The sequence below is a fragment of the Microcoleus sp. D2_18a_B4 genome, assembly GCF_036702475.1.
Lineage (GTDB): Bacteria > Cyanobacteriota > Cyanobacteriia > Cyanobacteriales > Microcoleaceae > Microcoleus.
This window is the reverse complement of the sequence record NZ_JAUBTL010000059.1, coordinates 1-50106: the sequence shown is the minus strand read 5'-3', so window position 1 is coordinate 50106 and position 50106 is coordinate 1. Positions and strand designations below refer to the sequence as shown.

At 45.7% G+C, this 50106-nt stretch carries 37 protein-coding genes and 1 pseudogene; 20 read left to right on the top strand and 18 right to left on the bottom strand.

Annotation, left to right across the window (positions count from 1 at the left end; genetic code table 11):
- Positions 1 to 199: 199 nt before the first annotated feature.
- The 4 genes from QUB04_RS26380 to abc-f form a co-directional block, all read right to left on the bottom strand.
- The gene (locus QUB04_RS26380; protein ID WP_333288979.1) at positions 200 to 973 is read right to left on the bottom strand and encodes an ABC transporter permease; all 774 of its coding nucleotides are present in this window, start codon (positions 971 to 973) and stop codon (positions 200 to 202) included.
- Between the two features lie 252 nt (positions 974 to 1225).
- A complete protein-coding gene (locus QUB04_RS26375; protein ID WP_333288977.1) occupies positions 1226 to 2269 on the bottom strand; it encodes a hypothetical protein in 1044 nt (347 codons plus the stop codon).
- Positions 2270 to 3268: 999 nt separating this feature from the next.
- A complete protein-coding gene (locus QUB04_RS26370) occupies positions 3269 to 4195 on the bottom strand; it encodes a hypothetical protein (protein ID WP_333288975.1) in 927 nt (308 codons plus the stop codon).
- 12 nt (positions 4196 to 4207) lie between these two features.
- A complete protein-coding gene (gene abc-f / locus QUB04_RS26365) occupies positions 4208 to 5818 on the bottom strand; it encodes a ribosomal protection-like ABC-F family protein (protein WP_333288973.1) in 1611 nt (536 codons plus the stop codon).
- 1101 nt (positions 5819 to 6919) lie between these two features.
- On the opposite strand from abc-f, the gene QUB04_RS26360 reads away from it, so the two are divergent.
- From QUB04_RS26360 to QUB04_RS26350, 3 genes are all read left to right on the top strand, one after another.
- Positions 6920 to 7270 carry a hypothetical protein gene (locus tag QUB04_RS26360; RefSeq protein ID WP_006635783.1) on the top strand — a complete coding sequence of 117 codons (351 nt, stop codon included), beginning with the start codon at positions 6920 to 6922 and terminating at the stop codon, positions 7268 to 7270.
- Positions 7271 to 7377: 107 nt separating this feature from the next.
- A complete protein-coding gene (gene ycf46, locus QUB04_RS26355; protein ID WP_333057291.1) occupies positions 7378 to 8898 on the top strand; it encodes a stress-responsive protein Ycf46 in 1521 nt (506 codons plus the stop codon).
- Positions 8899 to 9028: 130 nt separating this feature from the next.
- Positions 9029 to 9382, top strand: coding sequence for a DUF1257 domain-containing protein (locus QUB04_RS26350; RefSeq protein WP_006635781.1), 354 nt, complete (start codon positions 9029 to 9031; stop codon positions 9380 to 9382).
- Between the two features lie 170 nt (positions 9383 to 9552).
- On the opposite strand, the gene QUB04_RS26345 is transcribed toward QUB04_RS26350, so the two are convergent.
- From QUB04_RS26345 to QUB04_RS26300, 10 genes and pseudogenes are all read right to left on the bottom strand, one after another.
- Positions 9553 to 10803 carry a glycosyltransferase family 4 protein gene (locus QUB04_RS26345; RefSeq protein WP_333288971.1) on the bottom strand — a complete coding sequence of 417 codons (1251 nt, stop codon included), beginning with the start codon at positions 10801 to 10803 and terminating at the stop codon, positions 9553 to 9555.
- Positions 10804 to 10864: 61 nt separating this feature from the next.
- Positions 10865 to 11950 carry an exopolysaccharide biosynthesis GT4 family glycosyltransferase EpsE gene (epsE, locus tag QUB04_RS26340; RefSeq protein WP_333288983.1) on the bottom strand — a complete coding sequence of 362 codons (1086 nt, stop codon included), beginning with the start codon at positions 11948 to 11950 and terminating at the stop codon, positions 10865 to 10867.
- Positions 11951 to 12288: 338 nt separating this feature from the next.
- Positions 12289 to 12671 (bottom strand): annotated as a pseudogene (locus tag QUB04_RS26335) (glycosyltransferase); the annotation flags it as partial.
- Positions 12672 to 13187: 516 nt separating this feature from the next.
- Positions 13188 to 13421, bottom strand: a complete 234-nt coding sequence (locus tag QUB04_RS26330; RefSeq protein ID WP_333288969.1) for a hypothetical protein — start codon at positions 13419 to 13421, stop codon at positions 13188 to 13190.
- A gap of 46 nt (positions 13422 to 13467) precedes the next feature.
- Complete coding sequence (locus QUB04_RS26325) at positions 13468 to 14481, bottom strand: glycosyltransferase (RefSeq protein ID WP_333288967.1); 1014 nt, start codon at positions 14479 to 14481, stop codon at positions 13468 to 13470.
- A gap of 67 nt (positions 14482 to 14548) precedes the next feature.
- Entirely contained in the window at positions 14549 to 15094 is a 546-nt protein-coding gene (locus QUB04_RS26320; RefSeq protein ID WP_333288965.1) for a serine acetyltransferase, read from the bottom strand.
- Between the two features lie 144 nt (positions 15095 to 15238).
- Entirely contained in the window at positions 15239 to 15820 is a 582-nt protein-coding gene (locus QUB04_RS26315) for a serine acetyltransferase (RefSeq protein ID WP_333288963.1), read from the bottom strand.
- 196 nt (positions 15821 to 16016) lie between these two features.
- Positions 16017 to 17027: a glycosyltransferase family 2 protein gene (locus QUB04_RS26310; protein WP_333141166.1), complete on the bottom strand. Its 1011-nt coding sequence runs from the start codon at positions 17025 to 17027 to the stop codon at positions 16017 to 16019.
- An 85-nt stretch (positions 17028 to 17112) separates the two neighbouring features.
- Positions 17113 to 18393: a glycosyltransferase gene (locus tag QUB04_RS26305; RefSeq protein ID WP_333288962.1), complete on the bottom strand. Its 1281-nt coding sequence runs from the start codon at positions 18391 to 18393 to the stop codon at positions 17113 to 17115.
- Positions 18394 to 18529: 136 nt separating this feature from the next.
- The gene (locus QUB04_RS26300) at positions 18530 to 19447 is read right to left on the bottom strand and encodes a histone deacetylase (protein WP_333288960.1); all 918 of its coding nucleotides are present in this window, start codon (positions 19445 to 19447) and stop codon (positions 18530 to 18532) included.
- A gap of 77 nt (positions 19448 to 19524) precedes the next feature.
- Between QUB04_RS26300 and QUB04_RS26295 the strand changes: the two genes are divergently transcribed.
- The 5 genes from QUB04_RS26295 (at position 19525) to QUB04_RS26275 (ending at position 28627) form a co-directional block, all read left to right on the top strand.
- The gene (locus QUB04_RS26295; RefSeq protein WP_333288958.1) at positions 19525 to 20034 is read left to right on the top strand and encodes a hypothetical protein; all 510 of its coding nucleotides are present in this window, start codon (positions 19525 to 19527) and stop codon (positions 20032 to 20034) included.
- Between the two features lie 652 nt (positions 20035 to 20686).
- Positions 20687 to 25402, top strand: a complete 4716-nt coding sequence (locus QUB04_RS26290; RefSeq protein ID WP_333288956.1) for a PAS domain S-box protein — start codon at positions 20687 to 20689, stop codon at positions 25400 to 25402.
- Entirely contained in the window at positions 25368 to 27395 is a 2028-nt protein-coding gene (locus QUB04_RS26285) for an adenylate/guanylate cyclase domain-containing protein (RefSeq protein ID WP_333288954.1), read from the top strand. Before QUB04_RS26290 ends, QUB04_RS26285 begins: the two co-directional genes overlap by 35 nt.
- Positions 27374 to 27544, top strand: coding sequence for a hypothetical protein (locus QUB04_RS26280; protein ID WP_333288953.1), 171 nt, complete (start codon positions 27374 to 27376; stop codon positions 27542 to 27544). The genes QUB04_RS26285 and QUB04_RS26280 overlap by 22 nt, the downstream gene beginning before the upstream one ends.
- A gap of 192 nt (positions 27545 to 27736) precedes the next feature.
- Positions 27737 to 28627 (top strand): alpha/beta fold hydrolase, encoded by an 891-nt coding sequence (locus tag QUB04_RS26275; protein ID WP_333288951.1) that lies wholly within the window; start codon positions 27737 to 27739, stop codon positions 28625 to 28627.
- A gap of 1 nt (position 28628) precedes the next feature.
- Here the strand turns inward: QUB04_RS26275 and QUB04_RS26270 are convergent, their stop codons facing one another.
- Entirely contained in the window at positions 28629 to 29876 is a 1248-nt protein-coding gene (locus QUB04_RS26270) for a transposase (RefSeq protein WP_333164701.1), read from the bottom strand.
- A 50-nt stretch (positions 29877 to 29926) separates the two neighbouring features.
- On the opposite strand from QUB04_RS26270, the gene QUB04_RS26265 reads away from it, so the two are divergent.
- Positions 29927 to 30091 carry a hypothetical protein gene (locus QUB04_RS26265; RefSeq protein WP_333288949.1) on the top strand — a complete coding sequence of 55 codons (165 nt, stop codon included), beginning with the start codon at positions 29927 to 29929 and terminating at the stop codon, positions 30089 to 30091.
- 682 nt (positions 30092 to 30773) lie between these two features.
- Here QUB04_RS26265 and QUB04_RS26260 read toward each other — a convergent pair.
- Complete coding sequence (locus QUB04_RS26260; RefSeq protein WP_333288947.1) at positions 30774 to 31655, bottom strand: Cof-type HAD-IIB family hydrolase; 882 nt, start codon at positions 31653 to 31655, stop codon at positions 30774 to 30776.
- Between the two features lie 488 nt (positions 31656 to 32143).
- On the opposite strand from QUB04_RS26260, the gene QUB04_RS26255 reads away from it, so the two are divergent.
- The 8 genes from QUB04_RS26255 to clpP all read left to right on the top strand — a co-directional run bounded on the left by QUB04_RS26255 (position 32144) and on the right by clpP (position 42307).
- Positions 32144 to 37675 carry an ATP-binding sensor histidine kinase gene (locus QUB04_RS26255; protein ID WP_333288945.1) on the top strand — a complete coding sequence of 1844 codons (5532 nt, stop codon included), beginning with the start codon at positions 32144 to 32146 and terminating at the stop codon, positions 37673 to 37675.
- A gap of 48 nt (positions 37676 to 37723) precedes the next feature.
- The gene (locus QUB04_RS26250; RefSeq protein WP_333288943.1) at positions 37724 to 39136 is read left to right on the top strand and encodes an adenylate/guanylate cyclase domain-containing protein; all 1413 of its coding nucleotides are present in this window, start codon (positions 37724 to 37726) and stop codon (positions 39134 to 39136) included.
- Positions 39137 to 39355: 219 nt separating this feature from the next.
- The gene (locus QUB04_RS26245; protein ID WP_333288941.1) at positions 39356 to 40576 is read left to right on the top strand and encodes a heparan-alpha-glucosaminide N-acetyltransferase domain-containing protein; all 1221 of its coding nucleotides are present in this window, start codon (positions 39356 to 39358) and stop codon (positions 40574 to 40576) included.
- A gap of 106 nt (positions 40577 to 40682) precedes the next feature.
- Complete coding sequence (locus QUB04_RS26240; RefSeq protein ID WP_190741010.1) at positions 40683 to 40904, top strand: hypothetical protein; 222 nt, start codon at positions 40683 to 40685, stop codon at positions 40902 to 40904.
- A complete protein-coding gene (locus QUB04_RS26235; RefSeq protein WP_333288938.1) occupies positions 40904 to 41263 on the top strand; it encodes a type II toxin-antitoxin system PemK/MazF family toxin in 360 nt (119 codons plus the stop codon). The genes QUB04_RS26240 and QUB04_RS26235 overlap by 1 nt, the downstream gene beginning before the upstream one ends.
- Positions 41264 to 41280: 17 nt before the next feature.
- The gene (locus QUB04_RS26230) at positions 41281 to 41496 is read left to right on the top strand and encodes a DUF433 domain-containing protein (protein ID WP_333288936.1); all 216 of its coding nucleotides are present in this window, start codon (positions 41281 to 41283) and stop codon (positions 41494 to 41496) included.
- The gene (locus QUB04_RS26225; RefSeq protein WP_333288934.1) at positions 41489 to 41647 is read left to right on the top strand and encodes a hypothetical protein; all 159 of its coding nucleotides are present in this window, start codon (positions 41489 to 41491) and stop codon (positions 41645 to 41647) included. Before QUB04_RS26230 ends, QUB04_RS26225 begins: the two co-directional genes overlap by 8 nt.
- 51 nt (positions 41648 to 41698) lie before the next feature.
- A complete protein-coding gene (gene clpP, locus QUB04_RS26220; protein ID WP_006635758.1) occupies positions 41699 to 42307 on the top strand; it encodes an ATP-dependent Clp endopeptidase proteolytic subunit ClpP in 609 nt (202 codons plus the stop codon).
- A 180-nt stretch (positions 42308 to 42487) separates the two neighbouring features.
- Here clpP and QUB04_RS26215 read toward each other — a convergent pair whose 3' ends face one another.
- On the bottom strand, positions 42488 to 43477 hold the full coding sequence (locus tag QUB04_RS26215) for a hypothetical protein (protein ID WP_333288933.1): 990 nt from the start codon (positions 43475 to 43477) through the stop codon (positions 42488 to 42490).
- 916 nt (positions 43478 to 44393) lie between these two features.
- Here QUB04_RS26215 and QUB04_RS26210 point away from each other — a divergent pair.
- Both QUB04_RS26210 and QUB04_RS26205 read left to right on the top strand, forming a co-directional pair.
- A complete protein-coding gene (locus QUB04_RS26210; RefSeq protein WP_333107721.1) occupies positions 44394 to 44642 on the top strand; it encodes a hypothetical protein in 249 nt (82 codons plus the stop codon).
- A gap of 244 nt (positions 44643 to 44886) precedes the next feature.
- The gene (locus QUB04_RS26205) at positions 44887 to 47253 is read left to right on the top strand and encodes a ribonuclease R family protein (protein WP_333288981.1); all 2367 of its coding nucleotides are present in this window, start codon (positions 44887 to 44889) and stop codon (positions 47251 to 47253) included.
- A gap of 238 nt (positions 47254 to 47491) precedes the next feature.
- On the opposite strand, the gene QUB04_RS26200 is transcribed toward QUB04_RS26205, so the two are convergent.
- Positions 47492 to 49048 carry a tetratricopeptide repeat protein gene (locus tag QUB04_RS26200; protein ID WP_333288931.1) on the bottom strand — a complete coding sequence of 519 codons (1557 nt, stop codon included), beginning with the start codon at positions 49046 to 49048 and terminating at the stop codon, positions 47492 to 47494.
- A gap of 344 nt (positions 49049 to 49392) precedes the next feature.
- Between QUB04_RS26200 and QUB04_RS26195 the strand changes: the two genes are divergently transcribed.
- Positions 49393 to 50031, top strand: a complete 639-nt coding sequence (locus QUB04_RS26195) for a flavin prenyltransferase UbiX (RefSeq protein WP_333142073.1) — start codon at positions 49393 to 49395, stop codon at positions 50029 to 50031.
- The last annotated feature ends 75 nt before the right edge of the window (positions 50032 to 50106 follow it).

Here is a 50106-nt window from a genome sequence, read left to right as displayed (position 1 = left end):
AGCCAGCGCCCGGAGGTCGCTCCGGCTGAAGCCGGAGCGCCTTTGTTAAGAAAGATGTGAGTAAGCCATAGCCTTAAAAAGGGGGGGACAAGAAGTTGCTCAAAGTCAACCCCTACTCCCATTATTAAGGGGGATTTAGGGGGATCTCCGGGGAATTAGCAGTGTTAACTGAACCATATTACGACATAATGAGATAGTTTTAAAGTCTTCTTTCTACTCTCAGCATCCTGCGGTAAGAAAGCCATCCACCTGCAATCATGGCAATAGAAAATATGAATAAATACCAAAAGTGTTCTGCAATATCAGCCAAATCTTTGCCGTCAGCCCACACGCCCATCAGCGCTTCGTTCATGTGATAAATTGGATTGTACTGGGCGAGTTCCAGTAGACTTTTGGGAAACAGCGAAGTAGGCAAAAATGCGCCTCCTAAAATCAATAAGGGGACGCCGAAAGCTGCTACTAGCGAGTTGACATCTTCAGTGCGCCTCGCAAACTGGGTGCCGAGAATAAAGCCTACACCTACATAAGATACAATACTGAGCAGAATAATCGCACATCCTAACAGAATAGAGCCTTGAAATTGTGCTCCTAAACAAGAGGCGATCGTGTATACTAAAATTACCTGACCGATGCCGATGCAACTGTGAGCCAGGAAAATTCCTAAAAAGTAGGATGTGCCGCTCAGCGGGGAAATAAACAAGCGTTTGAGGGTATGCTGTTCTCGCTCTGCTACTACTGTTGCTACGCTACCACCGAGACAGCTAAAAAATAAAGCTGCTCCTACTAAGCTTGCAGGTGCAGCAGTTTCAAAGGCTTTTGCTGTGGTGAGATTAGCGCGTTCTTTTAAAATTAAACCGTTAATTAGCAAGATAGATATTGGAAAAATACTCCACAAGACTAAGCTGCGTCGCCTCCTCCCCAATTCAATTAAAATTCGCTGTGCTACTGCGAGCGTTTCGTACCAGTATTTCATAGGAAATCTATTAGTATTGTTAGAATTGGGAATTGGTAATGACGCCACCGGATATCATACCATACAGATGCAAATAAGTTTAACTCTCAATAAAAAACCCGCCGACGCGGGTTTTGTGATTTTAGGGGGATAGGTTTTAACACCAGTTAAAAAAAAGAATGGAACTGTAACAACTTGCAAACCCATATCGAATCAGTTATTCCCAATTCTTTAATCGAAAATTGTCTAACTTGTCACCCTCTGTCACTGCTCTCAATTAATACTAAAGTTTTTACCTCTGTAGCATCCTTGAAAAGAAGTTAAACTGGTGCCGTTTTTCTGTTCCAATTTAGTCACGAGGGAAGAAGTATTGGAACTGTCAGGGGTAGCACCCCACTTGTACATAAAGTCGCCGAGATTGTCTCCGGTTTCTTCGTAGCTGTGCTCTTCTACCGGAATTCCCGAAACTCCTGAAACAGTTTGGTTGTGGTATCCGTTAACAATGATTTTTTCGATAACGGCTCCCGGTTCTGCGGTAATGTTCCATTGCACGGGTTCATAAGCTGAAAGTGCGAGAATTATTGGCTTGTTTCGGCGTTCTACTTTGACTTCGATCGCACTTTTTGATAAATCTCGGTTCTTGTGATCCGCATTAGCTTCGTAAACGCCTATTAAATGAAGTTCTTTGTTTCCGCTTGAGGAACCGATATAAGCTGAAAAATCGTCGGAACCGCCAATCCCGCAGTTGGCGCCAGAACTAATTGGGGAAATAAAAGCTGTTTTTTCGGCTAGTTTCTGCTGCACAGTTGGTACTACCCACAATCCGGTTCCGATGCCTAAAGCACCTATCAAAGCGGCCGCGATACCGAAAGGAAGGGCATTTGTCAGGTTGCGAACAACTGGTTTGGCTGTTAGTTGAGATAGCGTTTGCTGCCAAGTTTCACCCGTTTGTCGATCGGCATTTCCACCATCGAGACAGGCCAATAAACCTAAACTTTCCGGCTGTTCGAGCAGACTTTGAACAGTTTTCCCTTCTCCGACGTAGAGATTTCTAGTTTCGGTGTCTAAAAGCAGCCAGTAGCGATCGCCCTCGCCGAGCTTGTACTCTTGTACCGCAGGATCGACTAAATCGTGCTGCAAAAACACCAGCCAAGCCATATTATTGCCAGTGCCGACAGTTTTGCCGTCGCTGGAAATAAGTTGGTCGATGTCGGGCTCCCAGCGCCAAGCTACCCAGCGACTATCTCCTCGATAGCCGAGGGATTTTTCAAGTTGCGGATGAGCGGTTATTTCTAAGCGTTGAACTAAGTTTGACACTAGATGTCCTCCTCAAGTGCGTTAGCGAAGCCCGCCCCTACGGGGGCTACGCCAACGCAGAGGATCGGGTCTAGAGCAATTTTGTTCCAATTTATTAAAACAAATATTTTGCTCATGAAGAGCCTCCGAATAATCGGGTTAATTTTGTCTCGCTAATGTTATCAGCCGGTACTTTCCAAACCACACTGGCTTAACCAAAATATGCCTGTTTAATGGTTTAGCTTGAGAACTTGGAGCTGGCGAGCACCCGCCTGGTAATAATTTTAACCTGTGCTGTTGACACTCCCTAGCCTAAAGGCGTAGGGATTCTTAATTCATCGACTGACCTTTAAGCGCTATGTCCTTTCGGCAATCTTTAAACTTTTCAACCGTGCAATTACACCAATTGACGAGCCTAATTCACAGCAACCCCAGAGGGTCTATCTCCAAAAGCGTACTAGGATACGAACCTAGAGTTCGGGTATGCCCTACCCTACTTAACAAATGAACTAAATTATTTGTTTTCTGGTAAAGAGAATGCGTCGATCCTCTAGCTGTTTTAAGAGTTTTCGCTGCTCTCGGTCCAACAATTTATGCCTAAAAGTGTGTCTCCGTTTCACGATGGCAAAGGAGTTTAACCTTGACTGTTCTAGTCTAGCACAAATACAAGAAATTTCCGGATTTTTAGGAATGGATTTAAGAAATTAAAGCCGTCCTAGAAGGACGGGGTTTTAAACCCTATTTTCTGATAACTAATCCTGTTACGGATTGAAGCTGGCTATCTATCACTGCTTCTACCTGGTTGTCCAGTTTTGAAAGAGTGCTTGGCCCATAGCGTCTACAAGTTCTTAGCTTAACTTTTATTTCGCTATTCTGCTACAAAATATGCCGATCGCACCTGAGAGCAATATTAAGCAGGCAAATAAATATTCCGGCTTTCTCGCGGGTGAAATATCCCTGAAAAAGAGAACGTTTCCGAGAAACCCGGTTTCTGTGATGAAAGTTCTGACACTTCGCCTATTACTGGCGGGGGCCATCAATCGCATCTCTAGTCGGTGCAACACCTCCAGGGCCAAAGGAACTCGGCGGCACTCTCGGAAGATTGATATTGGGATTGGGCACTAAATCGCCGTTGCCGCCGCCAGCAGTTCCACCCGTGGGAGACGCACTGTTATTGGGATTCGTACTCGGTGAACTTCCCGGATTGAGATTATTGGGATTGGTATTCGGCGAAGTTCCCAGATTGGGATTATTGGGAGTGGTATAGGGCGAACTTCCCGGATTGAGATTATTGGGATTGGTACTCGGTGAAGTTCCCGGAGTGGCATTGGGAGTACCTGCGGGTGAAGTTCCCGGAGTGGCATTGGGAGTACCTGCGGGCGAAGTTCCCGGATTGGCATTGTTGGGAGTACCTGCGGGCGAAGTTCCCGGATTGGCATTGTTGGGAGTACCTGCGGGCGAAGTCCCCGGATTGGCATTGTTGGGATTGTTGGGATTTGCCGTGCCTGCAGGAGTAGTTATCGGGGTGCCGGCAGCATCTCTGGTGATGGCGTTGGGGTTCGGGGGAGGAGGCGGCGGAGTGCTTGCATTGGGGTTATTTGCAGGAGCATTGCCCGGAGCAGCGTTTTGGGGAGCAGCATTGCTGCCGCACAAGCTGACTAAATCAAAAGTTGTGCCGCCTCGGGTTTCTATGAAGCAAACAGGCACATTTACTTGGGGGTTTGAGGCTCTGGGAAAATCGGCTGTTCCCGGCATGGGACGGCTAAAGGCAGCTTCAGCCATCAGTGGGGTCAAGGCCGCCGATAGAGCGGCGATTGTTCGCAATAATCTCATCAGCGTTTCCTCAAAGGTTGAACTGTGTTTGATCCAGTATTGCCCAGAAACTAGAAATTGTCTTCTTCCCAAAATAGGAGCTTTTGCTACTCCTGCTGATGTAGGCTGCGCCACTGAGCTTCAGAATTAAGACATTTGCATCTCAAGTAATTCCTGATGATAACGTTCCAACTCATGCGGTTGATGGATCAGCGGCTGAAGTTGGCCGTTGTGGAGTTGGTAGGCTTGTGTGATTCCAATGCGGCTGAGAAAGTCGAGGTCGTGGGAAATGACCCAGAGGGCGCTCTGAAACTCATTGACTCCATGAACAATCTGATTCACTGTTTCCAAATCCAAATTATTTGTTGGCTCATCTAAAATGAGCCAATCAATTTGAGAAATGCCGATCGCAGCCAGCCCTAATCTCGCTAACTCACCGCCGCTTAAGGCAGATGCAGGCTTGTTCACCTCATCATTAAAAAATAGAAAATTTCCTAATTGCTGTCGCAGCAATTGATAGTCTAAGTTTGGGTTTGCCATTTGCATATTTTCTAGGACTGTCCGAGAGCGATCGACAATTTCATAGCTTTGATCGAGATATACCCATTTTAGGGCAGATTTTATGGCAATTTCACCGGATTCTAAAATTGCTGGAGTTCGCTCCATTCCTAGAAGGGCTTGAGCTAAACAGGATTTTCCTGAGCCGTTCTTTCCAGTAATAGCAATGCGCGACTCGGACGATACATGAAGCTGAATATTTTTGACTAATCGGCGCTCTCCTAATCTCAAATCAGCACCTTGGATATCGATTAAATTTTTGTGTTTTTGACTGCATTCTTCTAATTTAATCCGGGTTGTTTTCGTCGTTCTGATTTTGGTTGCGGTAACTTGATTAGTTGCTTTTTCTACGGCTAGGTCATGTTTTTTCTTAGCACTTCCTGCCATTACTTCAGCTTGTCGCTTCAACGCACCAGCGAGAATTTTCGGAATGCTGTCGGCACGTTTGCGGCCTTGTTGGCGAGATTGGGCTGCTCGTTGTTGTTCCTGAGATGCTGATGTTTTCGCTCGCTTTAGTTCTTTTCGCGCTACTTCGTGGGCGCGTAATGCGGCTTGATGTTCTATTTCTTTTTGCGATCGATAGAAGGAGTAGTTCCCACCGTAAACCTTTAACTCCGCTGGCGTTAATTCCCAAATCGTATCGACGGTGCGATCGAGAAAAAACGGCTTGTGCGAGACAATAACGAAAGCACCAGAAAATTCTTGCAGTGCTGTCTGCAACTGTTCCAGGGTTAACAGGTCTAAATGATTGGTTGGCTCATCTAACAACAGAATATCAGGCTGTTTCGATAGAGCGATCGCCAACCAAAGTTTCGTCAGTTCTCCACCGCTCAGTGTGCCCAGAGCCTGAGATAGCGAGACTTCCGAGGCAAACTTCTCTTCTAGCAACGTCGTCACCCTCCACCATTCATCCGAATGAGAAGCGATCCAGTCCAGTACCAATTCATTCGATGCAGACAGATTGAGGGTACTGACTTGAGGCAGATAGTAAACACTACCTGTCCTCGCGACTGTGCCAATCTGCGGGATTAGTTGTCCGGCAAGTAGCTTGAGCAAGGTCGATTTACCACTGCCGTTGCGACCGACTAAGCCAATGCGCGAGCCTTCATGAATCGCCACAGTGATATCTGCGAACAAAGTCCGTGTGGGTGCGACTTCGCAGGTCAAATTAGCTGCGTTGAGAATTGCTTTCTTTTGCATATTTCTGCTCCATCTTGCTTTGCTGAGCCGTCCTCGTAGTGCTGGACGCTCGATCGCAGTACGATCGAGAGGTCGCTACCCAATTCAAATCTCTGGATTTCGTAGTTTTTAAAGCACAGAGCGTTGAAAATCGATCGGGATGGGTTAGCAACCAGCAGTTAGCTTCATGGCAGTAAGAATTGACAAAAGTACAATAAATTACAGTGTATTACACGAGTTTTACGTTGTCAAGCCACAGATGTGTTGAATTCTGCCGTACAACGGATAAAGTCTTGGACGCAAGGAATCTATTTTGACACCATCTGTAGTGGTAAGGCGCGGACTGTACACCATACTGGCTCTTCCTTAGTAACTGTGCTAATTTATCTTAAAATAATGGCACAAATTATTATATAGCCAAGATTTATGGTCTTGTTTTAGTTGATTTTAGCCGTTTTTTCTTAAATTCAGACATAGGTTGATTTTCAACTACTTAAACCAATAGTTTGGCACAGTAAGTAAGGAAGAGCCGGATACGCTGTATGATGTCCGGTCAATTACCCGTAAGAAAAAGGCTAATTGACCGGACATCATATAATAACAACTATAGCGGTTCGATCGCGTTGTGAGGTATGGGGGCTTTGTCCTATGCCTATGCCCTATGCCCTATGCCCTATGCCCTATGCCCTATGCCCTATGCCCTATGCCCTATGCCCGCCAGAGCACCTCATGTTACTGAGAAAGGCTATATCTATTGTTGATATTTATAGTTGGTCGATCGTCCTTGACCAGGAATTTCAAAGGTGGTACCCGCCACGTGATTTATCCGTGGAATCAATCCAAAATCGAAAATCAAAAATCCTCAAGCCCCCGCATTTATCCGTGGGGTCGCCTCTAAAATCTCAAATCTAAAATCTCAAATCGATTGACGCTACCCATACCTGCCGCTGCACCTCGGCCTCATCAGCTACACCCCTAACTTTTTCGTTGTTAACTGCCCCAGATTTACCTCAAATGTAACGAAATATTACAAGATGACGCTAAAGCAGCATAGAGGCTTGACAGCAAAGAATTAAGCGGCTAATCTGATATACATACCCGGGTAAGTCAATTCACTGTCATATGCAAGAAAAGCAAAAAGTTACATTGTATCTTCCACCAGAACTGCATCGCCAGCTCAAAATCCGAGCCGCAGTCGAAACTGAACCGATGTCATCAATTGCAGAAAGGGCAATTGTCTTCTACCTAGGAAATCCCGAACTGGTTGACGAAGTAGAAGCCTCCTACGGACAAACCCATCGGGTATACAACTGTCCAGAATGCACGGGTTCAGTAGTAATGCGAGATGGAGAACTGGCATCCGTAACAAGTCAGCCGAGCGTATTGGCTGAACAGGATCTTCCAGTAAAGCAGGTGTCGGGCGTCAGTGCCAGCACGGCCAAACCGGGAGAGGAAGAATTGGTTCCCTGCTAAGAATGCCTTGCTTCCCCAAAAAGCTAAAACTGAACATTTCAGTAAGAGGGCTAATGGCAGCATTGAGATTCAGCAAAGATAGCACCGTCTCTAGTGGGTCGAGGAATATGCAAGAAGAGATCAGTATTCTAATCCAAGCTCAATATCCTCTGATCTACCTCGTGACATCCGAGGAAGAGCGGTGTGAGCAAGCAATTTCGACAATAGCTCAAGCGAAACCACAGCGACGAGTATTTATCTGGACTGTAACTCACGGCATTGTGGAGTATGGTCAACCCCGCACCACCACCCAACACAACACCGTCTCGCCAGAGGCAGCAATTGAATGGGTGATCAGGCAGCGAGAACCCAACAGTAACGCTAGCATCTACATTTTCAAAGATTTGCATCCTTTTATAGATTCTCCTCCGGTAACGAGGTGGTTGCGCGATGCGATCGCCCACTTCAAAGGAACGCAAAAGACAATTATACTGATGTCTCCTTTGCAGCAAATTCCGATCGAGCTAGAAAAGGAAGTAGTGGTATTAGACTTCGCGTTGCCAGACATGAAGGAACTAAACCAAGTATTGTCTGGTCAGTTGGAGCAAACGAAATCGCGACGCATTACTACAGAAGGGCGAGAAAAACTTTTAAAAGCAGCCTTGGGATTGACCAAGGACGAAGCTGAAAAAGTTTATCGCAAAGCTCAAGTTTCGACTGGGCGCCTCACAGAAGAAGAAGTAGACATAGTTCTTTCGGAGAAAAAGCAATTAATTCGGCGCAACGGCATTCTAGAGTTCATTGAAGAAGACGAAACCCTGGATGCAGTCGGCGGTTTAGAAGAGCTGAAACGGTGGCTGAGACAGCGTTCCAACGCCTTTACAGAAAGGGCGAGAGAATACGGTCTGCCCCAACCAAAAGGGATGTTAATTCTCGGCGTACCCGGATGCGGAAAATCGCTGATTGCTAAGACCACCTCCCGCCTCTGGGGACTGCCCCTGCTGAGGCTAGATATGGGTAGAGTCTACGACGGCTCGATGGTGGGTCGATCGGAAGCAAACCTCCGCAATGCCCTCAAAACCGCAGAATCGATCTCTCCAGCCCTCCTCTTCATCGACGAACTAGACAAAGCCTTTGCAGGAGGCACTGGTTCGGCCGACTCAGACGGAGGCACCTCCAGCCGGATTTTCGGTTCGTTCCTCACTTGGATGCAAGAAAAGACTTCCCCAGTCTTCGTAATGGCAACAGCCAACCGAATCGAGCGGTTGCCGGGAGAATTCTTGAGGAAAGGCCGATTCGACGAACTCTTCTTTGTTGATCTGCCTACCAAAGAAGAACGCCAAGATATATTTAAGATTCACCTGTCAAAGCGCCGTCGGGAAATTACTCGCTTCGATTTAGAGCAACTTTCCAATGTTTCCGAGGGCTTTTCAGGTGCAGAGATTGAGCAAGCGCTAGTAGCCGCAATGTACGAAGCCTTCGCTCAAGATCGAGAGTTTACGCAGCTAGACATCATCGCGGCCATTAAATCCACAATGCCACTGTCTAAAACAATGACCGAACAGGTCACCGCCCTGCGAGATTGGGCTAGACAGCGTGCACGGCCCGCTGCGTCTTCCGTCGCTGAATACCAGCGAATGGAATTCTAAAAGCTTTCTCCTGGTCCAAACAGGAGCAAAGGCTAGCAACAGCTAGCAGTTCGATTCAAGAGCCGCCAAGCGGCACCGTTAAATCCAGACCGTTGTTGTTTCTCTCTCAGTTGTATTAGGAGGAAATCCAATGTCTCACTTTAGCACACTGCGTACCAAAATCACCGATGCCGAAATCCTGAAAGCTTCCCTGCGCGACTTGGGCATTTCAGTCAAGTCAGAAGCTGATGTTCGTGGCTATAACGGTCAGCGCGTTCGCTCCGACATCGTGGCGATTCTGGAAGGCGAATATGACCTGGGTTGGTCTCGCAATAGCGATGGTTCCTTTGACCTGATTGCCGACCTCTGGGGTGTCGCCAAAAAGCACAATCAAACTGAGTTAATCAACTCCATCAACCAGAAGTACGCAGTTAACAAGACCTTGGCAGCAGTCAAGCAGCGCGGTTTGCAAAATGCCAACGTTAAGCTGGTAGTGCAAAACTAATTGATCTGCAAATTTCCCAGCTCGCGGGTTAACCAAACAAACGGGTTAACCCGTTTTTATATCGCTAGGATGTAGAGGGGGGTCTTTGGGCCGCCACATACTTTTTTAGCACCCCCAAGCAGCAGCTTTCAACCTGAAAGCTGCTGCTTTATGCTTTAATGGTCGCCTACCTAATGCTTGGGGCAATCGTCGATCGTTTGTTGATAAATTTCAAGTATTCGATCGACTTTGCGTTCCCAATCAAAATGCTGCCGGACTCGTTCCCGTCCCGCACAACCCATACTCTGCCGCAATTCTGGTGAATGAGCGAGCTTGAGCATCGCATCTGTCAGTCCCTTGACAAATCCTTCTTTAGAAGTCGGTTCTACTAAAATACCGCAAGTGGAATCAATATAATCCGTCGGGCCGCCCCAGTTCGTTGCTATGACTGGCAAGCCCACTGCCATTGCCTCCATCACCACAGCCCCCCCGCATTCCCGCAAACTGGGGAAAACCATTGCATCAGCTTGTTGCATTTTGAGAGCGCACTCCTCCTGAGACAGCCAGCCACTAAATACAACGCTGCAGTCGATGCCTAAACGAGCTGTTTGAGCTTCGAGTTCCCCTCGGATGTCCCCATCACCGATGATTTCCAAGACTGCATCAGTTTGAGCCACGACGGGCGTGAATGCTTCCAGCATCAAATCTACAGCTTTCCAGTCGATCAGCCGGCCTAAAAAAATAAAATGAACCGCCTCGGTCGCGGCTCTTGGTAAGCTAGAGTCCGATCGCCACACCGAGAAATCCACGCCGTTTTCCACAAGTTCAATAATTTTACCGCGCACTCCTGATGGAAGTGCCTGCTTCGTGCGATCGTTTGCTACTAACACCGTTTCCGCTTTGAGTTTACCGGGCAAAAGACGATTGAAGAAATCGACGCACTGGTGACCGATCTCGATTAAAATATCAATCGTAGGATTTTGGCGCGATCGAAAAGCCAGAGGAAATTTAACCGACGTGTTCATCGGCCCGATAACTACCGGCACTCCCAATCCGAACATCAACGAAGGAACTGTTGCCGAGACTGGTGTCGGTTCGTGTACAATATCAATCTCGTGTTCGCTCACCAGCAGCCGGACAATACGACGCTGTAGCACTTGGGTGTACAGGTGAGAGAGCAGCCCAAAAGTAAATTCATTCACTCTTGCAGGGATAAATCGCCCGCAATTGTTAAGCAGCCGGTGCAGCCAAGTGTCGGGTACAAAGTGCATTCGATCGCGCTCTTCTGGAAACAGCGTGGTGAGTTCTGCCTGGGTGCGCGCGTGCACCACTAACCATGTCTCTATTTGGCGCGAGCGAAGTATCCTGAAGTAGTTCAGTGGCAGCAATGCCTCGCCGCCGAATTTAGTTGAGGCATTCTGAGCAACAATTAGAATTCGCATAACTTCTTTTGGGCCCAACTGGATTTATGTAATCTTAGATTAAATTTGTTCTTTGGAATAACTAAGACGGGTTAGTTATTCCAAGTTTCTGCACTGCGGCCGTGGCTAAATTTAGCCATGATTTTTTTCCGGATTCCTGACTGAGGCTCAAAGCAAGTTCTAGATTTTGGAGGAGATTGGCGATCGCATCTGCCATTTCTTCGGGTTTTTCTGATTGGACTAATACAGCATCCGCGCCGTCATCTACTAGCTCAGAAGTTCCGCCTACATTAGTAACTACCGCCGGCACCTCCATCGCCATTGCTTCCATCACAGCAACCGGAACTCCTTCATTGAAACTTGCCAAAGCGAAAACGTGAGTTTCTTCTAAACCTTGGCGAATTGCCTGTTCCGATACAGCCCCAAGTAGCTCCACGCATTCGGACATCGATTTATATTCAATCATTTTTTGTAGATATTGGTGATATCCGCTGCCCCCTTGTTCATCCTCGCCTGCAATTGGCAGCCTCACCTCAAATCCCCGATTTCGCAGCAATTCTACCGTCTCAATCAAGTATTTGTGACCTTTCACCGGGTTGAGGCGGCCGCAAGCAAAAATCTTGCACTGACTTCCTTCTTGCCAAGGCTTGTAAGGGCTGCTGCGTTTAATTTCTGCAATATTAACTCCCATTGGAGCAACAGCTAATTGTTTGGGAAGAAAGTTCGCTAATTTATGTTTGACATCATTGAGAAGTAGTTGAGACATGACGATCGCAAAAGCAGCATTTTTCCACTTTTGTTCCTGATTTGACCCGTACACTTCTAGAGTAGGCCCGTGAAGAGTCATACTGTAAGTACAGCCTGTAATAATTGAGTTAAATAAGGCTATATTGGCGGCATTGGCACAGGAATGAACGTGGATGTGAGACCAACCTTTTGTTTTTGTTAACCCTGCTAGTTTGCCAGCCACAAAAATCCATGCCAAGAGTCGCATCTTTTCAGATAAGGATGTGTCACTTGCTTTGGCAATAACTGCGAGGCACTGCCACCATGCAGCGGGGGCAGCTTTGAGAACCTCTAGGAATGAGTTAATAAAATCTTTCGCAGCAAAGGGAAATAGATAAACAGTATTTTTTTGAGCTTCTTCTGCCCATACGTGAGAAGCGATCGCCCTGGGGGCGGTTGAGTTGATACTAAATCTGTTTCAATTCCAAGTTTTGCAATAAATTGTCGCTCCCGCCCGTAAAAAATGTGTGTTTCTCCTGAAGATTGTGGAATGAAGTATCCAATTTTTTCTTCATTTCCTAGCTGCTTTCTAATTTTTAACTCAACAATATCGCTCTACTATGTCGATGCACTAACACTTTTCTCACCGAGCATTTTTTCGTAAATCTCGACGATTTTTAGGGCTTTGTTTTCCCACGCAAATTCTCTGGCTTTTTCCATCGCCTTAGCTGACATACTTTCCCGCAGCCGAGCATCTTCTACCAACATCTTAATTTTACTTGTCAACTCCTGGGTGAGATACTCTCTAGAAATCGGCTCTATCTTAAAACCAGTTTCTTCATTCACGTATTCACCAATATCCCCGTTATTGGCAACTATGCAGGGAAGTCCGTAAGCCATAGCTTCCATTACCACGGCGCGCCAAACTCTCGGATCGAAGGGAAACAAAAAATATCGGCTTTCCTGTAATAATCCCGATTTTCAGATTGATTTACCCATCCTGCAAAGCTTACTATTTCGGCTAAATTAAGCTCCTTGACTCGGTTTTCCAAGTTATTTCTTGCCGAGCCATCTCCTACGATTGTTAAGCGTATTTTGCTTTGAATTGCCGGGGCTAATTTCCCAATAGACTCTATGACAACATCGGCGCATTTGTAAGGCACTAATCTGCCCACAAAAAGCAAATTGATATGGTTGATATCTTTCTTGGGGATACTTGTCTGACTTAAAAATTCCTCGGAAATGCCATTTTCGTAGAACAAATCAATTTTTTGGTCAGGGAGTGCAAACAAATCCTTTAGCAAATTTAAAGTATAGGTGGAACCTGCTAGGATTTTGTCGGCTTTTTTGTAAGTTTCTACATAGCCTGGAATTAATGCTCGACCAACTGCTCTCAAAAAGTTAAATTGAGCAAATTCTTGTCTGGCCGTTTCTTGAAAGCCTGGTGGAAATGGAATGCCGCCATTCACAGGCCCTAGAATAAAAGGAGTCTGCTAACACACACTGACTACCTTAAACGGATATCGCGGCATCATCGGGGTAATTGCATGAACTATGTCATAATCTCCGTTGAGGATTTTCCCTTTAAATTTTTGATAGAATTGCTGATTAAATTCTTCATAAATTGGGTAGATCAAGGCATTATAAAGAGGCCTATTTACTCGTCCATTTGCCGTAATTTAGGCCACTATTTTATAATATTGTTTGGTTAAGTTACCTTCTTCTAGATAGAAAATTTTTTCGTATTCCGGGTGTTTTTCTAGAGCTGGTTTATTTCTAATATGGGTAACGAGGGTTGTATCAACTAAGTTGTTAATTTTTTGAAAAAAATTGTATCCAACCAAAGGTACAGATGCCCAGTCAGGATTGCACGGCTCTACAATTAGTAAAAATTTTAATTTTTTATTACTCATTTGTTTGCTACTCAGGGGTTGACTTTCTGGGACGTTAGCTGTAATTCTAGCTGGCTGAATTAATAGAGTTGGTTGTTTTGTATTCGATTAACTTGCTTTGCTGCCCCAGTAATCGGCGCTGGTGAAACTGGATTTGACCTTGTAGCTGGGGAAATTTGGCTAATACGCAAGACAAAGCGTAGATGGCTGCCTCTTTACTTGTGATCTCCCGATGCTTTATATAATAGTTATAGGTGCGATAGGTTGCTAAGGGGTAGCCACTCAATAGTAACAGGCTCCAGCCTTTTGTCGGCCATGTCATTGCCAAGGCTAGCGCTGGCAAGACTAAGCCCCAAAACCAGGTGCTGCGGGTTTCTTTGACCCAATGGCGCTCCGGTTCGCTTCCGTGCATCCAGGAACCCTCGGCGTAGGCGTGACCCGCTCTTTGAGCGCGTTTCCACCACTGAGAGAAACTGCTCATTTGCGCGTCGTGCAGGGTCATTTCTACATCTAAGCGGAGGATTTTCCAACCTTTTTGGCGCAACCGCAAGCACAGTTCGGGTTCTTCGCCGGCTATTAGTGTGGGATTGAAACCTTCGACTTGCTCAAATGCTGCCGCGCGCATCATGGAATCGCCACCGCAGGCTTTGGTTTCGCCGATGGGGGTATCCCACTCGATGTCGCACAATTGGTTGTAGATGCTGGCTTCGGGGTATCGTTCGCGCCTGCGCCCGCATACTGCTGCTACGTCTGGTTTGGCTGCGAGTTCGGTGTAGGCCCGATCGATCCAGCCGTCAACGATTTCGCAGTCGCCATCGACAAATTGGACAAATTCGATGTCTGGAACTAATTGCAGCAAGCGGGCAAAGCCTTCGTTTCTGGCGCGTGCTGCGGTAAACGGTATAGATAAGTCTAGTTCTACTGTATCGGCTCCGATCGATCGGGCTAACTCTACGCTACCGTCTGTTGAGCCGGAATCGACATAGACGACGCGGGCAACTTTGTCTGTGGCCGACACTAGGCATTGGCGGAGGCGCTGCCCTTCATTTCGTCCGATCGCCACTAATCCAATTTGTTTCAAGTTTTACCTTTTGAATTCGACTACTGAGCAGTTCCTTTATATTTTAATAAAAGTCGAGCTAATTTCCTCATTTTTCGGCGACTTCTAGAAATTCTTTTTCAGACTCTCTGGGTTTTTTTTCGATTATTTTTGCCGGTATTCCTACTGCGGTTGCACCTGGTGGCACGTCACAAATCACCACAGCATTGGCACCAATCAAAGCATGATCGCCGATCGTTACTGAGCGAATAATTTTCGCTCCTGCACCGATATCGACGTGACCGCCGATTTTGACATCAGCAACAATTGTCACCTGTTGAAGAATCAGACAGTTAGGGCCAATGGAAGCACTGGGATGAATGACAATGCCATTAGGATGAGGCAGCACCAGTCCTCCTTGTATTTGGCAGTTTAAAGGGATGTCTGTTGCAGTTACCACGCTCCAAAATCGATACTCGATGATGTTCAAACGGCATAAAAAATAGCCTAAAATCCCACCCTGCTGCTGCCACTTTTGATAGTTGCGGATAGATTTGAGCAGTTGGCGACTCGGCTCCCACCACTTGCTGGGTTTTTCGCGACTCCAGTCTGCTTCTGTAGCAGAAACGATTGGCTTAGTGATTGACTCAACCATTGTTTGTGGAATATTTTGATAATGTTGACAATTGTGCCTATTTGTGCTGTTTACCTTAACAGGCATCTCTAACTTGAGTAGGTAGATTGATTGAATCTCCGCAAAGTTATAGGAGAAGGAAAAAGGCCGAAGGAAGACAATGATTTAAGTATTGTTTTCAGCAGGGCGGGATTTGATAATTTTGGCTGGGATACCAACGGCAGTTTGACCGGCTGGAATGTCTGATAAAACTACAGCATTGGCACCGATATTTACGTCGTCTCCCAAGTTTACTTTGCCGAGGATTTTTGCACCAGCGCCGACGTTAACCCGATCGCCCAATTGAGGAGATTCTAGCGGTTTGTCCAAATAGCGGTTTCCCAAAGTTACGCCTTGGCGTATAATGCAGTCGTCGCCGATCGTACAATATCCGTGAATAATAATAGCGTTTTGATGTTCAATCACCACGCGACGACCGAGCTTCACAGTGTAAGGCAAGTCTATCCCGTAACTATTGCGGACTTTTCGGTAGAGCGATCGATAAATAATGCTCAAAGGAGCTCGTAGTAATTTCGGTTCTACCTGCATTCTCCAGACGCCAAAACGCTGCACTGCTACGGCGCGAAATCCCGGTTTTGTCCAATCTCGACCATGAGCAATCCAGTCTTCTTTAATTTGCTGCCACAGTCCCATGCCGGGGTTTTCTACTTGATTTTCACTGGTGATTAAGTTTTGCTCAGTTACCATAAGCTCTAATTCACACTATTTCTTGTTTACTGTATTGCTAGATGCCCACGATATTAATTGGTTAATCAGGTTTTTGAGAAAAAAGCAACCCGGTTTTATCGCTCAAGAATACTAATTCCTGGTCTGCCTCTGCAAATATTTTGCTTTGCCTAGGTTAACCTGGTTTAGTTGGCTTTGACCGATTTACCAACTCCCTTTAAAAGTTTTTGGATTTTTCAATCTTACCCCCCTTAAAAAATACACTATTTAATACAAAATCCCTCAGCAATTGTGGTGGATCGCCATCTGGTTTGCCTTGAAGTACGCGACGCACCCTCCAGGCTGCAAAACCCGAAGCCCAAGATACATCAGTTAATGCTGTGTAAACCAAGCCGTAGTTTTTGATAAAGTACCTACGCCGGGAATCAAACCAATAAGTCGGCAGCCGCTTGGCGGGCTTTTTGGTGTCAGTGACGCCTGAGCTTTGGCCGACTAAGTGCACCACGCGACTTTCGGGTACGTACCAGCAACTCCAGCCAGCTTTGTTCGCTTGCAGACAAAAGTCCATTTCTTCGCAGTACATGAAATAAGCTTCATCCATCAAGCCAATCTTTTCAAATACTTCGCGACGGACGATCATGCTGGCTCCAGCTACCCAATCAGTTTGACAGGTTTCTTGGGAAATGGGAGGCGCTGCGGCCCAGTTGGCTAATAACTTGGATATAAAGCCTGTCCGCCAACCAAAATCGAGTTCGGTCAAGATGTTGTGAAACCGAAAAGCTGACTCCTGGGGCGTGCCGTCGGGGTCTTCCAACCGGCTGCCGGCGATGCCGGCTTCGGGATGAGTGTCCATGAAATCGACGAGGGCTTTTAAGGCACCGGGGCGAACTATGGTGTCTGGGTTGAGCAGCAGGAAGTAAGGGGGGGGATTGGTGGATTGGAGGGCGGGACGGATCAGGGCGTTGTTGCCGAAGGCAAATCCGCCGTTACGGTCTAGGGGAACGAAGGATGCCCATTCATTCCAGCCTTCTGAGGCGATCGCACTACTAATTTCTTCGACGGAGCGATCGCCTGAAGCATTGTCGCCAACTACAACTCGCATACCGGGCAGCGATTGGACTTCGCTAACTAGAGAGCGCAAGCAGTCAATTGTCAAACTAGAGGTTCGGTAGTTAACAATGACAACCAGCAGTGGATAGGGGTGATTGGACTCGCTGGCCTTGGACATAAGTACCGTTGTTGGTGTAACAACTTTTTAGCTCAAGTTGTACCCATCTGGCAAGCGGGAGCGATCGCCCTCCTGCAGGTATCGCCTACTTTTTTGATTGCTCCAACATCATTAACAAAAGCTGCCACCGCTGCCGGTGCATTTCTTCGTGAGTCAGGCTGCGAGCCTTGTTCAGAGCTGCCATGCCCATATTTTGAAGTAGGTTCAAGTTTTCTCCCGACTGTTTGAGCAAGTTTGCTAAAGCAACGGGGTCATTGCAATTAGCGATCGAGCCTGTGATGCCGTTTTCGATGCAGTCGCGGAGTCCGGCTGTGTTGTTTGCCAGTACAGGTACGGCCTGGGAATAAGCATCGTATACGATTCTGGGCTGCTCGTCCGAGATGCTGGGAACCACAACAGCATGATATTGTTGCAGCCGCCCGAAGAATTCTCTGCCGTAAGGAATAGTTCCCAAAAGTTCGATCTGTACCGATTTTTGCATCGCCTTGCTTGCTGCTTGGCAGTTGCTTAACAGTTCGCCTTCACCTAGTATGTCCAGCTTGACGGCAATGTTTTGCTCGTCCAAGATTTTCATTGCTTCTAGCAGAACTAACAGGCCTTTATTTGGATGCAATCTGCCCGCAAATAGAATTTTTAGTTGTTTGGGCGAGGCAGACAGTTTTTCGTGCCATATTTTTGTCGCGTCTGCTTCCGAAATAATATTTTCTTCATCTATCCACGAAGCATTAATTATGTGACTTTCTTTGTGTCGTTTTGTTAATAAACTTTGCTGGTATTCTGCCTGTGTAAAGATTGTCAAGTCGGCGCTGTTGATGCACCAGCGATTCAATGTTTCGTATATGTAAGCTTGAATTTTGGCTTTAATGCTGGCAGGGGTGCCCGGTGGCAGCCGCCACGGTGCGGACTCGACTACGAGCAGGTATGGTTTCTGCTGTATCAGGACTATTGGCGTCACTAACCATGCCATCGGAATCGGCCAGCCTGCTACGCCGCTATGTACGATATCTGAAGATGCGATCGCGCCCCAAAGCTGGGCAACCGTTGCCGGCAGCAGCAATATTGCTTTGGCCATGCTATTTGCGGAGGGAAGGTCAATAAATTTAGCATCAGCAAATGATGTTTCCGAATCCACCTCTATGGTATTTTCTGGGGGGGTTTCTCGCACGCACGGAGATGCTAGCGTGAAGTTTTTCAAATACTTGAAGTGTTGGGTTAGGTCTTTAGCCCACATTAAATCGAGATACCTGCTGCCTTTGGAGTCGCAGAAGGATTTGATGTTGAGGACTAGCAGGTAGCGCTTGTCGATCGGCATCAAAGTCGGTTCTTTGGCCCCATCTTCTGTGATATTTAACGAGTTGGATTCCATAAAATACACTACGATTGAATGCGATATATCTACTTTAATGCCACCTTAGCCGGTTTTTAGTATTAATTGAGACCCTAAACACGCAATTATATCGCCAAACAATACTGAAGTCAATTTTAAATCTCGCCGATCGGGATCAAAGTCGATACTGCCTGTAGGCTTGACTGGCGGCTCGGTGCAGCAGCGAATGTCGGTAAACTAACCCCTTAGCGTCATCGGAATAGCCCCCGCCAATCACGCAGGCAACGGGATAGCCGCCAGCCAAACACGCCATCAAAACTTGCATTTCCCGGCGAAATAAGCCCGTATCAGTTAAAGCTAATTTTCCCAGTTTGTCACCGTGATGAGGGTCTACTCCAGCATCGTACAAAACTAAATCTGGCTTGACATTTGACAGCAAATCTGGTAAGAATTTATCCAATGTTTGTAAATATTCGTCGTCCTCCATACCGACCGGCAAAGCTACATCTAAATCGCCCTTTTGTTTAGTGCCGGGAAAATTGACTTCGCAGTGCATCGAGAAAGTAAAAACGCTGCTGTCATCTTGGAAAATTACGGCGGTTCCGTCTCCTTGGTGGACATCTAAATCGACAATTAAAACTTTGCGAACTAAACCATTTTTTTGCAATACGCGAGAGGCGATCGCCAAATCATTAAAAATACAAAAACCCGACCCAAAAGCTGGGAAGGCGTGATGAGTTCCGCCTGCAGTATTGCAAGCCAAACCGTACTCTAAAGCGAGCTTGGCAGTTAGTACAGTTCCTGCAACCGCAGTGCAAGTGCGATTAGCAAGGGCGCGACTCCAAGGCAGACCAATTCGCCGAGTCGCTTTGTTATCGAGCGTCCCGTTGCAGTAAGCTTGAACATAGGAGTGGTCGTGGACTAATTCAATCCATTCTTGAGGCGGAAGTTCGGGAGCGTGAAATTGCGATTTATCTGCTACCCCGTCCGCGAGCAGCATCTGGTAAAGCATCCGAAACTTTGCCATCGGGAAGCGGTGATGCGGTGGCAGAGGTGCAACGTAATCTTCGTGGTAAATAATTGGTAAGTCCATTAAAATTATTGTATAACGAATGAATCTCCAATTGAACGCCTGCAATCTCAAATTTAAATTCGCTGGAGAACCTGTATATGCAACAACTAAAAACAGTCTGGCAGTCCGGCAGCACCGACCCCGAAAATGCTGACAATCTCGATAATATCAGTCAGTGGTGGGGAAACCTCAACGGCAAAGAAATTAGCTGGGTACAGCGACTGATTCCGCAAATCGGCGGTCTCAGCGAAATTCACTGGCACCCCCAGCGTTTTGACGAAACATTTGTCATAGTCAATCCCGAAATTCGGGAGGAAACTCTTTATTGGTACACACCCGATTCTCCTGTCCAACGTAACAACACTGTTGGCAAATTAGAACTGGACAACTTGCAACAGCAATTGTACATCTATCCTCAGTTGGAAGCGGAACTGGTAATTCGCGTAGGAATTCCCGAAGTTAAATATCAAACACTTGAATTAAATAATCCCGAAATCGCCTTGGGCGAAGATAATATGCTTCTGCTGTGGGAATCTGACCAAGAACTAGAGATTAAAATTTACTTTAGCCAGGAAAATATGGCTAAACTTAAGGAATTGCTTACCTAGGAAAGACCGAGAAAATAGTTTATATGGTAGGCTTTGGGTGCGGGAGGAGCGATCTATAATCTTAGTTACCTATAAATATCTTAATACAGATGGGCGGGTGCGTCAAAACCGAGATTTTTCACAGCCATACTTTGTGGCAGCGACAAAAGTAAAAAAACGGTTTCTTCGCCTCGCGGTACGTCGTGGTATGTATCTCGGCTAAAACTCTTTGAATGTGGCAGCAAAATGTCAAGAAAGTTGCGTTATCCTCCTGGGACTTTTAATGCAAAAGTCTAGCAAAAAATAGTCCTGGACGCATCAACCGGGTTGTACGAAAATACTTGGTCGCAGCCCTTGAAAAAAGTTAAAAAACCCGGTTGCTTTGGTCGGGAGTGCCTAAGCGAGGATGGTTTTTCTGCCCACTTAATTGGGACATCAAATAAGGGGGTTTGTTGGGGAAATAAAATGTGGTTAAGTACGGTTAAATTGAGTGGAAAACTTAAGACAAGCCACCAATAAGTTTAAAAAATAGAAGGTGCGTTAGTTGATGGCTAATATCTAAAATTAATCCTCGATTTGCTGAGGTTGAAAAGGTTTTATAAATAATTACGAGCGGAAGGACTCGCTAAATTTATTAAATCATCAATCGGCTACTAGCACTAAAAAAACCACAATGGTCAGACAAAAAATGATATTTGACAAACAAAATATTCACATTTTAATTATTGACGATCAACCCCAAAACCTGCGGTTTATATCAAAGATATTGACGAAAGAAGGGTATAAAGTTCAGCGGGAGATTTCGGGAGAAATGGCGGTTAATGCTAATTTTACAGTTCTCCCAGACTTAATTTTGCTAGATATTGCCATGCCCAAAATGAACGGATACGAAGTCTGTGTCCGACTGAAAGCTAATGAGGAAACGAGTGAGATACCGGTTATTTTCTTGAGCGTTTTTGATGATACTTTTCACAAAGTCAAAGCTTTTGAAGTCGGCGGTGTTGACTACATTACTAAGCCTTTTCAAGTGGAAGAAGTTTTAGTGAGGATCGAAAGTCAATTGACTATACAACAGCTATCAAAACAATTAAAACAGCAGAATGCCCAACTGCAACAAGAGGTAGAATTTCGCAAGCGGACAGAACAATCACTCCGGGAAAGTAAATCGCGGTTGCAGAAATTGGCTGTCAATATACCGGGAGTTCTTTATCAATTTATCAAGAAGCCCGATGGAAGTTTCAAGTTTGAATATATTAGTTATGCGTGTCGGGAAATTTACGAATTAGAGAGTGAGGAAATATTAAAAGATCCCGACTTGTGCTTCGATCAAAATCATCCAGATGACCAAGAATATCTGGTAAAACAAATTGCTACTAGCGCCCAAACTTTAGAACCTTTTGCCTTTGAATGGCGGATTATTACACCGTCGGGGAAACTCAAATGGCTGCAATCTAATTCTCGACCAGAAATGCGCGATAATGGCGATATTGTTTGGTATGGCGTACTTTTTGATATCAGCGATCGCAAGCACGCAGAAATAGAAATGGCTGGAGCTAAAGCTGCTTTAGAACGGCAAGTTCAGCGAGAATTGCTGATTGCAAAAATAACTCAAGAAATTCGATCGAGCTTGCAGCCAGAACAAATATTTCAAATAGCTGCTACTCAAATCGGTCAGGCATTCTGCGCCAATCGCTGTTTGATTCATACTTACGTTACTACCCCCCAAGTCGATATTCCTATGGCGGCCGAGTATCTCGAACCCGATTGCCCATCTATTCGGAACGTACCTGTTCCCATTTGGGGCAATCCTCACGTCATACAAATGATGATACAAGATATGGCGATCGCCTCCAACAATGTTTATTCAGACCCTCTTTTGCAAGCTGTTCAACCGATTTGCCAGAAGGTTGGGTTAAAATCGATGCTGGCAATTCGCACTTCCTACCAAGGCATGGCAAACGGCGCTATCTGTTTGCACCAGTGCGATCGTTACCGGGAATGGACTCCCGATGAAATCGACTTATTAGAAGCTGTGGCAGCTCAAGTAGGGCTCGCTATCGCTCAAGCTAAACTGATCGATCGAGAAAAAAACCGAATTCAGCAGCTCGATCGGCAAAATAAATTGCTGCAAGCAGAAATTCGCACCCGCATCTGCGCCGAGCAAGCTCTGCAGGAATCGGAAACAGAATTGCGGGCTATTTTTGCCGCCATGACTGACACAGTTTTAGTGAGAAATGCAGAAGGGCGCTGCATCAAAATCGCCCCGACAGCATCAACGAATTTGGTGAAACCTCCAAGCGAAATGATTAACAAAACGGCACACGAAGTCTTGCCAAAACCTATAGCAGATTTAGTATTAAATGCGATCCAACAAGCTCTAAAAACGAAGCAAACCCTCAATGTTGAATATAGCTTTCAAGTCGGAGAGCGCGACGTTTGCCTCGATGCTAAAGTGTCTCCGCTGACTCCAGATTCAGTGATTATCGTGGCGCGAGATATTAGCGTTCGCAAACAAACAGAATCCGCACTCAGAGAGAGCCAGCACTTCATTCAAGCGATCGCCGATTCCAATCCCAACCTATTGTACGTTTACGATGTAATTGAACAGCGGAATGTTTATACCAACCGACAAATTTCGACGATGCTCGGATATACCGCCCAAGAAATACAAGATATGGGTACAGCAATGATGTCAACGCTGATGAACCCCGAGGATATGCCAGCTTTTTTTGAAAATATCCAAAAATGGGAGCGAGCCAAAGACGGCGATATCATTCAATTTCAATACCGAATGAAACACAAAAACGGTGAATTGCGGTGGCTACACAGTTGGGATACAGTATTTCTCAGAACAACTGATGGTAAACCCAAACAAATTCTCGGCACTGCTAATGACATCACAGACCGCAAATTAGCCGAAGAAAAACTGCTAGCATCGCAGCAAAGAATCTCATTTTTATTGCAGCAAACGCCGATCGCAGTTATCGAGTTAAACCTCCATTTAGAAATTATCACTTGGAATCCCGCAGCCGTTGCTATTTTTGGCTACAGTGAGGAAGAAGCGATTGGTCGAGTCGCCTCCGATTTGCTCGTACCTGAAAGCTACCGCCAGCAAATATCTGAGATTTTCAATCACGACTTGAACGCCAAATCCAGCGGCACTACCGAAAATCTGACTAAAGACGGCAGAATTATCATCTGCGAGTGGTACAATACTCAGCTAATTGACGATAACGGTACAGCGATCGGCATTGCTTTAATGGCTGTAGATATTACCGAACGCAAGCAAGCAGAAACCGAACTGCAAGAAAGTGCTTTACGACAGAGAGCGATCGCCCGCATCATTGAAAGAATGCGGCAGACTTTAGATATCCGAGAAATTTTTCACGCCACAACCCGAGAATTGCGCCAAACCATGAAGTGCGATCGAGTCGCAATTTACCGTTTCTATCCTGACTGGAGCGGCGAATTTGTAGCCGAATCCCGTGACCACAAGTGGGTTTCTTTCATCCAAGCACAGGAACTCGATTCTAACCTTACTGAAGGCGCTTTAGACAGCGACCGTTGCGTCGTCAAAGAATTAGATAGCCCCTCACAAGAAGTACGAGATACCTATTTGCAAGAAACCCAAGGCGGAGCCTACAGCCGAGGTACAACTTACCTTTGTGTCCCAGACATTTACAAGCAAGGATTCGATATTTGTTACATCCACTTACTAGAAAAATTCCAAGCTAAATCCTACATTATTGTACCAATTTTTTCCGGCAAAAAGCTCTGGGGATTACTAGCATCCTATCAAAATTCGGGTCCCCGCCAGTGGACTGAAGCAGAAATCAACGTTGCAGTTGATGTCGGTACTCAGCTAGGAGTAGCATTACAGCAAGCGGAATTGCTCGCCCGCACTCAAAGGCAGTCTATGGAACTGATTAAATCCAAAGAAAACGCCGAAGTTGCCAACCGCGCCAAAAGCCAATTTCTAGCTTCCATGAGCCACGAACTCCGCACACCTCTCAACGCCATTCTCGGTTTTTCCCAAGTCATGGCCCGCAACAGTTCTATCACGGCAGAACAGAAAGAATACATAGAAATTATTAACCGCAGCGGCGAACATTTGCTAGAACTCATCAATGATGTTTTGTCAATGTCCAAAATAGAAGCCGGTCAAATTACCATCAATCCCAGCCGCTTCAATCTCTACAACCTTCTCAACAGTCTCAAAGAAATGCTGCAACTAAAAGCCAACTCAAAAGGTTTGCAATTAATCTTGGAAAATACCGACGATTTGCCGCAGTACATTCAAACAGACGAAGCTAAATTGCGGCAAGTTTTAATTAACCTGCTCGGCAACGCGATTAAATTTACTCAACACGGAACTGTTACTTTGCGCGTCAGCAGCCAAGCTGAAAAAGACGCCACAGAAGAAAACAAATTCCAATTGTATTTTGAAATTGCCGACACCGGACCCGGCATTTCTCCCTCGGAAATTTCCACATTATTCAAGCCATTCGTGCAAACCGAAACAGGTCGGAAATCCATGCAGGGGACTGGCCTCGGATTGCCGATCAGCCAACAGTTTGTTCGGATTATGGGAGGAGATATTGATGTTGAAAGTCAACTCGGTCAAGGCACAACTTTCAGATTTAATATCTCGATTAACTTAGTAACAGAAATTGATGAACAAGAAAAACCACCGATTAAACAAGTTATTGGTTTAGAAGCCGGACAAGACAATTATCGGATATTAATAGTTGAAGATGTAGCGGAAAATCGCCAACTGCTGCTTAAGCTCCTCGTACCGCTGGGATTTGAAGTCCGGGAAGCAACTAACGGTCAAGAAGCAATTGCTTTGCAGTCAACTTGGAAGCCGCACCTGATCTTAATGGATATGTTGATGCCAGTGATGGATGGTTACGAAGCGACAAGACAAATTAAGAAAACTCTAGAAGGTAAAAAAACAATAATTATTGCCTTGACGGCCAGTGCTTTTGACGAGCAGCGGCAGATAATTTTATCTGCTGGTTGTAACGATTTGATCTGTAAACCGTTTCGGGAAGAGGTACTATTTGAAAAGATAGCGCATCACCTGAGCTTGCGTTATATTTATGAGAAAGAAAACTTATCTACTTCTTTTTCAACACCCACGCTGCTTAAAAGTTTGACCTCCGAGGATTTGAGTGTAATGCCCACAGACTGGGTGGTCGAGTTGCACCGAGCAGCACTTTGTGTTGATGACAACCGCATCCTCGAACTCATCGAGCAAATTCCCGAAACTGAGGCAAATCTCGCTAACGCTTTAACAGATTTAGTCGATAATTTTCGGATAGATATCATTATCGATTTAACTCAATTATATTATGATGAACGACCATCCATTACCAGCGACTCCTAAAGACATTCTGATCGTTGACGATCTGCCGGATAATTTGCGACTTTTATCCACTATGCTGACATATCACGGGTATCAGGTCAGGAAGGCTATTAACGGACACTTGGCTCTGCAAGGGGCGCAAATATCTCCTCCCGATCTAATTTTACTAGATATTAATATGCCGCAAATGAACGGGTATGAAGTTTGTGAGCAGTTAAAGTTAAGCGAAAAAACTAAAGATATTCCGGTGATTTTTATTAGTGCGCTAGATGACGTGCTGGAAAAAGTTAAAGCTTTTCAAGTAGGAGGAGTGGATTATATTACTAAACCGTTTCAAGTAGAAGAAGTCTTAGCCCGCGTCCAAAACCAACTTTCCCTTCGTTCGCTGCAATCCAAACTGCAACTGCAAGCTAGGGAACTGCACGATCGCAATTCTAGATTGCAGGAAGAAATCGCAGAACGGCAGCGGGCTGAAGAATCAATCCAGTTTTTGCTGGAAACTACGCGGGCGATCGGCGAAGCTGTAGACTTCCACTCAGCTTTAGAAGTAATTCTGCACCAAGTTGGCGAAACAATCGGATGGGATGTAGGAGAAGCTTGGATTCCCGATGCAGAAGGAACTGTGCTGCAATCTGCCCGCGGCTGGTATGCCAGCAACGCGAGGATGGAGGCGTTCCGCAGGCAAAGCGAACAACTGACATTTGCCATGAATATAGGGCTGCCGGGACGAGTTTGGGCATCCAAGCAACCGGAATGGGTAGAAGATATTTCCAGGGGCTACCCGCATTTTTTCCGAAGTCAGATAGCACTAGAACTCGGATTCCAAGCGGGTTTTGGCGTGCCGATTTTGGTAGGCGATGAAGTATTGGCAGTGCTAGTTTTCTTTAAAATTTCATCTTGTGGGAAAGACGCCAGATTTATAGACGTTTTTAATGCTGTCGGCACTCAATTAGGTTCTTTGATTCAGCGCAAACAAGCAGAAGAATTGCTGCGTATTGCTCAAGAAAAATATCACAGCATTGTAGAAAATGCGATGGAAGGCATTTTTCAAAGCACGCCTTCAGGAGTCTATATCAGCGCTAATCCAGCTTTGGCAAAATTGTACGGTTACGACTCGCCCGAAGAACTGATGTCCGAGATTAACAATATTGCTCAGCAACTCTATGTTGACCAGGAACGCCGCCTCGAATTTGTCGCTGCTATGGATGCTGAAAATGCCGTTTCTGGGTTTGAATCTATGGTATGTCGCAAAGACGGACGCCGGATTTGGGTGTCAGAAAATGTTCGGGCTGTTCGAGATTCAAAAGGTGAGCTACTCTACTATGAGGGTACTGTTTCTGACATTACAGAACGCAAATTAGCCCAAGAAGCGCTCAAAGTTCAACAAGAACAAAGCGAGAAGTTGCTGTTAAATATTTTACCCAAACCAATCGCAGAACGCTTGAAGGCAGAGCAAAGCACGATCGCCGACAGTTTTGCCCAAGTAAGTGTTTTATTTGCTGATATTGTTGGCTTTACTGAGTTGTCTGCTAGAATGTCTCCCACCGAGTTGGTAAAGCGCTTGAACGTAATTTTTTCCCACTTCGACCAGTTAGCTGAAAAGTACGGTGTGGAGAAAATTAAGACTATTGGCGATGCTTACATGGTAGTCGGGGGGTTGCCTACGCCGACACAGGATCACGCCGAGGCGATCGCCCAAATGGCCCTGGGAATGCAGGCAAAAATAGCAAAGTTGTGCGCCGAGACAGGGGAAAAACTGGCAATTCGCGTCGGCATCAATTCCGGGCCGGTGGTTGCGGGAGTGATAGGTGTGAGCAAGTTTACCTATGATTTATGGGGAGACACGGTGAATGTAGCGGCGAGGATGGAAGCTACGGGTTTTGCCGGCAGAATTCAAGTTACTGATGTTACTTATGAGCTTTTGAAAGATAAGTATTTGTTTGAGAGGCGAGGCGTAATTCCGGTAAAAGGTAAGGGGAATATGATGACTTATTGGTTGCTACAAAAAAAGTAAAAATTGGGAATTGGGAATTGGGCATGGGGCATGGGGCATGGGGCATGGGGCATTGGGCATGGGGCATTGGGCATGGGGCATTGGGCATCGGGCATGGGGCATGGGGCATTGGGCATTGGGCATTGGGCATTACAACAAATAACCAATAACAAATAACCAATAACAAATAACCAATAACCAATAACCAATAACCAATAATTCATGACTACTGACAACTGACTACTGACAACTGACAACTGACAACTGACAACTGACAACTGACAACTGACAACTGACAACTGACAACTGACAACTGACAACTGCTATGATGAAAGTAGTTAACGAAACTTTACATAATAGCCGTGACTGCACAACAATTAGTATCTGCAACGAGTTTTGAAAAGCTAATTTGGACTTGGAAAGGTCACAAAATCCAATATACCGTCCAAGGAACCGGCCGCCCTCTGATCTTGATTCACGGATTTGGGGCTTCGATCGGACATTGGCGGCAAAATATCCCCCCACTAGCGGCCGGCGGCTATCGCGTATTTGCTCTGGACTTGCTGGGATTCGGTGCTTCCGCCAAACCAGCCCTAGATTACACTCTGGAATTGTGGGAAGAATTGCTGACTGATTTCTGGGCGGATCTGGTACAGGAACCGGCGGTATTTGTCGGGAATTCGATCGGCGCTTTGCTGAGTTTGATGGTAGTCGCCAACCATCCAGAAATATCAGCAGGCGGTGTCTTAATCAACTGTGCTGGCGGGCTCAACCATCGGCCGGACGAACTGAATTTCCCACTGCGAGTAGTGATGGGGACTTTTACTAAATTAGTTCGATCGCCCCTGATCGGCCCCTTTGTCTTCAACAACATCCGCCAAAAACACCGCATCCGCAACACCCTGCGCCAAGTCTACGGGAACCGCGAAGCCATCACTGACGAACTCGTAGAACTCCTGCACGCCCCCTCCTGCGAGCCCGGAGCTCAACAAGTGTTTGCATCGATTCTCACAGCCCCTCCAGGTCCTCAACCGTCAGAATTGCTGCCCAAAGTCGATCGTCCGTTATTGGTACTTTGGGGCGCAGACGACCCCTGGACGCCCATCGCCGGCAGCCAGATTTATCAACAATTGGCCGCCAACGATAAACCCGTGAAATTTGTTTCAATTCCCAACACAGGCCACTGTCCCCACGACGAGCGGCCGAGTGAAGTCAACGCTCTGATTTTGGACTGGCTGCTGGAAGTGAAGTGAACTACCCAACACCCATCTGAGTACAGATAGGGTGTGGGCTTCCCAATTCAACGGGGATTGCCTCAGCCTTCATGGATTTTTTACGTCCTGATGACCTTGGTCTGACATCCCCTCCAAGGGCAGAAGCGCTAGTTCCTAACGCCAAAACTCGCAAGCCTTCGTTTTTAATATTTATTGCAGCGTTGATGTCTCTATCATGGCGATGCAGACAGTGAGGACAATCTACAAGTCTTACACCCAATGAATCATATCCTTTTTGCAGTATGGGGATGGGTAGTAGAGTCTCGCTACAAAGTTGAGAAGATGGGAAAAACCGCCCTATTTCCTGGTAGGTGTGACCAAATCTCTCGGCTTTGTACTTGAGCATGGTTAGAAAAATTCCCCATCCTTGGTCTGATATTGCTTTTGCCAAGTTGGGATTTTTAACCAGATTCTTAACTGCCAAATCTTCTACACAAATAACTTGGTTTTCGTAGGCTATTTTGCGAGATAGCTTGTGTAAAAAGTCTTGTCTTACTCTAGCTACTTTGCTAGAGACTTTGGAAACTAAAAGTTTAGCCTTGCGACGCTTGTTAGAGGTTTTATCCGTCTTTTGGGCTAATTTCTTTTGTTTGCGTTTTCTATTCCTTTCTAACTTAGCCAATTGCTTCTTAGGTAGGTCGTATTTTGAACCCTCTGAAGTTATAGCAAAGTTTTTCAACCCCAAATCAACACCGATAGCTTCTCTAATTGCGACGGCGGGCGTATCTTCTTGGTTAAAAAGAATAGAAGCATAGTACCTACCATCTGCGTTTCTCGATATGGTTACAGTCGTGAATTTAGCATCAGGAAGGTCTTGGTGAAACACGGTTTTCATTAACCCCAAGTTACCAGGAAACTTGATTACAGAATCCTGTGGCATTAGTTTCACATTTTGGGGATATTGAATCGATTGCTTACCATGTTTAGATTTGAATCTCGGAAATTTAGCGCGTCCCTCAAAAAAGTTTACAAACGCGCTTGAAAGATTGAATGTTACTCGTTGTAAGACCTGACTATAAGCCAGTCCTAACCATTCATATTCCTTTTTCAAACCAGGAAGCAACTTGTCCATCGCAGCTTTAGAAAGACCTTTCCTAGTTTCTTTATACGCGGTAGTAGTGGCATTGAGCATATAATTCCACAACCATCGAGTATTGCCAAAACATTGAGCCAAGTAGGATTCCTGCTCGTCGGTAGGATAAATTCTGATTTTCACTGCTCTGTACATGGCATCGACCTTACCGTGTTTACATATTCATGGTAACAAAAATTAAAAATATGTCAACTCACCACAAATATTTGGCTCGTTTGGGACCTGTCCTCGAACGAAAGCTATCGCATTGTCAGAGGACTGTCGTCCACGGTTCGGCTGACGCTCACCGGAAGCCTCACGCGCAATTCATCTCAACACTGACTGACCTGCTGGGTACAGGTACAGTGTGAGCTTTCTTGCTGTTATAGGTAAAATTTTTCTGGTGAAGGCAAGGGAGAGGGCGATCGACCAAAACCCTTGCCTTCCAAAGGTTCTAGCTCGCTCCACCGCACCTGCACCCAGGCTGGGAAAGACTAAAAAAAAAACTTTGGTAAAAACTATTGACAGCTTCCACTGAGTCAGCTATATTGATGGACGTGTGAGGAGCGAACCAGAAGAAGCACCGAGACGAAACACGGCCAGTCGTCGGTGCTTTTTCTGTTGCAAGGCATTTTTAAGAGTTTTAAATTATCTATAATTCACATCCCCCATATCTGTAAGCCCGCCCCGCTTTCTTCATTTCTTCCTTCGCGTTCTTAGCGTCTTCGCGGTTCCTTAAATAAATATTCGATGTTGCAAAAAAAGTAATTGACTCCATTTGATATCGAAAAATCCGAAAGTGTGGATGGTTTTTGATCATCAAAATTTGATTGCATAGAACTCAAAACTAAGCTGTCGCGCATTTAAATTGTAGGTTCAGGGCGGGCGGGACGCCCACCCCACAATAGTTTGATTATTTTTTGACATACAATTTAAATGCAGAACAGCTTAGAGAGTTATATAAGAATAAATTGTCGCTGGGTCGGGGCGGGTTGATATACATTTTTTCCAAATGTCGCTAAACCCGCCCCTGCGGTATTGGTGCTACAAATATCAACGATCGCCCAAAACAAATTGTTCGATCGCAGCCGCCACCCCATCTTCCTCCACATCCGGCGCCACCCAATCAGCAGCAGCCTTCACCCCATCAGGAGCATTGCCCATTGCCACGCCCACGCCCGCGTAGGCAATCATTTCCACATCATTAAAATTGTCGCCGATCGCCATCACGTTCGCCGCCTGCAAACCCAAAAGTTCCTCCGCTAAATACTGCACCGCATCTCCCTTATTCGCCGAAGGATGCGTAGCTTCAAAAAAAGTAGCAACCGATTGAGTCAAATAAAGCTCTGCAGGCGTGTAGCGCTGCCGCATACTGCTGAGCAAGCCGTCGAGTACCCCCGGATTCTCGCACAATGCCAAAACTTTCGTCGGTTCCCCCGGAAGATCTCGCCGCAAATCTTTAATCACATTTGGTTCAATGCCCGATCGTTCGGCATAAATTCGGGTAGCTGCGGTAATTTCCGGTACGTAAAGTTGGTCCTCAATGTAGAAATGGATCGAAAGCAGCGATCGCAAATGCGGTTCTTCAAAATAATCTAACAGTTGCATAGCAGTTTGTTTCGACAGTGGCAAGTGTCGCAGCCGTTTTTGAGTAGCGTGATCTTGAATCCATGCGCCCTGGTAGCAAATCAGTGGCAATGTTGAGCCGATGTCGCGGTGAAAACGCAAAGCTGAGCGGTACATCCTGCCCGTAGCGACGGCCACTTTCACTCCCCGCGACTCGGCAGCCAAAATTGCTTGCTTGACTGGTTCTCGGATGTCATTTGACAAACCTGCGATCGTGCCGTCTATATCCACTACCAGCAATTGAATGTCTGCGGTGCCCAAAGCGCGATCGGTCGCATTAGCTGGATTTGAGGCAGTTATATTCTGCATGATTTTTTTAGATTTTAGCTGTTGATTTGCACGCACCCGTTTATTTTGCCACTGGCGGGATAGCAAAGTGCCACTTCTGATTTTTTGAATACTAAAATAATATAGATAACTAAATAAGCGACAAAAAAAGTATCTAGGAGGACTCTTTAGGGCTGGATTTAGCTAAGCTATATCATAGTAGCCAGTTTACTGCCGTAAAAACCGCCCTCGACAGGTGATGTGTATTTTCACTTACTTAATAATACTTGTGTGCAAAAAGAATGCAACTGTAGGTTAGAGCCAAACCCTTATGTCATCAATCATTCCCAATCTAAAATCTAAAATTGTATAACCGCATCTTTTAAATTACCCCCAAATATAGCAATTCTAAATGAATTGTGTAATTTTTGTAGGGGCAAACCCCCCGTGGTTGCCCCGATCCGTGGGGGGTAGGCACTCTTAGCACTACCCCTACCTATTTGTACAACTGATGCGAGGATTGCTATATCATGATTTCTATTCCGGGATACCGCATTGACGGAGAACTTTATACAAACCCTCACACAGTTATTTATCGAGGGATGCAGCTTGAGGAACAAAAACCCGTTATCCTCAAAACTCTCACGCCGCCATACCCTAACCCAGCGCAAATCTCCCAACTGCTGCACGAATCCGAAATTCTTAAAAATTTGAATTTACCCGGAATAGTCAAGCTTTACAAAATAGAAACCTACAATCACTTTCCGGTTTTAGTTTTAGAAGATTTTGGTGGGATTTCCCTAAAAGACTTTCTCAGCAACAACCAGCTAGAGTTACAACAATTTCTGCATATTGGCATCAAACTAGCAGAAACTATTGGGCAACTCCACGAACACCACATCATCCATAAGGATATTAAACCCAGCAATATTATTGTCAATATCGAGACAGGAGATGTCAAGATTGCTGATTTTGCGATCGCCTCCCTGCTACCGGGCGAAAACCCCGCCCCCAGCCATCCCCATTTACTCGAAGGCACTCTCGCCTATATGTCTCCTGAACAAACGGGACGTATGAATCGGGCGATCGACTACCGCACCGATTTTTATTCTTTAGGCGTCACCTTTTATGAGATGCTTTGTGGCGAATTGCCTTTTCAGGCGATCGATCCTATGGAATTAGTACACTGCCATATTGCCAAAACGCCAGTTTCTCCTGGGGAAAACAGAAAGCAAAAAGTACAAAGCAGAAGCATCGAAGGCAGAATCAATCAATTAGGAACCAAGGAGATTCCTCAAGTCGTTTCCGATATCGTCATAAAACTCTTAGCAAAAACAGCCGAAGACAGGTATCAAAGTGCTTTCGGACTTTTGTACGACTTGGAAAATTGTCTCGTTCAACTGCAAACTACAGGCGAAATTTCCCACATAACCCTCGGCGAGCAAGATCAGTCAAGTCACCTGCAAATTTCCCAAAAATTTTACGGGCGAGAAGCAGAAGTTAATATGCTTCTCAGTATCTTCCAGCGGATGAGGCGAGGCAATACAGAAATTGTGCTGATTTCTGGTGCCGCAGGTGTGGGCAAATCGTCGTTAGTATATGAAGTTTACAAGCCGAGTCGGCGGGAAAACGGGTATTTTATTGACAGCAAATTTGAGCAATTTAAGCGCGATATTCCCTACGCTTTTTTGCTCCAAGCTTTTCAAGATTTGTTGCGGCAAATTTTCACAGAAAATGCCGCAGAAATCCATGTTTGGAAAGAAAAAATTTTAAAAGCACTCGGCGGCAACTGCCAAGTAATTATTGAAGCTATTCCCGAAGTAGAACTGATTGTCGGGCCGCAGCCCCCCGTCCCAGATTTAGGAGCCAATGAGTCTCAAAATCGCTTTAATTTAGTATTTCAAAACTTCATTCGCGTCTTTGCTAAAAAAGAACACCCCCTAGTAATTTTCCTGGACGACTTGCAATGGGTCGATTCAGCATCTCTCAAGTTAATAGAACTGCTAGCAACTGACCTGGGAACTCAATATTTATTAATAATTGGCGCTTATAGAGAGCAGGAAGTAGATGCAAATCATCCCCTAATGCTGACCGCCGAAGCAATTAAAAAAGCAGGCGGTACTGTGAGGGCGATCGCCCTTTCGCCTTTAGATATAAGCAGCGTCAACCAATTTGTTGCCGATACTTTGAACTGCGCCCCAGAAAAATCCCTAAGTTTAGCAGAATTGCTTTTTCAAAAAACAGCAGGAAATCCCTTCTTTTTAACTCAATTAATAAAGTTTATTTACTCGAAAAGTTTGATTCAATTTAAACTTTCACCCTCGAATAATTTGGTCGAGCTAGCTGAACCTAACCTGTCGGGCTTAGCGCAACCAATCTCAGAGCAAATTGTGAAAAAATGCCATCTCACAGGCGAGTGGCAGTGGGATATCGAACAAATACAAGAAATGGGAATAACTGACAATGTTGTAGAATTAATGATAGATAACATTCAGAAACTTTCAAAAAAGACCCAGGAACTGCTTAAATTAGCCGCTTGTATCGGGAACAAATTTGATTTAGAAACTATCTCGACAATCGCCGAAAAACCTCTCGCTTCCGCAGCAACAGACCTCGGAGAGGCACTTCAGTCCGGTCTGATTTTGCTCGTGAATAACGCCTACAATATTCCGATCGCACTAGCAGCAAGCACAGAAGTAACAGACACAATATCTAGAGACTTTACCGATAAATTTTCCCTACCAGTGGCTGATGTTTCGAGCGCCACTTACAAATTTTTGCATGAGCGAGTGCAGCAAGCAGCTTATGCTTTAATATCCGATTATCAAAAACAAAAAATCCATCTCAAAATAGGCAATTTTTTACTGCAAAATTCACCGCCAGAGCAATTAGAAGAGCATATTTTTGATACCGTAAACCAACTAAATTTAGCGAAAGAAATCATCCGCAACCAATTAGAAAAATTTCAATTATCCCAATTAAATTTAATTGCAGGTCGCAAAGCAAAAGCAAGTGCAGCTTACGAACTTGCCCTCAAATATTTAACCGCAGGTATTGAACTGCTTCCCCCCGAAAGTTGGCAAACTGACTACGACTTGACTCTGGCACTCTACGAGTCAGCAGCAGAAGCTGCTTACCTCAATACCGACTTTGAAGCAATGGAAAAATGGGCGAGAATTGTCCTGCAACACGCAAAAAATGAACTAGACAAAATTAAAGTGTTTGAAATCAGAATCATAGCTTGTGCGATGCAAACACAACTCCAAGAATCGGTAAAAATTGGTCGGGAAGCACTAAAAATGTTAGGAATTAACTTTCCCGAATCGCCGATTCCCCTCCACATTCAGCAAGCACTGGCTAAAACTGCTGCTTATTTAACCGACAAAAAAATAGAAGATTTAATTAACTTGCCCATTATGACAAATCCGCACAAATTAGCAACTATGCGCGTGCTTTCCAGTATGTTTTCAGCTACATTTATAGTTGAACCTGTGCTGCTGCCGCTGATTGTGTGCGAGCAAGTTAATTTATCTATTAATTACGGAAACTCTACTTTTTCTGCCTTCGGTTATGCTAATTACGGAGCAATTTTAAAAGGAATAGTTAGAGATATTGAATCGGGCGATCGCTTTGGTCAATTAGCTTTAAATTTGAGCGATAGATTAAATGCGTTAGAATTCAAAAGCAAAACGCTTAATTTAGTAGCATTCATTTTGATGAACGGCAAGCATCACGTTAAAGACTCTTTGCCGCTATTAGAGGAGGCCTATCAAAGCGCGCTAGAAAATGGGGATTTAGAATCTGTCGGATATTCAGCCGTAAATATTTGTCAGTCTTTGTATTTCATCGGTCAAGAATTGCCACAACTGGAACGGAGAATGGTAAGCTACAACCATTTGCTGTTTCAACTCAAGCAAGAAACTGTATTGACTTGGAATCAAATATATCGGCAAAGTATTTTGCAATTGATGGGAAAATTGGAAAGTCCACACCTTGTATTAGGTGAAGCATACAGCGAAGAAAAATTGTTGTCGCTGCTGTTGAAAGCTAACGATCGGGTGGGACTACAGCACTTTTATTTGCAAAAATTAATACTAGCCTATTTATTTGGAGATACCGCTACAGCGCTAGAAAATGCAGCGCAAGCCGAAGTATATTTAGACGGAGTTGCAGGCTTTATTAATGTTTCTGAATACCAGTTTTACGATTCTCTAGCCCGCCTAGCCGCCTATCCATCTGCAACAGAGGAGGAACAAGAAGAGCATATTTTTTACGCTGTCAGTAACAGAAAAAAACTGCAACAAAAAGCGCTTTCGGCGCCCATGAATCTTCAGCACAAATGCGACTTACTTACGGCAGAAAAAGCGCGCGTTTTGGGCAATGTTGAGAGAGCAATGGAATATTACGATCGCGCAATTGACGGAGCCGAAGAAAACGGATACATACAAGTACAAGCACTAGCAGCAGAATTGGCAGGAGCATTTTATCTATCCATAGGAAGAGAAAAAAATTCTAAAACTTACTTGACAGAAGCGCGTTATTGCTATCAGCGCTGGGGAGCAACAGCCAAAGCAGCGCATTTAGAATCGAAATACTCGCACTTGCTAACTTCCGCCTCGATTTCAACTAATATTGAAACTCACAAATCTACCAGCAGCGCTTCTTCCACTACGAACGACGCTGCAGGCGTGCTAGACTTGACTACCGCAGTTAAAGCATCGCAAACCTTAGCGGGCGAAATAGTTCTAGACAAACTGCTGGCAAAAATGATGAAAATTGTTATTGAAAATGCCGGGGGGCAACGAGGGTTTTTAATACTAGAAAAAGAGGGTCAATGGGTGATTGAAGCATCAGGATCTGTAGATGTCGAGCGCGTTGCTGTCATGCAATCAATTCCGATAGATTTTGTAGCCGACGATCGAGAAGTAACTTTGCTGGCAGTTGCAGTTGTGAATTACGTCGCCCGCACCCAGGAAAGTATAGTTTTAAACGATGCCAGCCGCGAAGGACAATTTACTCGCACACCCTATATAATGGCGGTTCAACCTAAATCAATTCTTTGCACTCCGTTAATTAATCAAGGTCAACTCACTGGGATTCTATATTTAGAAAACAATCTGACTACAGGCGCTTTTACCCAAGATCGGTTAGAAATATTAAAACTGCTGTCTTCTCAAATTTCTATCTCCATCGAAAATGCCCAACTTTACGCCAACTTGCACCAATTCAATCAGAATCTCGAAAATTTAGTACAGCAGCGCACCTCCGAGCTCTCCCAAACTTTAGAAGACTTAAAATCGGCTCAAAATAAACTGGTAGAATCGGAAAAAATGGCTGCCCTCGGAGGGTTGGTTGCAGGTGTTGCCCACGAAATCAATACTCCCATCGGCATCGGCATCACCGCCGCCTCCCTGCTTGCTGAAAAAGCCACAAAGTTTTTTGAGGTTTACAGTAACGGCCAAATAAAACGTTCCGAGTTAGAAAAGTTCCTGGATACCGCCATGCAAAGCAGTAATATGATCTTATCTAACCTCACGCGGGCGGCCGACTTGATTCACAGTTTTAAAGAAGTAGCTGTGGATCAGTCTAGCGAGTTAAAACGCACGTTTAATGTTAAAAACTATCTAGAGGAAATTTTGACATCCTTAACAGCCAAACTAAAAAGAACTAAGCACAAAATACAGATTAAGTGTGATGAAAATATTGTAGTGGACAGTTACCCCGGCGTAGTGTGTCAAATTGTGACAAATTTGGTGTTGAATTCCCTAATTCACGCCTACGATGGAGAAGACGAAGGAGTTCTGGCTTTTGATTTCAAACTAGAGGGCGATCGGCTAATATTTGAATATGCCGATAACGGCAAAGGAATTGACCCAGAAAATCTCAGTAAAATTTTTGAACCATTTTTTACGACCAAAAGAGGTCAGGGAGGCACAGGATTGGGACTGCACATTATTTATAACCTTGTTACTCAAAAACTAAAAGGCACAATTAGCTGCACAAGTCAACTAAATAAAGGGACAAGATTTATGATTGAATTTCCCGCTAAAATGAGCAGTTAGTTATTAGACCGCCAACATGGATATAAGTTTTATATAGGAGAACGATATATGTCAGAAGCTAGTAAAAACCTGTTGGCTGCGGGCGATGACGAATTAATCGCGGCGGGGGACGATGAATTAATATTTGCCGAGGAAGACGAGGCGGAAGAAAAACCGCTAGAAGAAAGTTGGAAAATATTAATTGTCGATGATGAAATAGAAATTCATAATATTACTAAATTAGCGTTAAGCGATTTTAAATTTGAAGGTAAAACTATAACATTTATTAGCGCTTACTCAGGAAAAGAAGCTAAAGAAATAATCCAAAATAACTACGACATAGCATTGATTTTACTCGATGTAGTTATGGAAACAGAAGAAGCAGGCTTGGAAGTAGTTAAATACATCCGCGATATTTTAAATAATCAAATTGTGCGAATTATTTTACGAACTGGACAGCCCGGACAAGTACCAGAAGATGTAGTAATTGTCAGCTACGATATCAATGATTACAAAACCAAAACAGAACTTACTAACAAAAAATTATTTACCACAGTAGTCACCGCACTGAGAGCATTTAGATCGCTCAATCAAATCGAATCCAGCAAAAGCGAACTAGAAAAAATTGCAGCAGCCTCAGCCCGTTTTGTACCGCGTGAATTTTTGAAATTTCTCAAAAGAGAAAGCATCGTTGATGCCAGACTAGGAGACTCTGTACAAGCAGAAATGACGATTATGTTTGCCGACATTCGCTCATTTACAAGTCTGTCAGAAAGTATGTCTCCCCGAGAAAACTTTGAATTTCTTAACTCTTACTTAAGCCGAGTTGGCCCAGTTATCCGCCAGTACAACGGTTTTATAGATAAATACATTGGTGACGGGATTATGGCTTTGTTTCCTAACAGGGCTGAAGATGCTGTGCAAGCAGCAATTGAGATGCAGCAGCAAGTAAAAATTTATAACAGACACAGGCAAAACAGTGGCTATCAACCTATTTCGATAGGGATTGGCTTGCATACGGGGACTTTAATGTTAGGTACGATTGGCGAAGCGGAACGAATGGAAAGTACGGTGATTTCTGATGCCGTTAATTTAGCTTCCCGCGTGGAAGGATTGACAAAGCTTTATGGAGTTAGTATTGTAGCTAGCGTCCAAACCCTTTGCCGGATAGACGATCCTCAACATTACAAGTGCAGGTTTCTCGATCGCGTTCAAGTAAAAGGAAAACAAACACCTGTTGCTGTATTTGAAATTTACGATGGCGACTCGGCGACAATGATCGAACTAAAAGCACAAACTCAAACTTATTTTGAACAGGGGATTTTTTTTCACTACCAGCAGCAATTCGCGCAAGCAAGGCAAATGTTTCTGCGCGTTTTGCAAGTCAACAAGTATGATAAGGCAGCAGCTTTTTATGCAGAAAGGTGCGATATGTTGATGAAAAATGCAGTCATTATGACTCTGGAAGGAATAGAGATATAGGGCATGGGGCATGGGGCATGGGGCATGGGGCATGGGGCATGGGGCATGGGGCATGGGGCATTGGGAGTTGGGAGTTGGGCATTGGGAATTGGGCCGAAAAGAATTAGGAAATGGGCATCACCTAAGATAGTGAACAGTGAACAGTGAACAGTGAACAGTGAACAGTGAACAGTGAACAGTGAACAGTGAACAGTGAACAGTGAACAAATAACTTAATTTATGCGCTTCAAATCCCTTGATGTTTTTCGCGGAATTGCGATCGCCTCGATGATTCTAGTCAACAACCCCGGCAGTTGGAAACAGGTGTATCCGCCGCTAGAACACGCAGAATGGCACGGCTGCACCCCGACAGACTTAGTATTTCCGTTTTTCTTGTTCATCGTTGGCTGTGCGATGTCTTTCTCGCTGTCTAAATATCTTCAAAATTATTCAAAAACCGAAATAGCAACCTCAAAAATTACACAAACAAAGGAAAAATCAAAATCTGCCAAAAACCCTCTTTATTCTTCCTTCTTCCTTCTTCCTTCTTCAAATATTTACTGGCGAATTGCGCGCCGCGCTGCGATTCTATTTCTATTAGGATTGCTGCTAAATACATCTTCGATCGCCCTTGACGTACTTCTCAACAACGCCCCAGTGGAAAACTTCGGTAAAATCCGCATCATGGGAGTATTGCAGCGCATCGGCTTAGCTTATTTCATCAGTGCGATCGCCATTCTCAACCTCTCTCCCCGCAATCAAAAACTGCTCGCTGTTGCCGTTCTTTTGGGCTATTGGGGCGCACTAACCGTATTTGCTGTAGGGGGGTACACTGCCGGCGAACTCACGCCAGAAGGAAATTTAGGGGGATATGTCGATCGGCTAATTCTCGGTAGCCAACACCTGTACAAAGGCGGCCCCTTCGACCCCGAAGGATTGTTGAGTACCTTACCAGCAAGCGTTACAGTCCTAATCGGCTACTTTACCGGAGAATGGCTGCGCGTACAGCCCATTAAAACCCGCACCAGTTTAAACTTAGCAATCTGGGGATTCCGTTGCGTGGTAATCGGCAACTTGTGGGGATTTTTATTTCCGATCAACAAACAACTTTGGACGAGTTCCTATGTAGTGTTTACTGCTGGTTGGGCGTTGCTATTGCTAGCAGCTTGCTACGAAACAATTGAAGTGCGAAATTGGAAATGGGGGAGGCTGTTTGAAATCATGGGATTGAATGCAATTTTCCTGTTTGTTGCTTCCGGTATAGTTGCCAGAATTCTCTTAAAAACTCATATCGGTACTGGTGCAAATGCTCCAACAACTTACACTTGGATTTATGAAAACTGGTTTGTGCCGTGGGCGGGGCCGCTGAATGGTTCCCTAGCATTTGCCGTGACTGCGGTATTATTTTGGTGGTTAATTTTGTATGGAATGTACCGCCGTGGTTGGGCGATTAAAATTTGAGTAGTTTAGTATGTAGTGGATATACCTCTTCTAATGATATGAGAAAAGGGCTATCTTCCGATCGGGACGCCTGTTTAGGTTACAATTTAAGGCAGGAGGATTTTTTATGCCGACTACAGCTCAAGAAATCTATATTCAAGTTGTCCACACTTTGTCACCAACGGAGCGGTTACGCTTGGCAACTCTGATCCTCAACGAGTTATCACAGCATAATGTCGCTGTCGTCGAACAAAGTGATACCTGGAGTGAGGAAGATTGTTTCGATGTAACAACCTTTTCTTTGCAATACGCAGCTACACTTTTCCCGGAGAGTGAGGAGATGGATTAGTGAAATTCAATCCTGGTGATGTAGTAACAGCAGATTTTCCTGGTGTCACAGGTGTTAAACGTCGCCCTGTTGTGGTTTTGTCCTCGACTACTTATCATAGAAACCGCCCTGATTTCATAGTTGGGTTAATCACTACCCAGACAACAAATCTTGGCTCTACTGACTATACTCTGCAAGATTGGGCATCCGCCGGTTTGAGAATTGTATCTGTTTTCCGCAGTTTCATTCTTACTTTGCCGCCTTCTGCCAACCTGATTTTGATAGGGCATTTATCCGAACGTGATTGGAGTGCTGTTCGCGCCTGTGTAAAAGTAGCTTTAGTAGAATTGGACGATCGCCCACCGTCATCAGATTCATGACTCCCCAAAATTTTTATATGACATCCACACTACCTATCATTCATAGCGACCCCGAAATTTTAGGGGGAAATCCAGTCTTTATTGGTACTCGCGTCCCGATCGAGACTCTACTTGATTATCTCGAAGCTGGTGATTCGGTCGATGAATTTTTAGACCATTTTCCTAGTGTCAGCCGCGATCGAGCGATTTCAGTTCTGGCAATGATACGATCGCCACATAACAAAGTTGATTGATGTCCGCTTCCTCAAAATCGATCGCCTGCAGGATCGGACATCCGATCGCACCCCCCGCCACAACTTCGACAAATTAACGCCCCAACCCCGCCCAGTTCAAGGATTTTGCCGATTTCTCGATCGCACGCCACCGATCGCTAACTATAACTGAGCCCTAATCGCTAAAATTAAAAAAAGATACGTAATAGGCAGGCAGGCGTCAATGATCCCAACAGTTATAGAACAATCCGGTCGCGGCGAACGCGCCTTTGACATTTACTCGCGACTCCTGCGCGATCGCATCGTCTTCTTGGGCCAACAGGTTGACTCAGACTTGGCTAACCTGATCGTTGCCCAATTGCTATTTTTAGACGCCGAAGACCCGGAGAAAGATATTTACCTCTATATCAACTCCCCAGGGGGTTCGGTAACAGCAGGTATGGGCATTTTTGACACGATGAACCACATCCGCCCCGACATTTGCACTATTTGTCTCGGTTTGGCAGCCAGCATGGGCGCTTTTCTGTTGAGTGCCGGCGCTAAAGGCAAGCGGATGAGTTTGCCTCACTCCCGGATTATGATCCACCAACCTCTAGGCGGAGCTCAAGGACAAGCAACCGATATTGAAATTCAGGCCAAAGAGATTTTGTACCACAAACGCCGCCTGAACGAACATCTTGCCAACCATACCGGTCAGCCGCTTTCCCGCATTGAAGAAGATACCGAACGGGATTTCTTCATGTCCGCTGAAGAAGCAAAGGACTACGGATTAGTCGATCAAGTGATCGATCGCCGTCCTTCCGCCAGCCGCCCGATCGCCGCTGTCGTCTAAATGAAAAGTTAAAAATCAAAAATGAGGAAATATTCTTCATTTTTGATTTTTAATTTTTAACAGTCATATCAAATCCGTTAGCATCGGAATAGTAAATTCTAGTTCACTGTTGACGGTTGACTGTTCACTGTCAACAGTCAACCGTCAACAGTGAACACACCTAGAAACCCTACATAATTACTAGGGCAAAGATTCGAGATATTGCAGGAAGTCGAACAATTCTTCTCGATTTAAGAAGTGCCGCGCTTCTTTGCCATAACCTTGTTTGAGATAATCTTTTCCTTGGTTGGGAGTCCAGCCCAACCGCTTGATTTCCTCAGTAGTTCTGCTGTAGATTTCCAGATATTCTAGGAAATCTCCCAACTGTTCGCTAGAAAGTTCTCTCTGCGACGACTTGCCGTAATTGTGTTCCAGACAGTCGCTTTCCTGTTTTTTCTTCCATTGCAGGCGTTTGAGGATGGCGTCTATTTGGGCGATCGTATCAGAATTATCCTCGATCGCATCGCTGGGGATTCCCACTGCGATCGGTTGCAATTCCCTGACTTCGGCCGCACCCTGTAGCAGTTCACTTTGGCTAGAAGTCGGCACCTCCAGTTCCTGAAGTGGTTCGCCGTAGCTAGAAGAAAGCCAAGCGTCTGAGTCTAACTGCTTTGGTACAAACCCAGTAGCCTCGACGCGATCGACCTTTGGCGGCAGCGGTTCCGGTACAGGTGCGATCGGCTCTTCATTTAATTTCGCTTCAGTCTTGACAAAATTGCTTTGATGTGATTCAGGCAATTTGTCAGCAACAGGCATTTCTAGAACCGGAAGAGGAACACTTGTCGGCCCAACAGGAACCGGAACAGCAGGAGGAGGGGGAGGGGGAACAGCAGCAACCGGGGAAACGGCAGGAGGAGGGGGAACAGCAGCAACCGAAGCAACCGGAGCAACCGGAGCCGGATCAACACTCGCGATCGCACGATCGGGCGCAGCAGATCCAAGAACAGCGATCGCTCGCAACCGGGCACGGTCTTCAGCATCCTCAACAGACTCAGCAGCCGACATAGCCGTAGCCAGAGTTTTGCCGTCAACCTGAACCAGACAGCGAACAACAAACTTACCGTGATGAACAGTCAGCAACTCACAAATTAACTGTCCAGCGGGATAAAGGGCGCGAAATTCAGCAAACATAGTTTTTTGACCCCGAAACCAGAAGGGGCTTATGACGTGAACAAACCTGACGGTCAACTGAGTACAGTTAGACCGCAGGCTTCTTTTTCCTTTTTTTCAAAGGCTTTTTATAGTGAGGTAGTTCCACCCCCACTTGCTAATATAGTATCAGAGTATTTCCCGATCATCTTGGGCTATAAAAGAATAATTGTCGGTTTCGGTACCGAAACCCGACGAGCCTTTCATCCCAAGGAGTAATTCCCAACGGGGTACGGGGCCCAGCGCTCTGATTAATCGCCTCTAAATATACGCCCGGGACTTCCCGGCTGGTAGTTAAGTTTAGTACACAACCACGCATTAGTTGCTTGATTCTTCAACATTTGTTGAAAACGTGAGGGCGATCGTGTAAGCCCAGGTGCTTCTCATTCTTACAGACAAGTTTGATGAAATTCTTGTGGGGAGTAGGGGTTGGGCGTCACGCCCGCCCAAAAAGACAATTGAAATGCCCAACAGCTTAACAGAAAGCGACTCCGCAAGCTCGATCGTCCCAGAGATCGCGAAAATTTTAAAAATTACCCCAGGTCACGCTTGGCTCAACAACAGCTCAGAGAAAACAATTTTCTGAAAGCACCTATTCAACGTACAATAAATCAAAGGTGAATCATCCGCGCAACCTTTCACGCCACTAAACCCCATCCCACATCCGGCAGTTTAAGCTAACAAGCACCGGGCGTCATTTCTACCTATAGGAGATGGCACAGCAACTAAGCAAAAGTAGTAAAAGTCTCCGGTTTGCGTACCTGCACTTTCTACAGCACAGATTGCTCCCGACCCGCTCGTTGCACCTCCGTCCGCAAGGACAGATTGCGTGCAAAAAAACAGGGGCATCGCAGCAGCGAGCTACTAGCAATTTTGCCTTAAAGATCCGGTAAATTCTTTGCTAAAGCAAGAAGCAAGAGGCACTTCAAAAGGAAGAAGGAACAAGGCAGAAGGAACAAGGCAGAAGGAAGAAATGCAAATTTTATCCCTCTCCATGCCTCCATCGGCTCATCCTCGACTCAAGCCGTCGCTTTCAGTATCGAGCCATCTTTTAAGAACCGACAGGGGCTTTCTAATTTGCGAAGTGCTCGGCGCTGCTGACCTAAAAGCAAACAAACCAACGCTAAAAAATTGTATTGGGGAATAGCGTGCGGGACAGTTGTCTGCACCGTCAGCAGTCAGTTCAAGACAGACAGCAGACAATTAGCACCAAGCCGGTGTCGGGAGAGAATCTCAAAAAAACCTCGCGATCAAACAAGGTGGCTGTGCTCGCGTCTCCACCTATCAACCCGCGTATTTGTTGGGAAGCAGGCACTGCGAGGGCCCGAGGGGGTGCGGCTGATTTCGCCAAAATTAGACTAATTGCTGGAAACAAGAGGATCGATCGCTACATGGAATTTTCTATCGCTGCACTGCTGGCAAATTTTACAGAAGACAAATTAGTGGCTCCTAAAGCATTGGAGAAAAAACTCGACTGCAACGACGCCACCAGTCAACTCAAACTTCAAATTGCATTAGAAGCTCTAGAGAAAATTGGCATATTAGTCAAAGACAAAGGCCGCTATCGCCGAGTAGCTGAAGACGACGTAGTAGAAGCAAAACTGCGCTGTTCGAGCAAAGGATTTTGCTTTGCAATTCAAGACGCCGAAGGCTCAGAAGACGTTTATGTGCGGGAAAGTCACCTCTCGACAGCTTGGAATGGCGATCGAGTCTTAGTCAAAATCATCAAAGAAGGTAGCCGCCGCCGATCGCCCGAAGGCGAAGTCATGCTCATCCTCGAACGCGCCAACCCCTCGGTACTAGCGCGAGTCAAGCAAACCGCCACCCCCACTGGCCGCGTCAGCTACAGAGCAATCCCCCTGGACGATCGCCTGTTGTTTGAACTAGACTTGCTCGCAAATGGCACAAATCTCCAAGAGGCGATCGACCACCTAGTACACGTCGAAGTCAAACGCTACCCCCTCGGCACCCATCGGCCAGTCGGCAAAGTAGTACAGGTACTCGGTTCCGACGCCGAAGCCGCTGACGACCTCGACATCGTATGCTGCAAACACGACTTACCGCGATCGTTCCCCGCCGCCGTCATCAAAGCAGCGGAAAATTTGCCCAGCAAAGTCAAAAAAACCGACATCAAAAAACGGCTAGATTTGCGTAACATTCTGACTGTTAGCTTCAGCAAAAACGAACCGGGAACAAGCAACAGCGAAAACGAGGCCCCTCAAGCCCAGGAGGAAAATCTCTCCGCAGGAGGAGGCGAAAACGAGTTTGACCCAACATCATTCCTCTCCGATCCGCCAGTAGAACGCGCTTTGTCGATCGAAACCCTGAAGCCCGGCCGCTGGCAAATAGGAATCCACATCAGCGATGCCGCCGAGTACGTGCAGCCAGAAACCCCGATCGACCGCGAAGCCCGCAAGCGAGGCACCGCCGCCCATCTGGGAGAAAAAATCATCGCCGTACTGCCAGAACTCCTCAACGAGCGCTGCTCCCTGCTGCCAGATACCGAACGGCTGGCCTTCAGCATACTGCTGACCCTAGACGAATCAGGAGAACTCCTAGAATACGAGATTCAAACCAGCGTCATTCAAATTGACTACCACCTCACCTACGAGCAAGCTCAAGCAATTCTCGAACCAGGCGATGCCGAAGATCACCCTTTATCCTCCGCCCTCCGTCCTTTCCTCGATCAACTCGGTGCCGCCTCACAGGCTGCCAGACAGACAAGGCTCAAGCGAGGAGCTTTTGAACTAAATTTGCCCGATGCTAACTCTCACTTCGACGACGAAGGCGAATTAGGAGCTTTTGCAACGGCTCCCCCCGCCCAGTCGGCTGTCTCCGAGTTGATGGTACTTGCCAACCAAGCCGTCGCCACTCACCTGCAAGCCTTGGGAGTCCCAGCAATTTACCGCGTCCAGCCGATGCCAGACCCGGCAGACATTCAAGAGTTCATCAAACTCTCCAACAACCTCGGAGGCGAACTGTATCTCGAAACCGAAGAAGAAGTTTTGCCCTTGGACTTTCAGCGATTTACCCAGCAGTTTGCCGGCCTTAAGTCCGAAAGAGTTCTCACCTACCTGCTAGAAGACACCATGAAGCCCGCTGTTTACAGCACAACTCCCAAGCCACACTTCGGTTTGGGGCTGTCAGAGGGTTACACGCGCTGCACTTCGCCGCTTTCCCGCTACGCCGATTTGCTGGTGCTGCGGGTGTTGCAAGCGGTGTTCGAGCAAGGCCGCAGCAGCCGCACAACACGGGCTAAGGAAAAAGTTGACTTGCACCATTCCTCCTGTCACGGTCAAATTACTTGGAATGTTCTCCCCCCAGATTTGCACCACGAATTTGAGACAGAGTTTGCATCGGTAGTAGTACACCTAACCGAACGCGAAAGAGTTGCTGAGGATGCCGAAAGCGATTTGCAGGGATTGAAGAAAACTGGATTGATGAAAGAACGCACCGGCCAAACTTTCCAGGGTTTGATTACAGGCGTGCAGTCTTACGGTTTCTTTGTGGAAATTGAGGTGCGGCCACCGGAGAGCGACATCCTGCGAGTTGAGGGATTGGTGCACGTTTCTTCGCTGAAGGATGACTGGTACGAATATCGATCGCGCCAGCAAACTCTGGTGGGCCGCAAAAACCGCAATCAGTACCGTTTGGGCGATCGGGTAGAAGTTCAAGTCAAGAGTGTTGACTACTACCGCCAGCAAATTGATTTAGTTGCAGTTGGCGGCGGCAGCCAAGCTTTTGATGATGATGAGTAGTTAGTTGATAGTTGATAGTTGATAGTTGATAGCTAACAGTAAAGGTAGGGTGCGTCGCCAGTTTCCAACTCTCGCCTGTTTCTAACAAACGTCTGGTGTTCAGAAACCGGGTTTCTTGATGAAACCCGGTTTCTGAAGTCCGCTTCAAGAAAAATCAGGCTTTTTTGCAAATATTGCGGTGCTAAAATTCGATACTTTCCCAAAAAATCAGGTTTCTGGACTCGAGTCAGTGAAGGATCTAGAGCATCTGTGAGGAGGTGGGGTGGAAGGCTTTCCCGCACACCAAGGCGCATATTTCTAGTCTCTCCGAACAAGACCAGCTTTTGGCTAAGTCTTTTTGATACCAAACATTTTCTAGCACTTCTTTGATAGATTTGCTGCGGAGGTTGTTAAATCCTTGCCCATATTTTTCAAACAGAGCGATCGCCTGGGTCATATAAGTGTCGCTGTAATGAGCGTATTTGGTCTGAGCTGTATAGCAGCAGGGCCACAGTTCAGCGTCAAAACTAACGTAAATTTCAGCTTTCTTTTGCGACTGGCAGTTAATTTCAATGCCCTGAAAATAATTTTCTAATCCTCCATATTCTTGGACGGCTTTGCGAAAGTTGGGGATTTCTGGATTTTGATACTGGGGTAAGGAAGCCGGCTTGAGTTCTACGGAGCTTTCTTTGTTCGCTTTAGCAGCTTTAGCCGGAGCAATTTCTTGAGCGAGTTGGAGTTTAACGGCTTGCTGAAAAGCTTCATTTGCTTCTTCTATTTTACCTAATTGTGTCCAAATTTTGGCTAAATTTCGATACACTCCTGAAAAATTTGGTCGAATTTCCAGCGCTTTTTGATAGTGAGAAATTGCGGGTTCCCATTGTTTTTGAGAAGCATAAACGCTGCCCATATTTGCATAAACTTCGGCAAATTCTGGCTGAATTTCTAGGGCAGTTTTATAGGAGTTCATCGCTTCCTCCAGACAGTCTGTGAGCTGTAGCAGATTGCCTAATGTTTTGTGAGCGACGGCAAAGTTTGACTGAATCTCAAGTGCTTTTTGACAAGCTAAAAATGCTTGTTCTAAATTTTTTTCCGCTAAATAATCTTCAGCTTGTCGGTGAAAATTGAGAGCTGCTTTTTCTAGGGTGATGGGGGTAGAACGATCGCGCTTTTCCTGCGTCTGGGAGTCCACCTCTGCGATCGCCTCCTCCTTTTCTCCGACTTCATCAACCTCTGACAGCGCAAAGCGAGACGTTGCTTTAGCTTGAAATTTAATAAACCCCAGTCTACGGGCCAAAGCGCGAGCTTCTTCGACTTGGTGTTGATTGTGTTCAAAGACTAAATATTGCCACTCTGCTTGGCCACCGGCGCCAATAAAGGCCTCGACGGATTCCATAATCCGGTTCCAGTTTGTATTGCGACGGTAGAGGTGGTTGGTATCCGCTAATCCATCGATGGCAAAAATAACGCGATCGTCTGGTTGATTCAAAATTTTGGCCAGTTGTCGCCACCAATCAGGGCTGCGTCCGCTACCATTGGTGTACATCCAAAGGTAATTGACTCCCATTTTGTGAAAATACTTTAGCGCCGGGAGAGTGGTATTACTCACCATCGCATCCCCAAAGTTGCCGCACAGGTAAATCCAAGACAACTGAGAGCAGAATTCTTTAGGGAAGATTCTCTTAATATCTGCTATTGTCAATTCTGTCATTGGCAAAATAGGGTTCCCCGTGCGCGGACACTGAGGACAACCGGCATTACATCGGGAGGTAATGTCTAATTGCACTATTTCGATATCTTCGTATCTTAAGAACATTGTCTGCCTCCCCTGATGTTAATAAAGTAAAGTTAGTAGTTCTATTTTGACACAGAGTTGGTCGCGCGGCTATCAGGATGTAAGATGGGGCTGGGATCTGGAGCTCTGGCGATCGCAGTTAGCCTTTGTTTTTGTTAACGAAGAATAGGGTAATGATAATCCTGGCGAGCGCAGTCGCATACTTTCTTGTAGTATCCGGGGGTGTTGCAGGTGGCTATAGGTTTCGCCTTTTATTGTTATTAAGAGCGATCGCCACGCAATCATTGAATTGATTGATGAGTGTTGTGGCTGTTATTAGCACCTATCGCGCTATAATTAGTGAGCTTATTGCTGGATAATTGCCCATGACTAATTCTGTTTCAGTCCCCGCCCAACCTCTAATTGTAGGAGTTACTGGAGCATCGGGACTGATTTACGCGGTGCGAACCCTAAAATATCTCTTGGAAGCCGATCGCGCGATCGAACTGGTCGCTTCCAAGTCTACTTACATGGTTTGGCAAAGCGAACAGAACACTCGAATGCCCGCAGAACCGACGCTACAAGAGGAATTCTGGCGGGAACAAGCAGGAGTCGCCACAATGGGTAAACTTCGGTGCCATCCCTGGCAAGATGTCGGTGCTAATATTGCTAGTGGCTCCTTTCGCACCCAAGGGATGATGATTATTCCCTGTAGCATGAGTACGCTGGGCAAGTTGGCGGCTGGCTTGAGCTCGGATTTGCTCGAAAGAGCGGCCGACGTTCAGCTCAAGGAAGGGAGAAAATTGGTACTCGTGCCTCGCGAAACGCCTTTTAGCTTGATTCACCTGCGGAATTTGACTACCTTGGCAGAAGCTGGAGCTAGAATTGTACCAGCGATTCCTGCTTGGTATCACAATCCGCAAACTATTGAAGATTTGGTAGACTTTGTGGTGGCTCGCGCTTTAGACCAGTTGGGGATTGATTGCGTTCCTCTCAAACGCTGGAAGGAAGAAGAAGGGAGTTAGTTGACAGTTGACAGTTGACAGTTGACAGTTGACAGTTGACAGTTGACAGTTGACAGTTGACAGTTGACAGTTGAC

What these genes read in the sequence shown, in the direction of transcription:
- QUB04_RS26380 (WP_333288979.1), bottom strand. Translation starts at nt 973, where the DNA reads ATGAAATACTGGTACGAAACGCTCGCAGTAGCACAGCGAATTTTAATT.
- abc-f (WP_333288973.1), bottom strand. Translation starts at nt 5,818, where the DNA reads ATGCAAAAGAAAGCAATTCTCAACGCAGCTAATTTGACCTGCGAAGTC.
- QUB04_RS26360 (WP_006635783.1), top strand. Translation starts at nt 6,920, where the DNA reads ATGCAAGAAAAGCAAAAAGTTACATTGTATCTTCCACCAGAACTGCAT.
- ycf46 (WP_333057291.1), top strand. Translation starts at nt 7,378, where the DNA reads ATGCAAGAAGAGATCAGTATTCTAATCCAAGCTCAATATCCTCTGATC.
- QUB04_RS26350 (WP_006635781.1), top strand. Translation starts at nt 9,029, where the DNA reads ATGTCTCACTTTAGCACACTGCGTACCAAAATCACCGATGCCGAAATC.
- QUB04_RS26345 (WP_333288971.1), bottom strand. Translation starts at nt 10,803, where the DNA reads ATGCGAATTCTAATTGTTGCTCAGAATGCCTCAACTAAATTCGGCGGC.
- QUB04_RS26330 (WP_333288969.1), bottom strand. Translation starts at nt 13,421, where the DNA reads ATGAGTAATAAAAAATTAAAATTTTTACTAATTGTAGAGCCGTGCAAT.
- QUB04_RS26320 (WP_333288965.1), bottom strand. Translation starts at nt 15,094, where the DNA reads ATGGTTGAGTCAATCACTAAGCCAATCGTTTCTGCTACAGAAGCAGAC.
- QUB04_RS26315 (WP_333288963.1), bottom strand. Translation starts at nt 15,820, where the DNA reads ATGGTAACTGAGCAAAACTTAATCACCAGTGAAAATCAAGTAGAAAAC.
- QUB04_RS26310 (WP_333141166.1), bottom strand. Translation starts at nt 17,027, where the DNA reads ATGTCCAAGGCCAGCGAGTCCAATCACCCCTATCCACTGCTGGTTGTC.
- QUB04_RS26305 (WP_333288962.1), bottom strand. Translation starts at nt 18,393, where the DNA reads ATGGAATCCAACTCGTTAAATATCACAGAAGATGGGGCCAAAGAACCG.
- QUB04_RS26300 (WP_333288960.1), bottom strand. Translation starts at nt 19,447, where the DNA reads ATGGACTTACCAATTATTTACCACGAAGATTACGTTGCACCTCTGCCA.
- QUB04_RS26295 (WP_333288958.1), top strand. Translation starts at nt 19,525, where the DNA reads ATGCAACAACTAAAAACAGTCTGGCAGTCCGGCAGCACCGACCCCGAA.
- QUB04_RS26290 (WP_333288956.1), top strand. Translation starts at nt 20,687, where the DNA reads ATGGTCAGACAAAAAATGATATTTGACAAACAAAATATTCACATTTTA.
- QUB04_RS26285 (WP_333288954.1), top strand. Translation starts at nt 25,368, where the DNA reads ATGATGAACGACCATCCATTACCAGCGACTCCTAAAGACATTCTGATC.
- QUB04_RS26270 (WP_333164701.1), bottom strand. Translation starts at nt 29,876, where the DNA reads ATGTACAGAGCAGTGAAAATCAGAATTTATCCTACCGACGAGCAGGAA.
- QUB04_RS26265 (WP_333288949.1), top strand. Translation starts at nt 29,927, where the DNA reads ATGTCAACTCACCACAAATATTTGGCTCGTTTGGGACCTGTCCTCGAA.
- QUB04_RS26260 (WP_333288947.1), bottom strand. Translation starts at nt 31,655, where the DNA reads ATGCAGAATATAACTGCCTCAAATCCAGCTAATGCGACCGATCGCGCT.
- QUB04_RS26255 (WP_333288945.1), top strand. Translation starts at nt 32,144, where the DNA reads ATGATTTCTATTCCGGGATACCGCATTGACGGAGAACTTTATACAAAC.
- QUB04_RS26250 (WP_333288943.1), top strand. Translation starts at nt 37,724, where the DNA reads ATGTCAGAAGCTAGTAAAAACCTGTTGGCTGCGGGCGATGACGAATTA.
- QUB04_RS26245 (WP_333288941.1), top strand. Translation starts at nt 39,356, where the DNA reads ATGCGCTTCAAATCCCTTGATGTTTTTCGCGGAATTGCGATCGCCTCG.
- QUB04_RS26240 (WP_190741010.1), top strand. Translation starts at nt 40,683, where the DNA reads ATGCCGACTACAGCTCAAGAAATCTATATTCAAGTTGTCCACACTTTG.
- QUB04_RS26230 (WP_333288936.1), top strand. Translation starts at nt 41,281, where the DNA reads ATGACATCCACACTACCTATCATTCATAGCGACCCCGAAATTTTAGGG.
- clpP (WP_006635758.1), top strand. Translation starts at nt 41,699, where the DNA reads ATGATCCCAACAGTTATAGAACAATCCGGTCGCGGCGAACGCGCCTTT.
- QUB04_RS26215 (WP_333288933.1), bottom strand. Translation starts at nt 43,477, where the DNA reads ATGTTTGCTGAATTTCGCGCCCTTTATCCCGCTGGACAGTTAATTTGT.
- QUB04_RS26205 (WP_333288981.1), top strand. Translation starts at nt 44,887, where the DNA reads ATGGAATTTTCTATCGCTGCACTGCTGGCAAATTTTACAGAAGACAAA.
- QUB04_RS26200 (WP_333288931.1), bottom strand. Translation starts at nt 49,048, where the DNA reads ATGTTCTTAAGATACGAAGATATCGAAATAGTGCAATTAGACATTACC.
- QUB04_RS26195 (WP_333142073.1), top strand. Translation starts at nt 49,393, where the DNA reads ATGACTAATTCTGTTTCAGTCCCCGCCCAACCTCTAATTGTAGGAGTT.